Origin of the sequence: uncultured Shewanella sp., from assembly GCF_947491715.1 — a bacterium.
GTDB lineage: Bacteria > Pseudomonadota > Gammaproteobacteria > Enterobacterales > Shewanellaceae > Shewanella.
The window spans coordinates 1-57,671 of record NZ_CANLKR010000018.1; the positions used below are offsets into that span (position 1 = coordinate 1).

Annotated in this window: 39 protein-coding genes (1 of these 39 running past the window's edge); 27 read left to right on the top strand and 12 right to left on the bottom strand. The window is 39.1% G+C overall.

What is annotated here, in order from left to right:
• The 5 genes from Q0779_RS13045 to Q0779_RS13065 all read right to left on the bottom strand — a co-directional run.
• A partial coding sequence (locus Q0779_RS13045) for a condensation domain-containing protein (protein ID WP_298773169.1) occupies positions 1-1,805 on the bottom strand: 1,805 nt, incomplete at its 3' end.
• Positions 1,802-6,664, bottom strand: coding sequence for a non-ribosomal peptide synthetase (locus Q0779_RS13050; RefSeq protein WP_298773170.1), 4,863 nt, complete (start codon positions 6,662-6,664; stop codon positions 1,802-1,804). The genes Q0779_RS13050 and Q0779_RS13045, both read right to left, overlap by 4 nt.
• Before the next feature lie 13 nt (positions 6,665-6,677).
• Complete coding sequence (locus tag Q0779_RS13055) at positions 6,678-7,436, bottom strand: HlyD family efflux transporter periplasmic adaptor subunit (protein WP_298773171.1); 759 nt, start codon at positions 7,434-7,436, stop codon at positions 6,678-6,680.
• On the bottom strand, positions 7,436-10,501 hold the full coding sequence (locus Q0779_RS13060; protein WP_298773173.1) for an efflux RND transporter permease subunit: 3,066 nt from the start codon (positions 10,499-10,501) through the stop codon (positions 7,436-7,438). Before Q0779_RS13060 ends, Q0779_RS13055 begins: the two co-directional genes overlap by 1 nt.
• Before the next feature lie 319 nt (positions 10,502-10,820).
• Complete coding sequence (locus Q0779_RS13065; RefSeq protein WP_298773174.1) at positions 10,821-12,152, bottom strand: MFS transporter; 1,332 nt, start codon at positions 12,150-12,152, stop codon at positions 10,821-10,823.
• A 1,164-nt stretch (positions 12,153-13,316) separates the two neighbouring features.
• Between Q0779_RS13065 and Q0779_RS13070 the strand changes: the two genes are divergently transcribed.
• The 15 genes from Q0779_RS13070 (at position 13,317) to Q0779_RS13140 (ending at position 30,202) form a co-directional block, all read left to right on the top strand.
• On the top strand, positions 13,317-13,460 hold the full coding sequence (locus Q0779_RS13070; protein ID WP_298773175.1) for a hypothetical protein: 144 nt from the start codon (positions 13,317-13,319) through the stop codon (positions 13,458-13,460).
• A gap of 203 nt (positions 13,461-13,663) precedes the next feature.
• Positions 13,664-14,812: a hypothetical protein gene (locus tag Q0779_RS13075; protein ID WP_298773176.1), complete on the top strand. Its 1,149-nt coding sequence runs from the start codon at positions 13,664-13,666 to the stop codon at positions 14,810-14,812.
• A gap of 70 nt (positions 14,813-14,882) precedes the next feature.
• Positions 14,883-16,505, top strand: a complete 1,623-nt coding sequence (gene aepX / locus Q0779_RS13080; protein WP_298773178.1) for a phosphoenolpyruvate mutase — start codon at positions 14,883-14,885, stop codon at positions 16,503-16,505.
• Complete coding sequence (gene aepY / locus Q0779_RS13085) at positions 16,502-17,635, top strand: phosphonopyruvate decarboxylase (RefSeq protein WP_298773180.1); 1,134 nt, start codon at positions 16,502-16,504, stop codon at positions 17,633-17,635. Before aepX ends, aepY begins: the two co-directional genes overlap by 4 nt.
• Positions 17,636-17,646: 11 nt before the next feature.
• The gene (locus tag Q0779_RS13090) at positions 17,647-20,706 is read left to right on the top strand and encodes an Sden_1164 family protein (protein ID WP_298773181.1); all 3,060 of its coding nucleotides are present in this window, start codon (positions 17,647-17,649) and stop codon (positions 20,704-20,706) included.
• Positions 20,696-21,781: a 2-aminoethylphosphonate--pyruvate transaminase gene (locus Q0779_RS13095; RefSeq protein WP_298773182.1), complete on the top strand. Its 1,086-nt coding sequence runs from the start codon at positions 20,696-20,698 to the stop codon at positions 21,779-21,781. Before Q0779_RS13090 ends, Q0779_RS13095 begins: the two co-directional genes overlap by 11 nt.
• Before the next feature lie 6 nt (positions 21,782-21,787).
• Positions 21,788-22,624 carry an isopentenyl phosphate kinase gene (locus Q0779_RS13100; RefSeq protein ID WP_298773183.1) on the top strand — a complete coding sequence of 279 codons (837 nt, stop codon included), beginning with the start codon at positions 21,788-21,790 and terminating at the stop codon, positions 22,622-22,624.
• Entirely contained in the window at positions 22,618-23,268 is a 651-nt protein-coding gene (locus Q0779_RS13105) for a hypothetical protein (protein WP_298773184.1), read from the top strand. Before Q0779_RS13100 ends, Q0779_RS13105 begins: the two co-directional genes overlap by 7 nt.
• A gap of 27 nt (positions 23,269-23,295) precedes the next feature.
• Positions 23,296-24,996, top strand: coding sequence for an Sden_1168 family B12-binding radical SAM P-methyltransferase (locus Q0779_RS13110; protein ID WP_298773185.1), 1,701 nt, complete (start codon positions 23,296-23,298; stop codon positions 24,994-24,996).
• A 48-nt stretch (positions 24,997-25,044) separates the two neighbouring features.
• On the top strand, positions 25,045-25,818 hold the full coding sequence (locus tag Q0779_RS13115) for a hypothetical protein (RefSeq protein WP_298773186.1): 774 nt from the start codon (positions 25,045-25,047) through the stop codon (positions 25,816-25,818).
• Between the two features lie 63 nt (positions 25,819-25,881).
• Positions 25,882-26,493, top strand: coding sequence for a pyridoxamine 5'-phosphate oxidase (gene pdxH / locus Q0779_RS13120; RefSeq protein WP_298773187.1), 612 nt, complete (start codon positions 25,882-25,884; stop codon positions 26,491-26,493).
• Between the two features lie 31 nt (positions 26,494-26,524).
• Positions 26,525-27,859 (top strand): serine hydrolase, encoded by a 1,335-nt coding sequence (locus Q0779_RS13125; protein WP_298773189.1) that lies wholly within the window; start codon positions 26,525-26,527, stop codon positions 27,857-27,859.
• 76 nt (positions 27,860-27,935) lie between these two features.
• Positions 27,936-28,199: an acyl carrier protein gene (locus Q0779_RS13130; RefSeq protein WP_298773191.1), complete on the top strand. Its 264-nt coding sequence runs from the start codon at positions 27,936-27,938 to the stop codon at positions 28,197-28,199.
• A gap of 3 nt (positions 28,200-28,202) precedes the next feature.
• Positions 28,203-28,802, top strand: a complete 600-nt coding sequence (locus Q0779_RS13135) for a GNAT family protein (RefSeq protein WP_298773192.1) — start codon at positions 28,203-28,205, stop codon at positions 28,800-28,802.
• Complete coding sequence (locus tag Q0779_RS13140; RefSeq protein ID WP_298773193.1) at positions 28,748-30,202, top strand: sulfatase-like hydrolase/transferase; 1,455 nt, start codon at positions 28,748-28,750, stop codon at positions 30,200-30,202. Before Q0779_RS13135 ends, Q0779_RS13140 begins: the two co-directional genes overlap by 55 nt.
• A gap of 147 nt (positions 30,203-30,349) precedes the next feature.
• Here the strand turns inward: Q0779_RS13140 and exeM (Q0779_RS13145) are convergent, their stop codons facing one another.
• The 4 genes from exeM (Q0779_RS13145) to Q0779_RS13160 all read right to left on the bottom strand — a co-directional run bounded on the left by exeM (Q0779_RS13145) (position 30,350) and on the right by Q0779_RS13160 (position 37,748).
• The gene (gene exeM, locus Q0779_RS13145; protein ID WP_298773195.1) at positions 30,350-33,037 is read right to left on the bottom strand and encodes an extracellular exonuclease ExeM; all 2,688 of its coding nucleotides are present in this window, start codon (positions 33,035-33,037) and stop codon (positions 30,350-30,352) included.
• A 316-nt stretch (positions 33,038-33,353) separates the two neighbouring features.
• Positions 33,354-35,966 (bottom strand): extracellular exonuclease ExeM, encoded by a 2,613-nt coding sequence (gene exeM / locus Q0779_RS13150; protein ID WP_298773197.1) that lies wholly within the window; start codon positions 35,964-35,966, stop codon positions 33,354-33,356.
• Between the two features lie 382 nt (positions 35,967-36,348).
• Complete coding sequence (locus Q0779_RS13155) at positions 36,349-36,999, bottom strand: response regulator transcription factor (RefSeq protein WP_298773199.1); 651 nt, start codon at positions 36,997-36,999, stop codon at positions 36,349-36,351.
• A 146-nt stretch (positions 37,000-37,145) separates the two neighbouring features.
• A complete protein-coding gene (locus Q0779_RS13160) occupies positions 37,146-37,748 on the bottom strand; it encodes a DUF2238 domain-containing protein (protein WP_298773201.1) in 603 nt (200 codons plus the stop codon).
• Between the two features lie 422 nt (positions 37,749-38,170).
• Here Q0779_RS13160 and serA point away from each other — a divergent pair, with 422 nt between their 5' ends.
• The 3 genes from serA (at position 38,171) to Q0779_RS13175 (ending at position 41,100) form a co-directional block, all read left to right on the top strand.
• On the top strand, positions 38,171-39,400 hold the full coding sequence (gene serA, locus Q0779_RS13165) for a phosphoglycerate dehydrogenase (protein WP_298773203.1): 1,230 nt from the start codon (positions 38,171-38,173) through the stop codon (positions 39,398-39,400).
• Positions 39,401-39,782: 382 nt separating this feature from the next.
• Positions 39,783-40,745, top strand: a complete 963-nt coding sequence (gene ygfZ, locus Q0779_RS13170) for a tRNA-modifying protein YgfZ (RefSeq protein WP_298773205.1) — start codon at positions 39,783-39,785, stop codon at positions 40,743-40,745.
• A gap of 94 nt (positions 40,746-40,839) precedes the next feature.
• Positions 40,840-41,100, top strand: coding sequence for a DUF5062 family protein (locus Q0779_RS13175; RefSeq protein WP_298773207.1), 261 nt, complete (start codon positions 40,840-40,842; stop codon positions 41,098-41,100).
• Between the two features lie 111 nt (positions 41,101-41,211).
• On the opposite strand, the gene Q0779_RS13180 is transcribed toward Q0779_RS13175, so the two are convergent.
• Positions 41,212-41,763, bottom strand: coding sequence for a hypothetical protein (locus Q0779_RS13180; RefSeq protein WP_298773209.1), 552 nt, complete (start codon positions 41,761-41,763; stop codon positions 41,212-41,214).
• A gap of 489 nt (positions 41,764-42,252) precedes the next feature.
• Positions 42,253-46,806, bottom strand: a complete 4,554-nt coding sequence (locus Q0779_RS13185; RefSeq protein ID WP_298773210.1) for a biotin carboxylase N-terminal domain-containing protein — start codon at positions 46,804-46,806, stop codon at positions 42,253-42,255.
• 122 nt (positions 46,807-46,928) lie between these two features.
• Here Q0779_RS13185 and Q0779_RS13190 point away from each other — a divergent pair, with 122 nt between their 5' ends.
• The 9 genes from Q0779_RS13190 to Q0779_RS13230 all read left to right on the top strand — a co-directional run bounded on the left by Q0779_RS13190 (position 46,929) and on the right by Q0779_RS13230 (position 57,006).
• Complete coding sequence (locus Q0779_RS13190; protein ID WP_298773212.1) at positions 46,929-47,840, top strand: LysR family transcriptional regulator; 912 nt, start codon at positions 46,929-46,931, stop codon at positions 47,838-47,840.
• A gap of 11 nt (positions 47,841-47,851) precedes the next feature.
• Positions 47,852-48,466, top strand: a complete 615-nt coding sequence (locus Q0779_RS13195; RefSeq protein WP_298773213.1) for a SprT family zinc-dependent metalloprotease — start codon at positions 47,852-47,854, stop codon at positions 48,464-48,466.
• 191 nt (positions 48,467-48,657) lie between these two features.
• Positions 48,658-49,356 carry an endonuclease gene (locus Q0779_RS13200; protein WP_298773299.1) on the top strand — a complete coding sequence of 233 codons (699 nt, stop codon included), beginning with the start codon at positions 48,658-48,660 and terminating at the stop codon, positions 49,354-49,356.
• 12 nt (positions 49,357-49,368) lie between these two features.
• Positions 49,369-50,100 (top strand): 16S rRNA (uracil(1498)-N(3))-methyltransferase, encoded by a 732-nt coding sequence (rsmE, locus tag Q0779_RS13205; RefSeq protein WP_298773215.1) that lies wholly within the window; start codon positions 49,369-49,371, stop codon positions 50,098-50,100.
• Between the two features lie 46 nt (positions 50,101-50,146).
• Complete coding sequence (gshB, locus tag Q0779_RS13210; RefSeq protein WP_298773216.1) at positions 50,147-51,094, top strand: glutathione synthase; 948 nt, start codon at positions 50,147-50,149, stop codon at positions 51,092-51,094.
• A 195-nt stretch (positions 51,095-51,289) separates the two neighbouring features.
• Complete coding sequence (locus Q0779_RS13215; RefSeq protein ID WP_298773217.1) at positions 51,290-52,633, top strand: alkaline phosphatase; 1,344 nt, start codon at positions 51,290-51,292, stop codon at positions 52,631-52,633.
• 440 nt (positions 52,634-53,073) lie between these two features.
• Complete coding sequence (locus Q0779_RS13220) at positions 53,074-54,384, top strand: alkaline phosphatase (RefSeq protein ID WP_298773219.1); 1,311 nt, start codon at positions 53,074-53,076, stop codon at positions 54,382-54,384.
• A gap of 364 nt (positions 54,385-54,748) precedes the next feature.
• Positions 54,749-55,774 carry a class I SAM-dependent methyltransferase gene (locus Q0779_RS13225; RefSeq protein ID WP_298773221.1) on the top strand — a complete coding sequence of 342 codons (1,026 nt, stop codon included), beginning with the start codon at positions 54,749-54,751 and terminating at the stop codon, positions 55,772-55,774.
• Positions 55,775-55,887: 113 nt separating this feature from the next.
• Positions 55,888-57,006, top strand: a complete 1,119-nt coding sequence (locus Q0779_RS13230; protein ID WP_298773222.1) for a site-2 protease family protein — start codon at positions 55,888-55,890, stop codon at positions 57,004-57,006.
• Here the strand turns inward: Q0779_RS13230 and Q0779_RS13235 are convergent.
• Positions 57,003-57,671, bottom strand: partial view of a hypothetical protein gene (locus Q0779_RS13235; protein WP_298773224.1) — the 3' portion only. It continues 384 nt past the right edge of the window; 669 of the gene's 1,053 nt are visible here — the last part of the coding sequence; the start codon falls outside the window, past its right edge — the gene reads right to left on this strand; it ends in the stop codon at positions 57,003-57,005. The genes Q0779_RS13230 and Q0779_RS13235 overlap by 4 nt on opposite strands.

The following is a 57,671-nucleotide window of genomic DNA, read 5'->3' on the forward strand; positions in this document are numbered from 1 at the left end:
GCACTTTGAACATTGAGTAGGCTTTTTATCGAATAGGATTTCACGTCTTTACTGTTTAAAGGCTGACCTATACAGAGACTCAAGCCACTCTGCTTGATAACTGTTTTAATGTGGTGCTCAGGGGCATGTTGCGACATAGGGACATACACAGCTCCCGCCATCATGATGCCGACTAACGCAATACTTAAATCTAACGAATGGGGTAAACTCACTGCGACTGCATCACCTTGTTTGACACCGAAATGATGGAGGCTTTTAGCAATCTGTTCACCTTGCAGCCAAAGTGCGCCGTAGCTTATCCCTTCTTGACTTGTGCGAACAGCCATTCGCTCTTTTTGTAACATCACTTGTTCTGAAAAAGCCGCTAATACACTGGGTGTTTCTTCCCAGCATGGCATTTTAGGCCAACTCGGCTTTTCACCTCGAATATTCGATAGAAACAAAAATTCGAGCCGCTCTATTGTTGACTCGCTCAATATACTGGGATCAAATTCCCATTTTAGTCTGATCCCATCACTCGATGTAAAACAAGCAAGGCTCAATGGAAATTTTGATTTAAAAGAACGTGGATCTCGCCTTGATATTGATAAATTAGCCACTCTAATCAAGTCATTGGTTTCTTCTTGCCAAGAAAAGACCACTTGTCGAAAAAGCAAGTTTACATCCTCGAACCGATTTGCCTCATCAAACGATGATGGGTCAAATACCTTAGCAGAAAAGTCACAATGCAGTTGTTGCTGAAAATCGGCTAAACAAGTACTGGAGTGAAATCGAATTGGAATAAGTTGAGCTAAATGGCCAATTATGTCCCCTGATTGATTGTGTCTACGATTCATGTGTGGTGAACTGATCACGACTTCAGCTTGACCTGCATATTCACATAATGTTTTTGCCCAGCAATATAAAGCGGCACTAAATAACGAGACTTGAGATTGTTTAGCCATTTGCGTTAAGTAAACATTCTCATTTTCGTTCAATGCGTAAAATCGATTATGAACTCCACTTTTTAGAGGAAGTGAAATAGAGTGTAAACTAAGGGGTTTACACATATCGAGCCTTTGCTTCCAATAAGTTTGCTCACGACTATCACCTAATTGAAATTGAATGAGGTCTAAATAACCAAACTCAGGAGGAGCAATATTGTCATTGTTATATATTTTAACTATTTTTTTTAACAAAATATCGATAGAAATGCCATCAATAATAATGTGCGGGAAGTTGAGTATTAATACGGAATGATTAAAAGCAATATTAATTATTTTAGCAATAAAAAGTGGACCTAAGTACAAATTAAACTTTCGCTCCGTTTCATATTTGAGCGCTCTTTGAATATCGTCCTCATTCCCACTTGCCACAGCAACGGTCCATTCGCTCAAATAATTAGGCCTCATTAACACCTTGTCATCGACTTCTTTAAAAACACAGTGTAAGACATCGATATTTTTATAAACCCACTTCAGTGCAGACGTTAAACGAGCGACATCTAATTCACCTTTTAAATCATAGCAAAGTGGAATATTGTAATGCTCTGCTTCTGATAACTTATATACTGGCCATAACTCTTTTTGAGAAGCAGAAATCTCAATTCCCCCCTTTTTTACAAAAGCATCTAATGGTGCTAGTTCTAGGGATTCAATTTTGATCTCAGCCAAGTAGTTAAGTATCAGTTCTTTATGTTTTTTTAGTTTTTCAACTATTTGGTTAGGAATAGGGCTATTCTTTGATTTAATTTTTAACTGATTATCTGCAGCCCTTACAGAAACGCCTTGCTTGGAAAGCTCCATCAAAAACATACTTACGTTCATATCGTCAGCTCCTCCACAACATCAGACATATCTTTAGCAGTAGAGTCAACGAAGCTAGCAACGGCTCGCACGGAACCCAAGCGAAGAAAATCTATCGCTCGAATCGTAAAGGTCATTTCTTGTTCGATTATCGCACATATTCTCATAGCCATTAACGAACTACAGCCTAGAGCGTAAAAACTCGCAAAAATATCAATATCTTTAACTTTTAAATGACGACAAATGATATCTGATAAACTCTTTTCTACCGGAGTGAGCTTTAAGTCATTAATCAACTTTATTGTGTCTATTTGCGGTAGAGCGCCTTTATCCACTTTTTTATTAGGAGTAAGAGGTAACTCATCTAAAATAACAATTCGGCTAGGCACCATATAAGATGGCAATGAGTTGCGACAAACCTCAATCATCTCCTGCTCTGTGCCATTTGTTTGCATAAAAGCAACCAATTGCTCAACACCATTTGACTCACGAACAACAATCGCACATTGGGTAACACCATGATGTCGCTTTAAAACTTGCTCAATTTCTTCTAATTCTATTCGAAAGCCAGATAGTTTTACTTGCTGGTCTATTCGCCCAACAAACTGAAGTTCAAGATGATTATCTACCCAGACTAAATCACCTGTTCGGTACATTCGCTGTCCTGTCTGAGGTGATAATATAAACCGTTCATTCGTTAACCTTGTGTTGTGTAAATAACCATTAGCCAAGGCACATCCACTGATCCATAACTCACCTATTGCGCCTTTTGGGACTGGTACAAGGTTAGCGTCTAGGACATGAAACTGAGTATTTGCAATCGGTTTGCCTAGACTAAAAAAATGCGTTTGACTGCTCACCTCTATACGCTTCATAGACGACCAAACAGTTGTTTCTGTCGGACCATACATATTGAAACAAAGATTTCCATTCTGACTTAATCCTTGTGCCAAAGGCACATCCATAGGTTCTCCACCACATAAAATTATCTGAGAGGAGAGAGGCTTCCAACCTGATAAGAGTAACACTTTCCACATGCTTGGCGTCGCTTGACAGTAAGTGACTCTAGCATCTTGTAAGAATGACATTAATGCATTGACATTGTTTATTTCTTCATTCGTAGCCAAGATCACTTCTGCGCCATGAGACAGAGGAAGGAATAGCTCAAGAGTTGAAATATCGAACGAAAATGAAGTCAGTGCTAACCAAGTGTCATGACTGCCAATAGAAAATTCTTTGGACATGGACGTTAAAAAGCTAGCAAATGCACCATAGCTTATCTCTACCCCCTTAGGGTTCCCAGAGCTTCCCGAGGTGTATATACAATACATAGGATTTGTTGAGTTAACCAACGATTCGATAAACGGTTGATGACTACTGGCATCAGGCGCAATGGGACTGACATCAAAGTGGTTATCAGTAGTGACGACATATTGAATACCACTTTGTTTGATAACATAGTCAATGCGTTCTTTGGGGTAATCAGGATCAATTGGAATATAGCCCCTTCCAACGGCTTGACAAGCCAACATCCAGGCAACACTATCGACACCTCTTGGTAGACATATCCCTATATACTGACCTAGATCCATTGAAAGTGAAGATAATAAAGAAGCTTTAGCCTCTACACATTCAAGTAACTCACTATAAGTAATTGATTGCCCTGAACATGTCACAGCTTTATTTTCAGGAAATTGCAAAGCCCTCTTTTTAAATTGTTCAAATACAGTTTGTTCTTGAATTTTTAATTTTGGACCACAAATCACTGGCGCATCCACCGGTAACTCACAAACAAGACTAGAACAACGCTCTAAAAACAAATTAAGTATTTTCAAATAGCTCTGCATCATGCTCTCTATAAACCACTCAGGAAAACGAGCGGTTTTAAACTCCCATAACATGTGCACAGGATCATTGTCACCCACCTGACCTTTCCTTGGAATGACGACTACTGATAAATCAAACTTAGCCGCGTGACTGTCTATTGCTTCATAAACTTGTACAGCCTGAATATTAGGTATGACCATTTCTGGCATTGGTGAATCATGAAAACCAAAAAACACTTGAAAAAATGGATTCACCGCAAACTCTCGAGAAGGATTTAACTGTTGAACAAGATGTTCAAAAGGGAGCGCTTGATTCTTCTGCGCTTTCGACACACATTGCGCACTCATTTTTAAAAATTCATGAACAGTCGTTGACTCATCATAAGCATTACGTAAAACAACCGTATTAATCATCATACCTATAATAGAGTTTGCATTTGCCCATTGACGGTTAGCAAACGCAGAACCAATATTAATGTCTTTATCACCAGAATATTGGGACAACATCACATGAAAAGCTGCAAGCATGAAACTAAAGGGTGTTTCCTTTCTTAGCTCTACAAATTTTTCAATTTTAGACCACATACTACGTTCAACTTGAACTCGAATCGTTTTTCCTTGACTTGTGTCATCGCTCTTAGTGGGAAATGTGGGTAGATTCGTCATTTTACTCGCCCCTTGAAGTTGGCATCGCCAATATTCAAGCTGTGCGGCCGCCTCTTCCGTTTCAAGCCACTTCAATTGAGTAATACAAAAATCCGCATATTGTGTAGGCTTTTCTCTCTCTTTATCATTATTTTCAATATATTTTGCATAATAAAATAGAAAGTCCTCTAAAAATAAATTGTATGACCAGCCATCGTGCACGAGATGGTGCTCTATATGCACCAAAATATTTTTACCGTTAGGCATTTTTACCAACCCCCAACGCACAAGTGGGAGCACAGACAAATCAAATGGTTGATTTAACTTATCGCTAATGACTTCATCTAACTTGTCAGCACTGACATTCGGGTCCAGAGTCGAGAAGTCAAAGACTTGCAGAACCACTTTAAAGTTTGCATAAACCCGTTGAATACCTTCTCCTTGCTCATCAACAAAAGCGGTTCTGAAAATACTGTGTCGCTCAACAATTTTCTGAAGGGCATGCTCTACCGCTTTTTCATTCACTTTACCTGATAGGCTAAGTTGAGACTTAGCATGATATGCTTTGTCCTCTATATTCATGTTCGCTAAATACCATATTGAGCGCTGAGAGGATGAAAGAGCAACGTCAAAATATCCACCTTGAGTAGATTTATTTATACTTCTAGTATTAATTTCAGTTGTTGAGTAAGTATTACTCTTTATTGCAAACCAAATCTTATTTGGCGAACCAAGAGTTTGAAACAGCTCAAACGGTAAATGCAGTTTAAATGACTTATACACCTGAGCCGCTATCGAGATTGCCGTAACTGAATTCCCTCCACGCTGAAAAAAATCGTCCTCCCAATCAATATTCAAACCTAATTGTGTGCGAAACAGATTGAGAAACTTCGCTTCTTTAGAATTAAGACTTTCTATCGAGTCATCAGCGGGTTTTATTTCCAATACCGGTTTGGGTAAAGCAGACTCATCCAGTTTCAGATTAGGTGTTAATGGCAAGCATTCAAGCCTAACAAAATGAGTCGGAAGCATATAGCTAGGCAGCCTTTCTCCTAAAAAGGTTTTTATCTCTAAATCAGAAATGCCTTTATTTGACTCAACGACAATATAGGCGATTAAGGCTTCGCCTCGCCCAAGTTGTTGCTTCACAACATGAGACTGTTTTATGCCTTTGAGATCCATTAAATGAGACAGTATTTCGCCAGCTTCAATTCGAAAACCATTCAACTTTATTTGTTTATCTATGCGACCGACATATTCTATTTTCCGTGCTTGGTTTTCTCTGCATAGATCTCCTGTACGATAAGATCTATGCTTAACACCTGTTCGATCAGTAAATAGTACAAAATTTTTATTTTCTTTGATTTTTTTATCAATATACCCTCGCCCAACTCCAATACCATAAATAATGAGCTCTCCTTCCTGACCTTGCGCGACAGGCTTAAGATCATTATCAACAATCGCACACTTAATCCCCGGAAGCGGGATCCCAATGTCAGGCAAAACACCCGACTCACTTGAAACGAGACCTGAAGTTGTGATCACTGTCGCTTCTGAAGGACCGTAAGCATTCTCAACCCTTACAGTCCAGTGCTTTGGTGGCCTTGTCATTAACTGCTGACCTGCGGTTTGCAAAACGTGTAAACTTTCCGGCAGAATAACTAATGGGTCCCGCATTAATATTTCTGCTATAGGAGTCGGTAACCAAGAGAAAGTAATTTGATGAAGCGAATAAAATTCGGTTAACCTTCGAGGATTCAAGAGAACTTGATTGTCAACAATAAAAAGGTTCGCGCCACAATTGAGGGCGGGTAACCATTCCATCATTGCAGCATCAAAAGCGGTATTAGCGCTAAATGTTATTCTGCTGCTAGGGTTTAAGCCGTAGTATTGACAAAAGACATCCACTACAGGTAACAAGGTTTCAAACCCAATGACACATCCTTTTGGTCGCCCCGTTGTGCCTGAGGTATATACTACGTAGGCAATATCAGCTTTTATCGACGGCCTGTTAGTGAGTTCAAAAGAAGCATTAACATTCGTATTAAAGGATATTTCCAGTGCTTCGCTTTCTGTTGATTTGGGCGCAAGATTGATAACAAATTTGCAACTAAGTTCTTTTAGAATGTGGTTTAATCTTTGAGGTGGTGTGCCTTCAAATATAGGCGCAACCCCAATTCCCAGTTTCCAACAAGCCAATACCGCCTGAATATAATCAATGGAACGCGGGGAAACTATCGGTATAACATGGGGCCAGTGCTCAGTATTTGTTCCCAATTGGTCTGCAAGTAGTGAAGCCCATAAATCTGCTTTTTTCTCCAACTGTTGAATGGGTAAACGTTGCTGCGAAGTCTGAATATACTGATAAACGTTTTCTTTACCTATTCTAGAGATAAACTTTTTTATCATCGTTAGTTACCCACTAAATTTTTTTCGCTGGGATCAAGACTTTTAAGCCCTGACCGATGAGAATTTCCTGTTCATAAAGGCTAAAGCTGGCGATCACTGTGCCTGATTTAGCATCGACATGTGGCAATACATAATCTAATGGCAAATCCACCTTTATATCTTTTTGCTTAAAATAAGCACTCGAGAGATCCAGTTTGTCGAAGCTTTGATAAGGAATTTGCACTTTTACAAACATATTTTTTGGATTGAATAATAATGCAACCTTTTGACCTTCATTAATAAATTCATTCATATTGCCATTGCGTTGAAGCACAACACCATCATAAGGAGCTCGAATATTTTTTTTGTCGATGACAAATTCGAGATTAAGGATATTTTGTTCAATAATACTGAGTTCTTGAGCCGCATTTAAATAATCAATATGCTTTTGTGCTCTCATCTCATCTGAAACTGAATGACTTTCAACTAACGTTTTATAGCTGAAAATAATATTTTGATATTCCTCTATGATCTGCTTTTTTAACGCTAGTTGGCGTTTCAAAATCACCAGCTGCTGATTGTCATTATCCTGCTCAATTTTAGCGATTACATTTCCTTTTTTAAATCCGGTACCAGTATCCAATACGTAAGTCAACAGGCCTTCTTGTTCAGCATATAATTGAACCTTCGATTTAGAATAGACTGTCCCTGGCAGCACAATGTCAGGAACTTCAACACTAGCAACATGTTGAGATATGATGACTAATAATAAAAAACTAACAAATTTTGACATTAGGCTACCTTTTCTAAAGGGGTGGGTTGGGTTGGCTGCATGATCGCACTGTCTCTGCGCCCAACTACCAAGATATTTGCAGCACTAGCGGAAACAAAAGTGACTGTTAACAAATTAGTAAAAATACCACCGACTATGACGGCAACAATCCCTTGATAGATAATCGAAGCATCCGATGGAAAAAGGAGTAGCGGAATACTTGCAAAAATAGTGGTAACAGAGCTAATAAGAACGGCCCTGAACCGTTCTTTTACTCCATTGACTATCGCATATGAATGATTAAAATCCTTGCTATGTCGGCTAATAGAATCAATCAGTAATATCGCATTGTTAGAAACGATACCTAACATAATTGCAAAGCCCAGCATAGTGAGTATATTGAAATCCGCAGGTGTAAAAAGGGCTAAAATGTGGAATCCAAATACACCACCGGCAATAGCAGGAAGCAAAGAAAATATAACCACAATGCTATTTCTCATTGATTTTAAGGTATAAGAAATAATGACAAAAAATGATACCAAGGAAAATAACAGCATGGCGAGTAAAAAGACTTTCGCTTTGGTCAAGCTCGCCACACTGCCTTCGATGCTAACCAAACCTTTTGCTCCAATGATTTCCTTTAACTTAGGCACTATTTCTTTCTCTAAGACAACCAGTACCTCTGAAACAGAAAGGGCTTTGTCTGTTATACGTAAGTTAATTGTGGCAGCAGGGATCCCATTTAGGCGATCAAATGATGCCCATTTTTTAAATTCTTCAATTGTAAACATTTCTCCTAGATATGTTCTATCACCATTAGAGGCGACATAAGGTATTTCGCTTATATTGGAGCTCGTATTATCAATTGAAATATAGGCATTTAATACTTCGTCTCCACTATTCCATTTTCCAATAAAATCCGATTCACCTAGCGCTTTGACAACATTTTTCATTTCAATGTTCGTCACATTCAACTGAATCAATTGTGGCAAATTAGCCACAAATTCGAACTCCGTTTTTTGAGTCTCTAATTTAGGTATTATGTTTAATGCAACACCTGGTATAGACTTTTCAATTAAACTGCGCATTTCACTGATATGTTGTGATAACCAACTTTTGTCACTGACAAAAAGGTTTACCTTAATACTATTACCGCCTTCAACCCCTCCAAATAGTTGTCCTCGCATAACAATGGTTCTGTTTTGAGGAAGTTGATTTTTAAGTGCCTCTTTTAAATAACTTTCTAAATCGGTCAGTAAACTGTTGTCATTTAGTCTAACGCCTGCGGTAACAAAAAAGGGCCACCCTATGACGTAATCACTCTTCACTTCAATATGCTTAGGAATACTTTGAATAATCTCATTTATTGGTTCAACGACATTTTTATTAACTGAATCCATCGTTTTATTGGGAGCTATCGGAACATAAATATCAACCGCATCTCTCTTAACTTCTGGTAAGTAACCCAAAGCAGGGAAAAAAACAATTAAGGCGCTTAAACTCGCGAATATCACCCCCCCCAAAACAGCTTTACTTCGGCGTTGGTTAGCCACAATAAATTCAACGGCCTTAACAACAGGTTTAATTCCAAATTCTCTGGGAGTATGAGCTTTTCGACTAGGCATGAAATAAACAGCAAAAATAGGGGTTAGCAAAACAGTTAACATAAACGCAAAGATTAAGCCTGATGTTATCGCTATACTCAGACCTTTAAATAATTGAGCCTCAACCCCCTTTCCAAAAACAACAGGTAAAAATACAACAATGGTCGTCAACAATGACGCAAATAAAGGCGGAACTAACTTATTTAATGATGCTCGTATTGATGCCTCGTTTACCTTATGTTCTGATGAGGTTCGATCTAAATATTCTATGTAAATGAGAACGCCATCTACAAACATGCCGGTAGCAAAAGTAATGCCAGCCAAGGAAATAATGTTGATGGAAGTATTCGTTAAAGCGAGAACAATAAAAATCCCAAAAACGGATAGTATCGTTATAACACAAGATAATATGGTTGGTTGTAATCGCTTAAAAAAGTAGAACGAAACCAGCGTGGTAAGCGCAACGCCAAGAATCAAGGTTGTCACCACCCAAGAAATTGCTCTTGTAATAAATAAAGCTGTGTCAAAGGATAAGTTATAAGTCAAGCCAGCTTGAGCCATCACACTTTGCTCTTGAGCTAAAATATCATCAACACTTTGCTGCACTTCAATTAAATTTGCTGTATTTTCTCGAAGAATACGCATGGCAATTGCAGGTTTACCATCGAAACGGACTGAAGCCGTTGTTCTAATTGCCTTAACAGAGATGTCGGCTATATTATTTAGCCGGATTATCGAACCATTTACAGTAGATATGGGTAATTGCCTAATACTTTCAAGCGTTTCTGTGCGTTGAAAAGTGGCGGTTATAACATCTTCATTTTTATATAATCTAGAAACAGGTTGAATTAGAAGATTACGAACGGTATCTCTGACCAACTCAAAACTCATTTGCATTTGAAATAGCTTGCTCATATCCAGTTTTATTTGCAGTTCTCGCTCTAGCAGTGGATTAAGTTCAACAGATTCGACCCCCTCTACCAAATTAAACTGATGTAGAGCAATATTCTTGATAAAATCGAGCTGTTGATCAGTAAAATAACCAGTTTCAGATGTAATAAAATAACTCCCCACCACACGGTTCGACACATTCTGTCCTCCATGTCGAAATACGATTGGCCTTACATTTGGCGGGAGCGGTCGAGTACGTGTTAAAAGCGCGGTTAGTCTATTTTCTATTTCAGTCAGGTTGCTCCCATACTTTAGCGTTATCTCAAACGACACCTTTTCGTCAGATGTTTTTACTTTCAACGACTCAATGCTCTTAATCTTGCCAAGGATCACGCTCTCATAGGGTTCAACAATTTCAGCAATGAGAAAATCTTCAGACATACCTGGCCAAAGAACTTGAAATGATAGTTTAGGAGGTTCTATATTTGGCATTAACTGGATCTTGTTACTATAAAGACTCATGAGTCCTAGAACGAGAATCGCAATACAAAATGCAAGAGAAAAATATTTTGAGTAGAATATCCTTTTCATAAATTTAAGACTCTTTATGATTAATTTTATTTAATGTAGAGTAATCGAAAGTTTGTACTTATTAAGGAGCACCATCTAAAAAAATGACCATCAATACAAACTATATTGATTAATTTCAGCATGTTGTTACAAAACACATCTCCCTCGACATATCAAGTTTTGTCTCGTTTCCCTACTCATTCTACTTGACAAAATCAGATTCAAAGAGTGAGTGATGACTGTTTTATATTCATTTGTTTAACTTACTTAATTATTGACATTGAAAGCCACCAAACGATTAACCAGAACGATTTTTAGCATCTCTAATTTATCCTCAAAGCTAAATTGAAATATCATTCTTTGATTCCAAATCAAGTGCACTAAATGTTTCTCTTATGAGGCTAATATTTCTTAACTGTAATAAGACAAATGTCAACGACAATAAACAGGTTGAAATCAATGTAAACTGCATTGCACTTGTCAATTCAATTTGGTGACCGAAAGAGGCACTCAATTGTTGAAAGCCGTCGGTAATAAAAGGAGAACATAAATAAGCAATAGGTAAAACACTAAAAGCAACCAATCTTCTTAACGCAAACACTTTACCTCGTAAATGTTCTGGAGTATTGAGTTGCCAGAGCGTTTGACTGAGTCCATTGGCCATTGCAATTCCACAACCTGCCGAAAACAGTAAAAATGAATTAACTATATTATTGGAATATAAGGCAAATAAACTGATCAATACTAACGGTACACTAATGGCCAATAGAATAGGCACATAAGATAAGATTCGATTAATAAATTGAGATAATAATACTCCACCTAATACCATACCAAGTGCAAGTGCGGCTCGGTACAAGCCTGCGTCTTCGACAGAACCTAATGTTAATGTTAATGGAAACATAAGCACTAAAAATACGCCATTAGCGAAATTAGAATAAACAAATAACATCAGAACAGCAAATAGCCCTTTATGACGAAGAATGCAACGCAGCGCACTCTTATATCCATCCACAAGACCTATTGTATGAGCTATTTTTTGGACATTGACTTTAGATTCATCTATCGCAAACACCCCAAAAATTAAAAACGAAATAGCTGAAATAACGAGAGCAAGTAGAGTAAAATCAGACATAGAAATAACAGAAAATAAGCCAGCTGCAACAATTGGAGAAATAAACATTGAGCTTGCACGTAGCATTTCATTTAATGAGTTAAGTTTTCCTAGTTTTATATTTTCCGTAATATTGGGAAGAATGCTTGCCAAAGATAATTGTAGCGAAGCTTCGACAAAACTGATGACGCACATAAGTACTAGAATAAAGCTAAAGTCACTATCATTGTTGTTAATCGCTAGCTTCAAGCTCAACAAAGCTAACCAAAAAACAAAAATTGATAGATATATTAACTTCTGTTTTGAAAACTTATCCAATGCGGCGCCAATCAAGGGAAATATGATAAAACCAGGTAGTAACGCAGCAATGGCTAACAAAGAAAAGCTCATGACACTGCCTTCAATTTCAAACACATAAATCGAAGCTGAAAATTTTAATATATCACCAGCCAGTAGCACTAAGTTTGTAGCGATGACGTAAGCTACACTCACTAGCTGCTTAGATTGAATGGCCAAATATAACTTTTGTCGGTTCCCAATAGAAAAAAAATATCGCATTCATCTATGTCCTTCGATGCACATTGAAAACCTCTTAATTTTGCGAAGATCTTTTTATCCGCCAAGACAAACTAATCAGTAAGTTGATCTAAAAATCGTTTTAAAAACATGTTCATCATTTACTGTTAGATTGGGGGGAATTACATTTTTCGCTTTTATTATCCTTGTTACCACTCAACAACCTTGTCGTCAGGGCCTGTATAACTATATCAATCATCAACAAAATAAAAAATATCCAGCACAACTCGGTTAACTTTTTCTCCTCTTGCCAATGTCATAAATTTAAATTTTAAAATATTTTATATGAACCATCATTTTCAATACAAAACTTAACTTAAAAAGATACATAACACAATAAAAACATTAGTTAAACTTGTACTTTTTAGACTAAAACTCATTTTTATTGTCAAACTATCCTCTTGAAAAATTTTTGTCAATCATTATTTATAAACCTGATTTTTTCTAGTTAAAATTGAGACTCTCATCGATTTTCCTCAATATTTAAATAAAATGATCTCGCACTAATTGAAAAGTTAATGTATAAGGAATTTCAAGAAAACAAAGATGTCACCCTAGAAAAAAGTATTATAATTTACCGTTACTCTTAGATTTAGATGGCTAGGAAATTAAGTAATGAGTAAGCAGTATTTACCCATTTCTGTTTTTTCCTCTAACCATATCCATCTTATCTTTCATTCGTAATGTGTTTTTTTAGGTAACTTGAAGCCATAGCTTCAATGACTTGAGCCTAAAAATGTTAAAATATAGGTGTTTTTTTGTTGTAAAATTAATTCACATATGGTTTTATATATGCTCGCCATGATTTTACGGCGCAATAACCTGTTGATATAAAAGGAATGATAACAGATCATTAAGCACTACTTCTTAAGTACTACTAACAGTTGAAGTAGCGTCTTAAATACTGGCTAGTGAACTATATGCCAAATTAATTAAACCTTGGTGTTATCAAACTCAAACTTTTGAAGTTCTATACTTTAAAAAATTGATTTGATTAATAGCAACTTTTATTAAAATGGTGCAAGGTAAATTAGGACTTTTAATCTATCGTTCTAAATGCTGTTTAAACGAAGAGTTTACAAAGCAATCATTTCTTAAATTATCAATTCATAAAAAATTTGTATTAATGTATATAAGGAAATTGAAATGCAAAAATCAAATGTAAAGATCTCTGGTAAATTTGAAAATGGCAAACTTCAAATGTGTCAGGTTGGCTCAAAAGGTTCAGTAAAAGCTGACAAGGGCTTCGTAGCTGTAAACGCTCCATTCAAGCCTAATACAACTAAGTAATTATCTGCTTCATAAATTTATGAATCGATAAATACTAATATATTGAGTGCTGACCACCTAATTAGGCGGCCAGCATTCTACTCAAGTATTTTTATATTAGCAACATAAAGCATCGCCTTTGATATCCCGTATTCAAATTGCGAACATTTCTTTTCCCATTTAATAAAAATCGGAAAACTAATTAGACAAAGCAGTAAACAATTATGGATTTAGAAGAATTTCTGAGAAAAAAGCAAACTTCAATTGAGCAAGTGCTGGCCTCTGCAAATGAGGAAGGACAGCTCATAGAAGAGGATACTTTAATCGTGGTTGGCTCTCTATCAGAAGGTCTGGCGACGCTAAAATCTGATATGGACCTCATCCTCGTAACCGATCGTGATCCTAAATCTATTTCAAAAAATGGCAGTATTGCTTGGGTGAATGGTAAATGTTTAGTTGATATGGAAATCGTTCACCGTTCTGCTGTTCAAGAGCTAGTGACTCGCTTTAAAGCCTGGATTCAAGGAGGATGGGGCAAAACATTTGCCGCAAACTTTTCTTCAGAAGAACGTAAATTGCTTCATCGTTACCTCAAAGGTATATATTTAAATGACTCTGATAATAAGAAACAAAATCAGATCGTTAAATATGATGAAATAGAATTATCACGCCTTAAGCTCCATTGTGCACGTCATACTGCGAGATCAATTCAAGTCGATGTCGTTGGGCATAAACAAAGACAAGATTACCGTTCAATAACATACGCAGCCATCGAGCTTTTAGGACATGCCATTGATGCCTTACTTGCATCTCATTATATTACCAATCCAATGGCAAAATGGCGGAGTCGACTTTTAGAATCATTACCTGACATTGGCCTTTCAGAACTGGATCAGAGATTTAAAAGTAAAAATGCTGATGATATTGTATGGCATCTCCATAAAATACCCGAACACACACCCCAAGCAATCCTTGAGCAAGCCCACGAAATAGTTACTTTTTGTAGATGGGTATTTTTATATGCTGAAATTAAGTTGGTTCATCCACATGTATTTAAGTTTTTCAAAGTAATTACTAATTTTCCTCTGCCTAGCTCAGACAATATCGGCTCCCCAACTCTGCCGCTATTAGAGTTTGATGTTGATTTTCATATCAATGACGACAAAATTTTTATGGCTAGATTAAATGAATTTGATGAAGTGCTATCCCTATCTTCAACTGAATTAAGCTTAGTCATGCAATTTAACGGAAAAACACACGAGGAAGAAGCCTTATCAAATGTTTTCCAAAAAAAAATAGGTGTCGAAGAAAGAAACACTTTGAATAAACTTTTAAAAGCATTCGACCAAACTGGATTATTAGCAAAAGATTAATACTCACAAACTTATAGCAGTAAAAACGACTACCTTGAAAACCCTCGAATTCAGCTATTTAGGGAAAAAAATGAAAAAACAACAAAAAAAACGAACGCTGAAAGAAATAATAACCTCGCCAAACACCGAATATTTAATGGAGGCACACAATGCAATCTCCGCAAAAATTATCGAAGAAACAGGGTTTTCAGGGATTTGGGCTTCCGGCTTAACCATTTCTTCATCTTTAGGGGTTAGAGATCGAAATGAAATTTCATGGACACAAGTCTTAGACACTGTTGAATATATGACCGATGCCGTAGATTGCCCAATATTACTAGACGCAGACACAGGTTATGGTGACTATAATAGTTTTCGTCGAGTCGTTAAGAAGCTTGGACAACGAAATATTTCAGGCTGCTGTATTGAAGACAAGATTTTCCCAAAAAAGAACTCTTTCATTGGCGAGAAGCAAGAACTGGCGTCTGTAGCAGAATTTACCGCTAAATTAAAAGCAGGTGTCGATAGTAAAGTAAATGATGACTTTGTCATTGTTGCCAGAACAGAAGCACTTATTTCTGGCTGGGGAATAAATGAAGCTTTGCGTCGCGCAAAAGCGTACTATGAAGCAGGTGCAGATGCGATTTTAATTCATTCTAAAGCTTCTCATGCTAATGAAATCCTAGAATTTTGCGAGTTATTTGATACCCCTTGCCCCGTAGTGATCGTTCCGACAAAGTACTACAATACGCCTCCTGAAAAATTTGAACAAGCAGGAATATCTACAGTAATATGGGCAAACCACTCACTGCGAGCTTCTGTTAAAGCCATTCAAGATACAGCTAAGGCTGTTTATAACTCTAAATCTCTGCTCCCAATCGAAAAAGAAGTCGCGCCTTTAACAGAGATTTTTCGCCTCAGTGGTGAACATGAAATGGAGCTCATAGAAAAAAAATATGTCCCCACATTGGATCCCAAAAATATCATATTTTTGGCCGCATCACGTGGTGAGTACCTTAAGAGTATGACCAAAAAACAGCCTAAATGTTTACTCGAAATAAATGGTAAGCCCCTTCTGCAACACAATATACAACGTTTTAGAAATAAAGGCATTTTAGATATATCAGTTGTGTCTGGTTACGCTAGCCAACAACTAGACAAATTCGATGTAAGAAACATTAAAAACGATAGCTATGAATCGACCGGCGAATGTTATTCACTGAATTGCGCAATTGACCAATTAAGGGAATCTACGATCGTTTGTTATGGTGATCTTTTGCTAGATGACCACATACTAACGGAATTAGCAAAAGATGAGACTGATGCGGATATCGTGTTATACATAGATAAAAGCAACGAAAAGATAGAAAACCATAAAGGATGCTTTGTACGTTGTTCGTCAGCTTTTTCTCCCAACCCATTTAAAGACAGTTCCCCCAAAGTTAAATCTGTTGTAAATGAAGATAATACCAAAAATGCCCACGGACAATGGATAGGATTATTGAAAGTAACAGAAAATGGATTAAACAATGTTAAAAGCACACTTACGCGCATAGTTGCGGACAACAAAAATGCTTCCATTAATGACTTAATCGACACATTGCTGAAAAATGGTGTCCATGCAAAATGTGTTTACCTAAATGGCGGCTGGATAGATATCAATACAGCAATTGATTTGGAATTCGCAAAATATTCAGAGGCCAAAACAGCATGAATTCGGCAATCATAGACAGTGTCGAAAAGCAAAATATCAATTTTTGGGCCTCTGTACCTTGCTCTATCATGACCCCCTTGTACAACGCATTCGATACACATGCGGTCATTAAAAATGTAACGGCTACCTCTGAAGGAGAAGCGATTGGAATAGCAAGTGGCGCATGGTTAGCAGGTATAAATGCAGGTGTTATGATGCAAAATTCTGGGCTGGGCAATGCCGTTAACCCCTTAACCTCTCTCAATCAAACGTTTCAAATACCGCTGGCACTAATGGTAACCTGGCGAGGTCAACCAGGAAGAAAAGATGAGCCACAACATAAACTTATGGGCAGTATTACACCGTCGTTATTATCATTACTGAATATCGGTTCTGATGTAATTGACTCTAGTCAAAAACGACTTGAAGCAATATTTAAAGAGCTTTCAAATAAACTCGCCGACAGAATGTCGCACGCATTAATTATTCCAAACGACCTATTAATAACAGAAAAAATCAATGAGCCTAGCACCAAACAAATATGTCAAGCCAATCGCTTTAACTTTCAAAGCTCAGGTCAACGCCCTATTCGCTTTAGAGCAATTGAAACATGTTTGAATTTACTGCCCGATAACGCAGTGGTCATTGCGAGCACGGGTAAAACAGGCAGAGAATTATTTACTATTTCAGATCAATCAAACTTTTTCTATCAAGTAGGCTCTATGGGGTGTGCTTCTGCACTTGGATTAGGTATTTCACTTAACACGCCACTTAAAGTCGTGGTCATTGACGGTGACGGCGCCGCACTAATGAAGCTTGGAAATCTAGCAACCATTGGACATCAGTCACCAGAAAACCTCATCCATATCATTTTGGATAATGAAACATACGATTCAACCGGCGGTCAACAGACAAGTGCACAAACAACGGACTTTGCTCTAATTGCACAAGCCTGTGGATACCGAAATATCTATAAAGCAAACTGTATTGAAGGTTTTAAAGATGCGGTTCAAGAGGCTCTTGAGGTAAAAGGGCCAACGTTAGTCCATATGAAGATTGAGTCTGGCAGTTTAAAAAATTTAGCCAGACCCAGCGTTCAACCAGTCGAAGTTGCACTTCGATTCAGAAAATACCTGAAACAACATAGGTAAGATTTAAGATAATGTCTGCAATCAATAATGATCAACCTTGCGTTTTAGCAATAATCGGTGCCGGCCCAACGTGTACCTACGCAATTGAACGCCTAGCCGCTAACTTTAACCATTTTAGAGAAAAGTTACGTCCTTGCACCATATACATTTTCGATAAAACAGGGCACTTCGGTTCTGGAGAAGTCCATAGCCCAACTCAATCTAAAACAAGCTTTCTCAACAGAATTGCGGGACAAGTTTGTTTTGCTGCAGATGAATCCAATGTAAACGCAGGGCCGCTTTTACCCCCAAAATACAGATTAACGTTAAGTGAGTGGTGCCTAAATAAATACCAAGAAACAAAAGACAACCGATATCAATTGGGGTCTCAAGATTGGCCCAAACGAGCGCTTCATGGAGAAGCATTAAAAATACATTTTGACGAGTATATTACGTTATTAAATAACCTAGATCATGTAACGGTAAACCTAATAAAAGGTGAGGTATTTGATATAGAGAAAGTTGGCGAACAGTTCAAAGTTGTTTCCAATCAACACCCAGACATTTTATGTGATCAATTGCTGCTTGCCACTGGGCACTCTGCTAATCATCCTAAAAGCTCGGCACCATATAAGATCTTAGCGGCTCATGCGCAGCAAAATGATAATATTGATTTTATCAACTATGCCTACCCTTTGGTTGATAATTTACAAAATATAGATGCTTCTCAAACTGTAGCTGTTCAAGGATTAGGGCTAACCGCAATTGACGTATTCTTGTATTTGACGGAAGGAAATGGAGGTCAATTCAAAAAGAATAGTTCGCAAGAATATATATATATTCCTTCTGGTAGGGAACCCAAATTGATTGGGTTTAGCCGAAGTGGACTATTTACCATGACTCGCCCTCACAATGAAAAAGAAAGAGATATACAAACCCTCGAGCACAAAGGCTGTTTCTTTCATCAGCGTATCATCGATCAACTGCGAAAATATCGCGGCATAGGGAAATTTAATAAATTAGATTTTGAGTTGCACCTTTGGCCTCTCATACGACTTGAACAATCGTATTTATATTATAAAACGCTTTTTGGTGAACAATTCGGTGATCATATAAAAAGAACCGTAGGATCTAACGTTGACAGTTTTATCAAGGCGAATTTAGAACACAGCAGAAACGGAGAGAAGGCTGCGTTATATTTTGAAAATATAATTAATGAAGTCGTTGATAATCTTATTCAAACAATCGAGTCGATGCTCGATCAAACTTATCAATCACCGTCATTATTTACCGATGAACTTATTCGCTCCGCAGCTATCCACTACTTTAAGTACTATAGCGGAATAAATTTACACTCAGAGCTTCAAGGTCGCCCACTCAATTCAAGGGTGTTTTCAAAAATATATGAACAACTCACCTCTCCATGGGATCACGACAAGAATATTCGCGCTCATAAATATTCTTGGGAAAAAATCAACCACCCCATTAAAGCCAATCTATCAGGGCCTGAATACACTCAAGCCATTATCGAGTTCATGGAAAAGGACATCAAAAACGCGAAACAGAATAACTTGGACAATCCTGTAAAAGCGCTTTGTGACGGAGTATGGCGAGACTTAAGACAAGTTATGGCTTATGCCATAGACGATGGTGGGTTAACACCTTCTTCGCATAAAACTTTCCTACATAAATATATGCGGATCCACAATAGGCTTGGTAATGGCGCGAGTTTAGAGGTCATGCAGAAGATGTTAGCGCTAGTAAAAGCAGAAGTACTCGATGTTTCATTAGGTTACAATCCTGTCATCAAGACATGCTCAACAAAGGGATATACCATTAGCGATGGTGATGGAAAGCACGCTTTTACCGCAAATGTCATTATCAACGCCAAAATACACGAATTTCACGCTGAGAACGATATCACACCTCTATATCAAAATATGTTAGATCGGGGTTTAGTGACTCTTTGGGAAAATAAACATGAAACAGAAAGCCCATTTCAACCAGGAGGCCTTCAGCTAACCGACCAGTTCAAACCCGTTAACAAAGATGGTATTGCTGAATCAGGTATAACACTATTAGGTCCACCAACAGAAGGGAAATACTTTTTTCAAATAGGTGCTGCAAGACCAAGACAGAACCACCATATCTTTAATGATATTAGTTGTTGGTCAAATCAATTTATCAGTCACTTAAAATATTCTATTAAAGAGACTCATCAACCAACAGTACAAGATTTGCGTCAACATGCATCAAAGATTAATCGTACTGCCATTATACTTCTGGCGGGTATTGGAAAAAGAATGGACAGAGATCTCCCCAAATCTCTAATACCTTTTAAAGAACCTGACTCTAATGAATCCTTCACCTTAATAGAAAGAAACATAAGATTGCTGAAAGAAAGTGGCATCGATAACTTTGTATTAGTTGTTAATGCTCAAAACAGTCAGCAGTTTACTCAGTTTGAAAATACCAACGTATCATTAGTGATCAATTATTCGAACGTCAAGCATACCGGTTCCTCTTTAAGTTTAAGCTATGCATTAAACTTTATTGAGGAAAATTCAACTCAATTAGTCGATGAACTTTTTATTCTGGATGGAGACATTATTTTTGAAAAGAAACTAGCAAAATTTATTGTTCAATCCAATCTAGGTTCGTCCTTATTCGTCACGCCTAACATATCCAAAGATGAGGAAGAGGTAAGAGTCTATCTGCAACAGAACAAACCTAAACTTATTGGCAAAGGAATATCACCGAAAATCGCTAATAAACTCGAATTAGCAGGGGAAAGCTTAGGCATAATAAAAATTGTGGAAAACGACCTACCTTTATTAAAAAATCTCACAACATGGCTGTGTGGCTCTCCCCTATCTCAAAAAGCATTTGGTTACGCCAAACAAAAATCTGAACATGAAGAAATATGGCAATATTTTTTCAATTTAGAATCACTTTTGATCGTGACTGTCGACCAGGATATGGTTTTCGCCGAGTGTGATAATCAAGAAGACCTAAGGTATATACAACAAACCCTTCTCGCACAAATCATTAAAAATGATAGACAATTCGAGGTGGAACATAATGACTTATAAATTATTTACCCCAGGTCCTTTGTCAACAGCCTCTGAGACTAAAGCGTCTATGTTGCATGATTGGCCCTCAAGAGATGCCGACTTTGAAGCCATAACGCGATCTGTTTTAAATGATCTTGAAAAGATTTATCAATTTGACCACGCATATGCTTGTGTTCTTTTACAAGGTCCCTCTACTTTTGCAATTGAAGCTACGATTACCACTCTGGTCAAAAAACAAGAACGTATACTTGCCCTATCAAATGGAGTATACGGCGATAGGATGTACCAAATCGCGAAATTAGCGGGATACCAAATTGAATTAGTTTCACTTCCATTTGACCAACCAATAAATGAAAAGTCTCTCGACGATTTAGATCTCGATTACTCTGAATTTGATTATGTTACTTTTGTCCACTGTGAGACCAGTACGGGAATATTAAATGATATTGCTTGGGCTGATCAATTTTCACATAAGAATAAGTTAAAACTCATTGCTGATACTGTTTCTACATTTGGAGGAATGACTTACCCATCCTTCTCTTCTTCAACTGTCGCATTGATCGGATCAGCCAATAAATGCCTCGAAAGTGTACCTGGAATCACTTTTGTTTTTATAAAAGAAAAACAACTCATTGACTCGAAAGACAACTGTACCTCAATGAGTTTTGATCTATTCAGTCAATGGCAATACATGAAAGAAAAAAGCCAATGGCGCTTTTCACCACCGACTCACGTAGTCGCAGCGTTCAATACTGCTTTAAGCCTTTTTCATCGCCAAGGCGGTGTTAAAACAAGAGCTAAACGTTATAAACAAAACTATCAATTTCTCACACAAAAAATGACCTCACTAGGATTCAAAGCATTAGTACAAGAATCAACGCACTCCCCCATTATCGTTTCCTATTTGATGGGGACCAATATTAACGATTTTGACAAGCTGTATAGCGAGTTGAAACAAAAAGGTTTGGTCATTTACCCAGGTGTCATCACTAACATTAATTATTTCAGAGTGGGTTGTATCGGTGATATATCCATTAAAGATATTGAATCATTAACATCAGCATTTCAATCTACCATTAAACAAGAGACCTAACACTCAATGATGCTAAATAATCCTTTAATCATTAAATTGGGCGGCAGTGTCATCACGGATAGGCAAAAGCCCTATACCCTAGAAAAAGAAACCTGTCGTCGTTTAATAAAAAAAATCAAAAAGCTTAAACAGCAATCAACAAGACCCATAGTATTGATTTTGGGGGGAGGCTCTTTTGGGCACCCTTCTGTTCATCAGTACAATTTAGCGAATACAGACAGTCATTCCAATCTCCAGCAGTTTTCTAGGTTAACTCTTTCTTTATATCAATTAGTACAGGAGTTTATGGAGGTGGGTTATGAAGAGTCAGTCGATTTTAGTCCATTTCAATCCAACTCTCTATTTGTGAGTCGAAATGGACAAATAGAGCGAGTATTTGATGATCCAATTACAAATTGCTTTAAATTAAACCACATTCCTTTATTAACAGGAGGAGTCGCCTTTGACTTAGAGAAAGGGCAAATGATATTTGGCAGCGATCGAGTTCCTGAACTGATTGCGACTATGTATCCATCTGGGCGAAGTATTTTTGTTTCTGATATCGACGGAGTATATGACGCATCAAAGAATCAAATATATAAAAGAATCACTCCGACAGATTATGAAGCAATTTGTCATTCTATATTTGAATCTCAAAAATTAGATGTCACCAATGGAATGCAAGGTAAAGTCGATTCAGCAATGCGATTAGTTCACCTAGGAGTCGAATCTGTCATTTGCTCTGTTTCAACTTTCTTAAATCAGGACACCAAGCAAATTTTAAGTAAAGGTTTAAAAGGTACCTATTTTTCCCCTTATGAAACAGCAATTGATCTCAAGTTTCCAACGGAGGAGAAATGCTAGTAGCACTCACAGGCCCAGATGGCACTGGGAAAAGCACGGTATCAAAAGTCATTAAAGAGGAAGTGTTGAAAACTGGGCGAAAGTTAGAAACAGTTGACCGTTGGGATATATTAAACACATCAAACTTTTCTCAAAGTCGATTTATTCACTCTCCCTTGAAAGAACTAAAAGAATGTGTCAGTGAAATGAAAGGCCCCTCACGATTCCTTTTCATTCTCTGGACAATATATAGCGTGCTTGAAGACTATGATCCTGCTTCTCCTACAATCACTTTCATAGACAGTTACTGGATGAAACACGCCGCATCAGAAATAGCCTATGGCCTACCTGAGAGTTTCGTTGAAAACGCTATTGAACTACTACCAAAAGCAGATCTAACCATATGTTTAGATCTGTCGCCTGAAATAGCCTACCAACGTAAGTCAACAGCAACAAAGATTGACCTCAACGCTTACGAATGCGGTATGAACTCAAGCCTTTCAAGCGAGAGCTTTATTCACCATCAAAATAAAATTAGAAATCAACTTCAAGTATGGAGTCACAAGCATCATTGGCGAGTTGTCGAAGCCTGCCAATCTCCTTCTAACGTAGCAGATTCGGTTTCAACATTAATATACGAATATCTCCATTCAAAACAGTCGTAACAAGTTTAGAACAAGAGGGAAAAGTCAATGCATAATAAAGGTACAGAGGTTATTCCGGTAAGAGTATTAAAACAAACGGCTCTGGAGAAAAATATCCCTCAAAAAAGTGCACTTCGAGAGTACTTAGGAACAAAAGATGAAACATCCAGCACCCCATGCTCGAGAAAGGCACCTAAGTATCAATCTCTAGGTTCAAAATCTAACAAAGCACTCAGTGTTTTACTTGTATTGCCCCCAATGTGTATGTACGAAGGCGCAGTGAAACGTCTGATACCTCCTCTTGGCTTATGCTATATAGCTGCTAATCTACTGAAGTTTAATCATAAAGTTGATATTTTGGATTGTATCGTCGAAGGCTATAACACTGAAACGCTTATCGCACCAAAAATCTATAGACTTGGTATTACTGAAACAGAGTTCGCTGCGCGTATCAAAAATAGCGAACATGATATTATCTGTTTTTCAATGATTTATTCATCGGATATCGACAACCTCTATCAATACGCAAAAATTGTCAAGCAAGTCGCAAGTGAGAAAATAGTGGTAGCTGGAGGAATGCACGCCTCAATATACCCAGAACGATTTATTAAAGATGCAGGCTATTATAATGAAAAGCCCATTATCGACTTTGTCATTCGAGGAGAAGGCGAGTTTCGCCTCATTGAATTAATCAAAGATCTGCAGCAAGGACGAGTAAATGTGCATTCAGATGGGTTAGTTGGCTGGAGTGAAGATGAACTATTTATTAATCCTCAGTATGAACAAATCCAAGATTTAGATGATCTTCCTTTTCCAGCATATCACAAACTACCACTTGAAAAGTACTTCCATCACAATGTCCCATTTTCACCCTATCCTAGGGGTAATCGCGTTATGCAGATATATACGTCTAGGGGCTGCCCAATTGGATGTACATTTTGTTCAAGTACTAACTTCAATAAAGCCTATCGCGGAAGAAGCGTTGAAAATGTTATCGAAGAAATCAAATACTACCAAAAAAAGTACGGTATCGATGAAATACAGTTTGCAGATGACAACTTAACTTTTGATAAAAAACGCTCAATCGCTTTATTTAACGAATTAGAAAAACTCAACATCAAATGGTGTACACCCAATGGAATTATGCTCAACACCTTAGATGAACAAGTGCTAGATGCGATGATACGTTCAGGTCTCTACCAAATAACCTTATCCTTAGACAGTGGCAACGCCGATACCCTTAAAGAAAAGCATCGCAAACCAGTGAAGTTACAAAGAGTGCCCATTTTAATGGACTACCTGCAAAAAAGAGAAATATTAATGCATGGAACATTAGTCGTTGGCATGCCAGGAGAAACAATAGAAGAAATAGAGAAAGGCTTTAAGTATGTAGAAAAATTGCCATTTAATTCTATCAACGTTTTCATTGCTCAAGCTTTGCCTGGCTCTGAGCTTTTTGAAGTTTCATTGCAAAATGGCTCCATTTCTTATGAGGGTTCTCTTTATATTGATACAGCCCAATCGACGCTAAAACTAACCGACATAGATGGTGCCACGCTAGAGCGAATCGTCGAAGCATTTCTAGATGATTACAATCAGAAGATCTATCAACGGGATCCCGTCGCATGGAAGAAAAAATATAAAGAGCATCAAGCTCGAATGTCCAAAATTTGTATCGGAAAAGCCTCGGCAAATACCGCATCAATTATCAAAGCAAATAATGATCAAGCCAAAACTGTTTGTGCTTAGCACAATAATTAATTGCACCATCAATTCAATACAAACCAAGGAAAGAAAATGAATGTAGACACCCTAATAGAAGCAAAGACGGAATATGACCAATTCGTCAATGTAGCTCACCTTTCTTTATCTCATAATGGAGACCTTAATGACTACCCTAAATATCTTGCCGCCGTGGAGTATGCTGTACATAGGCTAAAACCAGAATTCGACAAAAAGAGTTATGGTGATGCATTTAGAGAAGCCTCAAAGGATGAGCAATGGTTTGCAACATCCCTAGTGACTAACTCTGAACGAGAAGGTGATGGAGCCACCAGACTTTGGTCGATGGCGGCATGCTGCGATAATGAAAAAGAAAAAGAGCTGGTTAAACGCCATGCCGTTGATGAATCTCGCCATTCCACTATGTATTTAAAGATGTTGGATTACACCTTTCCTGATGCGATAGAGCCTGACTTCCGTGCAGAGTTAGAAGAAAAATTGTCACCACATTATGCCTTAACTCAAGAACCTAAAATTGTCGAAAATTCAGAATATGCCCGCAAACCTTCTATTGACGACTACATTCAAATGAATATCGCTGAAATAAGAACCGCTATGCACCATATGCTGCAAAGAAAAGCGTTAGAAAAGTTTTGCCCTGAGGAAAACCAAGAACGAATGTCCACGATTTCCCGCTCTTTGCTCAAAGATGAATTACTCCATGTGGGTTACACAGCAAAACTCATCGAAGAGAAAGCCGATGAAAATCTCAATGAGTTATTTTTAGAAAGATTAAACGATTTCAACGAAATCACTAAAGAAGAGCTTTCACAAAAGATTTTTGACTAAAACCATATCAAAGATCAGTTCAACAGGCCTATTGATGAATACTCTATAGGCCAAAAATATTCTATGAAAAATGTCGAAGTGAACAGGATAATAATGAAAATCAACCCAATAGAGAAATTTCAGGCGCTATATCAAACGGCTCGAGCTGAAAGTACCTTACAACAAAAAGGAGCGATTTGTATTTCAACGCTGGACAGTGACGGCTTTCCTGATTCCAGATTTGTTGATTTAAAAGAGGTGACAGCAGAAGGGTTTATATTCTGTACGGATTATGAGTCAAATAAAGGAAAATCAATTTCCCAAAACAACAAAATTGGTTTAACGGTATGGTGGGAGCATATTGAAACGCAAATTCGTATCAAAGGAAAAGTTTCAAAAGTAAACACTGAACAATCACAGCAATATTGGTTATCTCGCTCTCGCTCAGCCCAATTAACAACATGGGCATCGAATCAAAGCCAACCTTTATCTCATAGTGTATCTCTTACAAATAATTTAGCAAAGTACTCAAAGGAATTCGAAACAGTTGAGGTTCCAAAACCCCCCATGTGGGGCGGTTACCTTATACGACCTATTCATTTCGAATTTCTTACATTTAGGCAAGATAGAATGCATATACGAGAGGTCATCTCGCTAATTGGTGATCAGTGGCATAAAAGTTTTTTGCAACCTTAATTTCTCATCTTATTTCTAGGCCTAAACGAAAATGACAAACTCAACTCTACAACACACACTTAACCAATCACTAAAAGAATTTGAATTGCCTGGTGCCTCAGCTATTTTCATTCAAAATGATCATAAAGAATTCGCTCACGCTGGAAACATTTCACTTAATGAGGGCGAGTATGACTTTGATACTCAGTTTAGAATTGGTTGTTTGATAAAAGTTCTCACTGCAACTCAAATTATGATGTTAGTGGAAGACAAACTGATTGATTTGGAACAACCTATCGTCACCTATATCCCTCAATTACAAAGTTCACGATCGAATTATTTATTAAGCGTTACGACCAATCAATTATTGCTGCATGGTTCTGGATTAGTAGCCAATTTTCTTTATCAAGATAACAAGCTCACAACCACAAACATTATAGAGGCCGTTTGCCAATATTCTGATCAGGAGCTTTTTGTTTCTGCACCTTCTACACATTCTTCATACAGCAATGTTGGTTATGTTTTATTAGCATTACTAATTGAAAAAATTCGAAATAAGAGTTGGATAGAAGACTTAAACGAACGAATATTGATTCCATTGGAAATTGCACCAAAAGTACACGAAGAAACTAGCCCCTACTTTGGTGAATGTCTTAATAAAAACTGTCAAGGAACATATGCCTCTTTTGAACCAAAAGAGTTTACTCCAGCCGACGGCGGGCTCTTGTCTTTTAGCGCCAGAGAGCTGATGACTATTGCACAAGTACACTTAAATGGTGGCGTGGGGCCAAATGGTCAACGCATTTTGGCAAAAAAGCACATTGACGCTATGCAGCGTTCTGTCAACCAACTTTCAGGGCCGTGGCCTGGCATGCGTGGATTAGGTTATGGCTGGCTGGCTTATGCTGATGGTTCATTTGGATTCAGCGGAGACGGGATCCGGCAACATGTATTAGTTCGAATCCTTCCTGAAACGAAGTCCGCCCTGATAGTCACGGCAAATTACCATTCGGCAGGCGTCTTATTTAATGAACTTTGGAATTATTGTTTAACGCAGATTGAAGGAGAAATTATCAGTCACGAAGGAGCTCGACGTCTAGATAAACAGAATTTCAGTATAACAGACTGCTTTTTTAAACAATTTTCTGACTCGTTTAGAACCTTTGAAATCAACTGGAAAGGCACTGAAGGAAACGTAAAAGTTTCATCCGTTCAACCAAATCTTTTCGGAGAACATAAACAAGTTGAGCTTATCCATGTTAATGATAATCACTTCGTCGCACCAGAGTTAGGCGTATTCAGCAATTTATGGTTGATGACCGAAAAACTCGGTGAAAACGAAAACGGTATTCTTTGGAACGGTGTTTCTATGCTAAGAAGCCTATAATTCCAATCGCTAGACTCACACACGATAGTAACACTTAAGTCAAACTTAGCAATTTAAAACATAAGGTTGAATGAAAATGACACGCTTACCTGAAAGCTTAAAAAACAGTACAGAATACAAGCTTAAACATTTGTGGATGGAATTAGTCGGCGCAGAGCCACAGCAAGATACCTCTTTTTTTACACTAGCGGCAAACTCACTGGATATAGTAAAGTTAAAACAGTTTATATACCGAGAGTTTGAAGTAGATATCTCAATCAGTGATTTATATAAATCTAAAGTCTTTAGCGAACAATTACAGCACCTGAACTCCTTATTAATGCAAAAAGGAGCGATTTAGCATATGTTAGAACGAGTGCCAAAACAATTTTTGGAAGGGGAAAAAGTACGTTTAGAATTGCTGTCACATTGCCACAGGCAGTCACTCATTGAAGCAATTAAAGACGGTAAATTATGGCAAATAACAGAGACCATGGTTCCAAACGAGGAAGAAGTCGCTGACTTTATCGACAAGGCTCAAATTGAACATGCCGATAATACGGCTTTGGTTTACGCAATTGTAGACAAAGAAAGCAATATCGTCGTGGGATCTTCACGGCTAATGAATATCAATTCCGCACATAAAAAAGTCGAAGTCGGATATACATTTATTGCAGCTTCTTGGCAAAAAACCTATGTTAATACAGAAACGAAACTATTATTGTTGACCCTTGCATTCGAATCGATGAAAGTCCATAGGGTTGAATTTTCTACAGATTCAAAAAACTTTGCTTCTCAAAAGGCGATAGAAAGAATAGGAGCAACTCGAGAAGGAACACTTCGAAATCATATGATTCTCAGAAATGAGAGAACAAGACACAGCATCATTTACAGTATAATTACGGATGAATGGAATCAAGTAAAAATGCGACTACAAGACTACTTAAAAACAAAAATGCCTTGAACATGAATGTAATCCTAATCTGCGTCGATCAAATGCGTGCAGACACTATTGCCGCTCTGGGCAACAACCAAATAAATACACCGAATTTAGATAATTTAATTCGTGAGTCATTCGTGTTTTTGAATCATTACAGTGCAGGATCTCCCTGTGGACCAGCCAGAACCAGCCTTTTTACGGGACAGTACCCTAGCACTCATGGCTCTTTCCACAAAAGTCGGCCGTTGCAAAGTGAAACGAACCTAGCATTAGAGCTGAAAAAACACCAGATCCCGTCATCTCTATTTGGTTACACAGATACAACATATTCGACTTTATCTCAACAGAGCGAAGACATAATGTCTGGATTCAATGTCCAAACTTATATGAATTTGCACGAAGTCGGGTTGCAAAGTTGGATGAAGTTCTTGAGAAAACAAAATATATCTGTTCCCAAAAAGGCAATGGATATTTATAAGTTACCAATATTACCATACGATTCATTAAACAGTGACACCGCTTTTCTAACAGATCAGGCGATCAATTTCATTAATAATCATCAATCGTTCGGTTTTTTACATTTGGCTTATTTTCGACCTCACCCACCATTTGTTGCACCTAATCCCTTCTCAAACAGCTATAAAGATCTTGTTATTAAAAAGCCTTCAACAAGATTAGAAGACTTTATTTCGATGCATCCATTACATCACGCCCTCTTTCAAAACGTCTATGGTCAACAATTTCATGGTCTTCATCCCAGAACAATCGAAAAACAACTTTTAGCTAAATTCACATCAGATCAAGCAGAATATTATGGGCTTATCTCTGAATTAGACCTTCATATAGGCCGACTCATCGATTGCCTTAAAGATAAAAACCTATTTGACGACACTATGTTCATTTTCACCAGTGACCACGGCGAATTATTAGGAAAGAACTGGCTTTACGAAAAAGGGGGATATTTTGACTCATCTTTTCATGTGCCTCTAATTTTTAAGCTACCTAAATCTATTAAAAAACGCTCCCCAAAAATATTTACCGAACCTTATACCAGTTCGATTGACTTAATGCCCACAATATTAACATTATTAGGTATTTCCATTCCCAAAAATGTCCAAGGTCAGTCTTTCTCTAATCTAATGGTAGAAAGTAAAAACAATCATAAATACAGAACAAAAATTTGTTTTGAAAACTTCGATTCTATAGACAAAGCCCATTTCAACAGAAGCACTGTGATCAAAGATAATGATTACAAATATGTTCATTGTTCACATTACGATGACCTCTTTTTTGATCTTCACCTAGATCCATCAGAAAACCAAAATTTAGCAAAAATGCCACGCTATGCTTCACTTATTGATGAATATAAAAATGCCCTAAAGCATGAGCAGCTATTACCCATTGAAGATTGTTGTAAAAAATAAAGACACAAACAAGGTTAAAAAGGAACATTACCATGAAAATATTTGATACCAACCTGAGTAAATAACGCAAAAAAGTCATGCCGGTCCAACTCAACAAAAAAGGGAGCCTAAGGCTCCCTCCGTCTATCTTAAATAAAATAGTGTGTCTTAACGCTTACGACGTGAAAGTCCAAATAGCGATAATAAACCTAAACCTAAGAAGCCCAGCGAACCACCGTCACTCGTCGGTTTAGTGCCAGTATCTGGCTCAATTTCAGGCTCTTCTGCTGAATAGTCTAGCGCGATAATCACAGGATCGTGATCTGATGCTGAAAAGGCATTATGAGATTTCTCTAATTTTCCAGTATACTTGCTTGAATATTCAAACAGATTCGACTCCACAGAGTTGATATGCCAATCTTCAATAGCGACCATACGCTCAGCAACACTCGCATTCCCTAAGGCGTGATCAAGATTACCCAGCTCGCCATTATAAGTGTATGAATAAGTCGCGCTGCCATGAGCTTGAGTATTCAAATTGATAAAACCGTAGCCTTGTTTTATCTCGCGAGCTTCGACATCAAAAGGCTCACCGCCTAATGTGGTGTGAGATGCGGTAAAAATCGCATTGTCTGAGGTTTCTGCATCATAGTCGGTTAATACTCGAACAGGATCTTCCATGCCGTAAGCATTCAAATCACCAATAACCAGAATATCCCCTTCCACATCACTTAAGGCATCCCCAATAACGGTCGCCGCAGAGACACGAAACTCATTACAACGCCCTTGTAAATCCGCAGGATCAGCATTTTCTTCTTCCACTAACCAATCTTCTAAGCAAGCCGAGCCCTTCGATTTTAAATGATTCACAACAACCGTTAAACTTTCATCATTAATAGTAAAAGTTTGAGCTAGACTATGACGTTGATATTTATCATAAGCAGGATTATCAGGTTCTCCCTCAGCACCTATACGGCTAAGAATATTAGCCTCAACATGCTGCTCAGGCGTTTCAATCACAAAGGCATCACCCGCTGGCGTCACTGAGCTTGGACGATATAACATTCCCACCGCAATGGCATCCGATCCTAAATATTCACCTTCATATTTATCCGCGTCGGTAATTTCAATAAACTGATAAGCCTGTTCTTTTTCAAGTCCAGCATTCAACGCCGTTAATAAATTTTGAATCGCGCTGTTTTCACCAAAGCCATTATTTTCAATTTCCATTAAACCGACAATATCGGCATTCATGGCCAAAATGGCATTCACAATTTTCGTGCGCTGAAGAAGCATTTCAGCCACACCAGTAGCGCCACGATTGCTATCAGATGGATTAGCATCACCGCCAATGGCATCGGTAAAGAAATTGAGTACATTAAAGCTGGCAACACGAATATCGCCTAATGACGCCGCCTCTGGGGTCTCAAGTCTATCGTTATTATGAATAAAATTAGTTTCTTCCAGTGCATTGGTCACCACTAAACGATATTTATTAGGGCTATTAGAGCTATTAGAGCTATTAGAGCCATAGCCCACCATACCTTCTACATCGGCGATGGTATCACCCACACGAATGTAACCCGTCTCGGCGTTAAACTCACTAAAATAAGGTACAACACCACTTTCCGCTTTATAATCTGACTCCACGAACAATTGATTTTGGCTATTCGCCTCAACTAACGCAATAGCCTCTTCAGATAATGGGGCATAAACTTGTGTCGGCTTCATTAAGGGCGCTTTATGTGACAGCACCATATTGTTACGGCCCTCATCATAATCGCGACTAAAGCTACGACTCACCAATAATTCACTAGTCGCTTCAAGCTTAATCTTCATGCCTTCAAAGCGCTCTAGGGCCGCTTCTAAGCTATCACCTTCATTGACATAAAAACTGGTAGCTGCAAGTACATCACCTTGCTCGCCCACTTCCATTTTTTGCTCATCTTTAATATCAATTTGCGTCATGCCATGATATTCTTTGACTAAGCCTTGTACACAAACTTCAACGCCTGGTTTAATAGTCTCTGGAGCTGCTTCACCTAGATAAACAAAAATACCGTCAGAGGTTTCATCAATACCATCACCAATTGCATCTTGCAGATAAAAACCTTTGTTTAGACTTTCGCCGCGAGCAGTCACAATGCCTTTTACCGTCACTTCAGAGGCGGATTCAAATTGCCCTTCATCTAAAACCTCATTGTCACCTTTAACAATAAGAGGACTATAAGCGCCTGAGCCTTGTACTGTATAAATCGGTGTTAAAGTCTGTCCCTCACAAACGAAAGGCACTTCTTCTACAGGGGTTTCAATGGGCGTATCACCGCCAGCTGCGCCAGCAAAAGACCCTAATCCTGAAAAGGTATCTTTATCTAATGCGGTCCACTGACTCTCTTGAAAGGCCACGCTGCCACTGGTGACATCACTGCTGCGCGCTAAGGTGACATCTTTACCCCAATCATTTGCAGCGGGTACAGCACCCACCACATCCACAGGTGTATCGCCATTTAATAGCGCAACGGAATCACCGCCATTAAAACTTAAACCTCCCTCTAACACATCAACAGATGCATCGAGTCCTAAGTCCGCACTTGGATGCGCAACCACTTTTACCGCTCCAGGGGCAATCTCTCCCTCAAGCGTCACCATTGCGCTTGCATCTGTCGCACCATCTTTATAGCGAACTAGGCTATATGTTGATAAATCAACCGCCACTTCACCGGAATTATAAAGCTCAATGGCTTTATTATTAGCGCTCCCTTCAACATACTCACTGATAAAAACATCAGCCTGTGCCAACGTTGGTAACATAGCGGCAACTGCCGCCGAAATAATGGTTATTTTTGTGTTATGCATTTTTGTTTCAACCCCAGTTTTATCATTTAGTCGCCCATTGTGTGTTGGGCGTGGACGGGATTGTCACAGACTTTAACTGTTAAAAAAAGGTAAAATAAAATATTTTTAAAGGCGACAAATGATGCCTTAAAGTTAAATAAAATAAAACGCAAAATAAAACAACTAGTTGATTAAGAATAATACACTAATAAAAAATATTTTCTCATCCCTCATCTGGATGAATTTTAACCACAAAAAAAGGGAGCGATAAGCCCCCTTTCCTATAATCATAGGTATTTTATCTCACACTATTACCCATTTTGAACTATTACATTCGCTATCGCCAAAAGCTCCAGCGCGAGAAAAACTGAATAATACGCTCAATGATCTGTTCGATAATTGAAGGCGCTGGTTCAGGTGTTGGGTCCGGCTCGACTTCATCCTCTTCATAGGCTAATGCAATAATCACAGGATCATGATCCGATGCCGAAAAAGCATTGTCAGATTTTACCAGCGCACCAGTATATTCGCTCGAATACTCAAACATGGTCGACTCAACCGAGTTTATATGCCAATCCTCAATCGCCACCATACGCTCAGCCACACTGGCATTACCTAAGGCGTGATCCAGATTACCCAGCTCTCCACTGTAAGTATAAGAGTAAGTCGACGCACCATGAGCTTGAGTATTTAGGTTAATAAAGCCATAACCTTGCTCAATTTTACGTTTATCAGCGTCAAACACTTCGCCTGCTAATGTGGTATTCGATGCCGTATAAATGTCATGACTTGATGTGTTCGCATCAAAATCCGTTAACACGCGAATGGGATCTTCTAAGCCATAGGCATTCATATCACCAATAACCAGAATATCACCTTCAATGGGTTTTAATGCCTCACCGATAACCGTTGCAGCAGAGACACGAAATTCATTACAGCGACCTTGTAAATCTGCCGGGTCTTCCTCATCTTCACCGGCAATCCAATCCTCTAAACAAGCTGAACCTTTTGATTTTAAATGATTGACAACGACGGTGAGTGGCTCATCTTTAACCAAGAAAGTTTGCCCTAAACTGTGGCGCTGATACTTATCGTATGCAGGATTGTCTTCTGCCGCATCCCCTTCACCACGACTGACAACCCCAGCTGCTGCGTGTTGCTCTGGGGTTTCAATCACAAAAGCTTGCCCCTCTGGTGTCACATTTGCGCTGCGGTATAACAGCCCGACAGCAATGGCATCAGAGCCCAAATACTTGCCTTCATGTTTATCACTATCAGCAATTTCAATAAACTGATACTGATCGTCTTCATCCAGTTCGCTGTTTAATGCCGTTAATAAATTTTGAATGGCGCTGTTTTCACCAAAGCCATTATTTTCAATTTCCATTAAACCGACAATATCGGCATTCATGGCGATCAGCGCATTCACGATTTTAGTGCGCTGTAAAATCATCTCTTCTTCTGATTCGGCACCGCGATTACTGCCTGTAGGATTCGCATCCCCACTAATGGCATGAGTAAAGAAATTTAATACATTAAAGCTTGCAACACGAATGTCACCTAGTGTTGCAGCCGCTGGTGTCTCCGACCTATCATCAAAATGAATAAAATCGGTTTCAACAAGAGTATTGGTAGCTACGAGACGATATTGGTTGTAGCTGTAACTGACCACCCCTTCTAAATTCACCAGCTGATCACCAATACGGATATAACCCGTTTCAGCATTAAAGTTATCAAAATAAGGCACCACGCCATCAGCAGCTTTAAAATCAGATTCGATTATGAGTTGATTTTTACTGTTTGTTTCAGCTAACAAAGTGGCCTCTTCAGACAGAGCAGGATACACTTGTGTCGGTTTCATTAAAGGGGCTTTATGTGACAATACCATATTATTACGATAGGAATCGTAATCGAAACTGAAGTTTCGCGTCACCTTCATTTCACTTGCCAAATCCAGTTTGACATTCATGCCTTCAAAACGTTCTAATGCTATGTCTAAACTTTCGCCTTCAGAGACATAAAAAGCCGTTGCAGCAAGGATGTCTCCTTGTTCACCCACCTCCATTTTTTTATCTTCTTTAATGTCAATTTGGGTCAGGCCATAATATTCTTTCACTAAGCCTTGTACGCAAACTTCCACACCCGGCTGAATCGTTTCCGGCGCAGCTTCATTCAAATATACAAAAATACCATCTGAAGTATCACTCAGGCCATCACCTTCAACCTCTTGCAAATAAAAGCCTTTAAATAAACTTTCACCGCGAGCAGTAACCACACCCTTAATGGTCACTTCTTCAGTTGACTCATAACGCCCTTCTTCAATCAGTGGACTTGAGTCTCCAGCACCTTGCACAGTATAAATCGGAGTAAGCGTGGTACCTTCACAGGTAAAAGGATCTTCAATGGGTTCGTCTATATCGGTATCACCGACTGTCCCTAAGCCTGAAAAAGTGTCCTTGGCTAAGCTGCTCCATTGACCCTCAATAAAGGCAGCGCTGGCACTTAAAGCATCTTGATTACGTTGCAATGTAACATCTTTCCCCCAACTCGAAGGCGTGGGAACACTGCCCACAATATCGATAACAGTGTCTCCATTGAGCAGGGCAACGGCATCACCGCCATTAAAATTAATGCTCGCGGTCATGGTATCGACATTTTCGGCTAACCCTAAATCAGCGCTACCATGAGCAATCACCTTGATTGCACCTGCGGCTATTGTCTGCCCATCAAGGGAAATAGCATCACTAGGATCCGTTGCACCATCTTTATAACGAACGATGCTATAACCCGTTAAATCTGTAGTTATTTCACCAGTATTATAAAGCTCAATGGCTTTATTATAACTGCTCCCCTCTACATATTCGCTAATGACGATCTCAGCCTGTACCAAAGTTGGCAACACCGCAGCCACGGCGAGTGAAGCAATGCTTCTTTTTGTTTTAAATTTCATTATTATCAACCCTACTTCTTTTATTATTTTGTCACCCATTTTTACATTGGGCGTGAAATAATTGTCACAGAGTTGGGTGACAAAAAAAAGAACACAACAATAAATTTACATGGACAATCCCCCTCTCATGGGTAAAGGAATCGTCATAAAAAAGAAAACAATACAATAACCTGACAGAATAACCACTGAAAAAAATATCTTAACAATCTGAATTTAAATTAATTATTACTAATATTAATTTAAAACAATCCTAGAATTATCATTCTATCCTTTATAAATAAAAATTTAAGTTAACATTAAAATAATCTAAATAAAGATAGAAACTTCCCACTGAAGTAACAAAATAAGACAGGTTAAAGCAAAGAAACAGCTAAAAAATAAACTAGAAATGACTTTGAAATGTTTGTGCCCAGCGTAATAGCTCAACACGATTCCTCGATTCCGTTTTGCGATAAATAGAGGATAAATGTGCCTTTACAGTATGCTCACTAATACATAAACGCTCTGCAATTTCTTTATTTCTTGCACCACTGGCAACTAATTGAATAATTGTTTTTTCTCGAGTCGTTAACAAGTGCAACGCAGCAACAGATTGAGGAGATAATCCCGCAGCAGGATCGGATTGCTCAATTAAATGCCGATAAACCTTACTTAATAATGGCCTTTCATACCAAAGTTCATTCGCGATCATTTTACGTAATGCCGTTAATAATAAATCCATCCTTTGATCGACAAACAAAACACCTCTAATACCCAACATAAGCGCAGACTCTAAGTCTAATGTATCTCTGTCAACACAATATAGGGCCACAGGAACATGTTGTACAAGCTTCACTGCAACTAATGGTATACCATTATTATTTAGTGCTGCCTTTTGCTGAGCAATCAAATAAAAACTGCTTTTATTTTCCATTTCCAGTTGCTCAACTTTACTCACAACCCGTGTTTTAAAACCAATAGACTCAGCGAGAATAGCCAAATGGCAAGGGGTACTCATTTGATGAAAAAAAACTAATTCATCGATATCTTCCATACTGTGTACCTTTGACTATAAATAGAAAGGATCCTTTTCCAAGAATAATATTAGTAATAAGTCTTTAGTATAGGACAGGACGAGAATTTTACCCAAATGAGTATCAATCCTCATCTTAAGCTCAGTCCATCACACAGCTTCAATCATTAATTCTCTAAGCGCACGATTTGCCGGTCATGATATCTAGAAAGAAAAATCAATGCTAAGATCCCGCCCAGCAATGCCATCAACATGTCTGATTGCGTATCCCAGACGTAACCTTGTGTGCCTAAAAACGCTTCAGCACCTTCTCCTGTACCCACAGCAACCCACCACTCAATGAGCTCATAGAAAGCTGACAACGCTAAAACAAAACAACAAATAAGAAAGGGTCGCCAATAACTTTCTTTAATCACATTCAAACGAATGAACACTTCTCGAGCCAATATTGCAGGAATAAACCCCTGAGCCAAATGGCCTATTTTGTCATAGTTATTACGGCCAGTGTTTGTCACCTCTGCAATCCAATCAAAAAGAGGCACTTCAGCATAAGTATAATGACCCCCTACCATTAGAATGATACAGTGAAGCAGAATCAAACCATAAGATAACCTTGTTAACTTAAAGGTTTTAAAAGTAAAAAATAAGATAGGTAAAGCAATGATTGCAGGTAATACTTCTAAAAACCAAGTAAATTGATCTTTAGGGTTTATTCCTGACCATATCAATACGACAAAATATGTCATTAACCATAAGAGTTTGTTATGCAAAATAATTTCTCCTTAGATAATATTGTTCTAAATGTAAAACAAACACTTTAGCCATCTAGCCCTCCACACTGCAAATAAAAAATGTTACTTTATATACCCGTGATACTTGAAGATGCAGGATTCAGCTGGAATTAAAAGCCTTTTAGACAAGGCTTTGAACAGCGTGCCTAGTGATTCTAAGCTGGTGTTCAGTAACGCAGAATAAAAGGCCTTGCTTTTACATATAAAGAGACCAGCCCCTTGGGAGTCTGTAAAATCACCTACTTCTACGTTGCATCACCTTAAAAGGCAATAAGCATTCCTGCAATAATACGCCTTGAATTAGGCACTTTTACAGGCTCTGAAAACAGGCATCTTCAAGTATCACGGGTATACACAACAGATACTTGCAGAAACCAACACATTTAAAAGGTACTCACATCATGGCGCAATACTCGCTGGAAAAGGATAAAATCAAGATCCTGTTATTAGAAGGCGTTCATCAATCGGCTATTGACGTGTTTCAACGCGCCGGCTATACCAATATTGAATACCATAAAGCCTCTTTGGGAGAAGAAACTTTACAAATAGCCATTAAAGATGCGCATTTTGTTGGATTACGATCCCGTACTCAATTAACCGAAAACGTTATTAACCAAGCCGACAAACTCGTCGGCATTGGCTGTTTTTGTATCGGTACTAACCAAGTCAATCTAAAAGCTGCCGAAAAACGAGGGATCCCAGTATTTAACGCACCCTTTTCCAATACTCGAAGTGTAGCTGAACTCGTACTGGGCCAAGCTATTATGCTTTTACGAGGGATCCCAAAACGCAATGCAGCAGCTCATAGAGGCGAATGGCTAAAAAATGCCATTGGCAGCTTTGAAGCGCGTGGTAAAACCTTAGGTGTCATTGGTTATGGGCATATTGGTACTCAATTAGGTATTTTAGCTGAAACTCTAGGCATGCGAGTCATCTTCTTTGATATTGAAGATAAATTACCTTTAGGTAATGCACAGCAGGTACACTCTCTCGAAACACTTTTATCGAATGCTGATGTGGTCAGTTTGCATGTACCTGAAACTCCACAAACGAAAGACATGATAAGCGAAAAAGAATTTACCCAAATGCGCAAAGGCAGTATCTTCATTAACGCTTCTCGTGGAACCGTTGTTGATATTCCAGCTCTTGCTAACGCGATTAAAACACAGCACCTTGCTGGGGCTGCCATCGATGTCTTCCCCGTTGAGCCAAAGTCTAATAAAGATGAGTTTATCAGCCCATTACGTGGATTCGACAATGTCATTTTAACACCACATGTCGGCGGTAGCACATTAGAAGCACAAGAAAATATAGGGATAGAAGTTGCAGGCAAGTTAGCCAAATACTCAGATAATGGCTCCACCATGACAGCTGTTAATTTCCCAGAAGTATCGCTAGCACAACACGCTGGCACGTCACGTTTATTACATATTCACCACAATAAACCCGGCATTCTGATCAAAATTAACCAAGCTTTTTCTGAGCAAGGAATTAACATCGCCGCACAATACTTACAAACAACGGCAGATATTGGTTACGTAGTCATGGAGGTTGACTCTGATCAAGGCAGCAAAGCACTCGAGCAAATGAAACTCATTGAAGGCACTATTAGAGCACGTATTTTACGTTAGTCACTCCTGCTAGGGCCTGTTGATCTTTGGTGATGATTTCTGCAGCAGTTTGTGGGTTCTTTATACAAGGCAGAGCTTGTGTGGTGTAGTTATTCTACATAAATAAGCGATAACGCCGTAGAAAGGAGCCACAAACGCTGTCAGTAGGATCCGGCTAAACGTGTTTTACTCTTTGTTGGGAAGCATTTGCTTAGGTCACTAGGCGTCACCCCTCCTGCCGCGATTAAAACACGTTTATCTCGGACATAATTTAATCACGAAAGATCAACAGGCCCTAATAAAAGCACTCTTTATGAGTGCTTTTATTTTTTAGATATTGCACCTAGCTAAATTAAGGTTACAATCGAGAAACTTGCAAATAGACAAAATGTCGGAACACCCAATGACTAGCCTTCTCACTGAATCTAACGGAACTCTAACCCCATCCTCTCCTCAATTAAGTATCAGTACACTCACCCATTTAGGCTTAATGAAGATCACGGGAGAACAGCGACATAGCTTTATTCAAGGGCAAGTCACAACAGATATTGATGCACTAGGAACAGATGACTGGCAATGGGGGGCACATTGCGATCCAAAGGGTAAAATGCTCGCCAGTTTCCGTGCTTTTAATCAAAATGATGCTTTACTGCTATTAATGCCTAAAACCACACTGATAGCAGACCTGCCCCAACTGGCAAAATATGCGGTATTCAGTCAAGTGGAACTAGCAGAAACAAATGATGAATATACGCTGCTTGGGATCAGTGGCACTCAGGCATTAGCCTGGATAACAGAACAATTTGGTGAGATAGTGAATAACATCACACTCATCAAGAACACTATAATTCTTCGAGATAGCCACCGTTTTATTCTCGTCCTTCCAGACAGTGAAGCCAAAAATATTATCAAAGATAATGAAGAGCTTATATGCACTAAGGAAACATGGCAAGCACTCGAAATCCATTCAGGATATCCCAATCTTGATGTCGCACACCAAGGGACCTTCGTCCCACAAATGTGTAACTTACAAGCCATTAATGGTATTAGCTTTACAAAAGGCTGTTACATGGGACAAGAGACTATTGCGAGAATGAAATACCGAGGCGGTAACAAGCGTGCACTCTACATTATTTCAGGCTATACAGAACAAAAGGTGTCACTAGAGAGTCCGTTAGAAATAGCCTTAGATGAGCAACATTATCGCAATGCTGGGAAAATCATTGAATATGTTCAGGAAGATAATAAAATATTACTGACAGCAGTATTGGCTAATGATACCAAAACTGATGCGGTATTGCGCTTTCAAGGCGATTTACAGGCCAATTTAAAAATACAAGTATTACCCTATTCATTAGAGGAATAGTTTTTAAAACGGATAGATAGTGATATTAAAACCTATCAACTCATAGAAAATCAGTCACAACTTAAGCACAAAGCGACAAACAGGGAAACAACATATGAAACCAGGAAAAAATGATGGAAAACTGTTAAAACTCGCAATAGAAATTGGCGTCGGTTACGCTAAAAAAAGAGGCTTCGCCGACTTTGATAAAGGAATTTCTCCTAAAGATAAAGTTGAATGTATTTATCGCCTTCTCGTCAAAGATAAACTCATACAGCCTCTTGCAACAGACAAAGAAGACGGCCCCAATATGAAGCATAAGCTCATTTTATGGATAAGTCGCCAATTACCTGAAGATCATCCTTTATTGCAATAAACTTAACCATACTAAGGAGGGAATAAGCCCTCCTGCTCAATGAAACGCTATTGGAAATAGAAATGAAAAAATCAGTATCTCTTTATCATTGACTAAAATGGGAAAATCAACTTACTCGCTGTGTAATTGATAAGTATAAATCCCGCCGTCACCAACTTTATCAAACTCAACGGCAATACAGTCTTGATTCATATCTCTATTCACATCAAACATATAATGAATATAAGTCTCAAATTTGCTCTTTTTCTTTTCAGATGAAAAAGCAAAATCATTGCCAGATACTTGCTCTATTGATGTAGGGATCTGGTTATTATCGACATCTCTCGCTGAAATCACCTTCAACTCTTTGCGAATTAAGTCTATAGAAACACAGGCCGTACCATTACGACTATCACCATGATTATCATTAAAAAATGTCAACTCAATATAGACATGACCGATATTATTATTAGATGATTTGAACCGATTCAAAGTACTTGAAATAATATCAGTCAATGGCGAAGTCTTACCAAAAAGATAAAAATCATGAATATCATTTCTGAAAAAACCCCTGCGCATAAAGTCGTAAGGGCAACCTTTAACGGCTATTTCGCCAACATGTTTGAATCCATTAATATCAGCAATATCCTGATGTTGATTTGCCTTTACATTAGATATGTACATCAAAGTGTCTCTCAAAGAAATAACATGAATACTTAAAAAATCGTATTCAATATCTATTTTAAAAAAATTAATTATTGTTATATCACTATTCAGGAGTTAAATATTTAACACAAATTATCCAAACAGAGTGTCTTTATACTCAAAGAATAAGGGTCATGGTAACATAAATATACATTACAAATAAACTTAAAAAACCTATAATTTACACTAACATCAACAACCATACAGTATCTAACATAAGAAATTTATATACTCAAATTATAATACAGAAGAATTAATACAAAATAAATAATGAAATATTAGTTAATAATATGTGCGAATTATATATTAATCACAATATTCAACACTTAAAACTTACATTTAAAACAAGTTGAATATTCAAACCATTTAGAGGCTGAGCGGATTTCAGTCAAAAAAACGCCCACTTTAAAGTGGGCGTTTTTTCAACTTTTAAATAAAAGCTAAGAGAATAAAACTCCCTTTTACCGATTAACTCTCAATGGGTGATACAACAAATAACAAGTCATTTTGTGATACTTGTTGACCATTACTATTAAGAATACGCTCAATACGGTATTTTTTATCTTCTGGATATAACACAGCATTTTGACGATTAAAGCCTGCAAGTGTCACTTGAGAGAACATTTTCATTGCTTCTGTTAATGCCAGTGTCTGATCAACAGTAACGATATCCCCTTCTTTAACAAAGTCAGCTTCTCCAGGTGCAGGTGAAGTATAGAAAATACCAGCACCTTGTGCTATCACTTTCAATTCGTTACTACCACCAACACGTAGCGACTCTGTATCCACACTCACCGTATCTGCTGCAGCTTCCATCTCAGCAATCAACTCAGGAATATCTAACTCAGCCATTAAACGTGGCAAATAATTAGTATCGTAAACACCTTTATTGAACGTCTCATCTTTCAAAATACGCTTCAACAATGGGATGTTAGTTGCAATACCTTTCAACACCACTGAATCTAAATATTCATATAGCTTAGTAACAACATCCTCACGACTTTCACCACGACAGATGATCTGCGCAATCAAACTATCATAATAGGGAGATACTTCTTTATCACTGGCGGCGATAGAGATAATCTCAACATCATCGCGTTCAGGCATCACACATTCAGTGATCATGCCAGGATTAGGTTGTAGCTGTAAAATACCATCGCTATCCAATGCCGCTTTCTCTGCTGTCACGCGAACTTCAATAGCATAACCTTGAGATACTGGCTCTAGATTTTCAATTGAACGGCCCGCAGCAACATCAAACTGCGCGCTGACAATATCGATACCTGAAGTCGCTTCGGTAACAGGATGCTCAACCTGTAATCGTGTATTCATTTCCATGAAATACACTTCATTTGCATCAAGATTATAAATAAACTCAACTGTACCTGCGCCCATGTAATCTGTGACGTCACCTAAGGCTCGAGTATACTCAAGCACTTGTTCTTGAAGATCAGCAGGTAACATCGTTGAACCTGACTCTTCAATCACTTTTTGGTTATTACGCTGTACAGAGCAATCACGTAATCCCAGCACTTTCGTATTACCAAATTTATCACGTAATAATTGCACTTCAATATGACGTAGGCTAGTCACATATTTCTCAAGGTATAAATCACCATTACCGAAAGCCGCAGCCGCCTCTGTTGACGTTTGCTGGAATAATCCAATCATATCATCTGGGCGCTCAACAACTTGAATACCTTTACCCCCTCCGCCTTGTACGGCTTTCAGCAAAACAGGATAGCCAATCTCATTAGCCACATTCACGGCTTGCTCGGCATTATTTAAAATACCATGACTACCAGGTACAACAGGAACATTTTGAGATTGTGACGTTTTAATGGCATTTGACTTGTTACCCATAGTCGTCATGCTTTGTACACTAGGCCCAACGAAGTTAACGCCATTATTAACACATAATGCTGCAAACTGTGGGCTTTCAGATAAGAAACCAATTCCTGGATGAAGCGCATCAACATTCTCATATTCAGCCACTTTCAATACCGAATAGGCATTCAAGTAACTCTCATCTGAGGTATTACCGCCAATACAAACAAGCTTATCATCTGCTTTCAGCATATCAGCAGGCACTGAAGTCATATCAGGATCGGATGCGACTAATACCACATTGATATTATTATCGTGCGCCTTACGAATTAACTTAACCGCTGTACAGCCACGAGCATGAACCAAAACTTTATTAATCGGTTTCATCAAGCCACGTGGATCGTCTTGCACTATCTCTTGATCGGCAATAGAGGCTTCAGGAACAAGCGTTGACAAAGCATTGGTGATCACACTCTCGATATTCAATGTCGGCTTTGGCATCAAGGGATCGATACTTCCAAGCTGATCATCAATGGTATTGCTAAATGGATTCGTCACTAACCCATGCATAGCACCTGGTACTTTAGACAAGTAATTCGACAAAGTCGAAGTGGAAGGTAAATAAGCAGGTACAACCATTTGCCCAGCAAAAGGCATATTCGTCCCAGAAAGGTAATAAGTTTGTACTAAAGGATGCGTCACAAAGCTGGCTTGTGCACCACCGGTACAATCGCCATAACCAAACATAAGCACAGGCAATTCATTATCACGAATAAAGCGAGTGATCCTATCGTTAACCACCGCCATAGAAAAGAGCGCTGCCGCACCTTCTTTTGTTTGCATACCACCGGAACTGATAAAGCAAATCACAGGTAGCTTGCGCTTAGCACACTCAATCAATAGCGCACTGAATTTTTCAGCACTGGCCATATCAAATGCACCCGCTTGGAAAGCGGTATTGGACACAGCAACGCCCACACGCATGTGTTGGCCTTCACTTTCAAAATCCGCTAATCCGGTTATTAAACCACAAGGGCGAACCCCCCTGTCTAACGCATCTTCAATAGATAATCTAAAGCCAGGAAAGTTTAATAAATTAGCTGAAATTTTATCGCCATTAATCTCTTCAAATTGCGTGAAGAATTTATCAACAATGGCATTCCACGTCATTTTACCCGCACGCTTTTCATCACGTAGCACTTTCTGGATCAACAAATCTTGGTAACCCATGGTCAAACGGTTCCAGAAATCTTTCCGGCGACCAATACGGACAGGGTTAATAGCACCGGTATATTCGTTGCTTTCTTCTTCGCTATCAAAATATTCTGGTAATAAACGTTCAAAGAAGTAAGTTAAAATAACAAACAAACTGTCATTTAATTGCGGGAATCCGACACTTTTCCATTGCTCAGTGCGCGTTAATAACTCTGCACGATTTGACTGAGACATGAAATATTTCAGCCACTTATAAAACTTACTCTTATCATTAGGCACATCTTGTGTCGAAATAGCCGAATCAATCGAATCATGTAACAGGTTATTAACGGAACCACGTGCCAAACTTTTTGACATCATAGCTTCTTTCGCAATCGACGCCAAATTACCGACCACGTTGTCATATAAAGCATTAAAAATCAGAATATTACGACATTGCCAGATAAAATCTTCACGAAGGTCTTCATGTTGAATAACATCAAGAACTGTCAATTGGTTCAGCTCAGGCCAGTCAGCCTGTTTCACTGCATCAGGTAAACTTTCAAGGTGCTGAATAAGTCCTTTAAAGTTATTCTCAGCATTACCTTTCCAGCGATGGAATAACGACCAACCTATATTAAAGATAAGGGCCTTACGCGCCTTTTTATAATTCTCTTTCGGTTCACCTAAAATGAAACGCGTCAACATATTACGTTCAGTTGACACATCCTCACGCTTAGCAATAAAGTTACCCCAAAGTTTATTGAGATCTTCATCATAAACGAGTTTATCAGGGCTCGATAACCATGACTGGAACACTCTATTTTGCTCTTGGGCAATTCGCTCTAGCAAATCACCTTCTGGCACGCTCACCTTAGATAAGCGACCATATTGCTCTTGTGAAATTGAGTGAATACGACTACGCAAGGTCAAATAACGTAAATAACGATAAGCACTACCGAACAAGTTAAAATACATGGTCGGATTAGTCGCTACAGCCAATTCAGCATTCACTTCTAATGCCGTTAAGCTCTTTGAGGGCTTAACAAAGCGCGCTAAACTACGATCATAATGCTCACGTAAATCATCAGATTCACGCACAAATTGCACTGCAGCTTGCTCTATCGCCTCGATACTACTAATAATGGCACGACGTAGATTATGTTGCCGTTCATCTTTATCACTGGGGGAGAAATCCACAATACCATCAATGCAACCTGCAGTATAAAGTTCTTCTGGCGAGACCCCCACAGATTTGGCACATTCTTGCCAAGATAAATTATATTTACGCGCAATACTTTGCAAACCTTGAGGCTGAATGGTATTAAAAATACCATCACGTAACGACAACAAGATGTTCGCCGCAGCCAGAGGAATAGCCCCACCAGAATAACCCGCCCCAATCACAATACCCACTGTGGGGACATCCACATTCGCACTTTCGGCAATAGCCTTTGAGATAGAATGTGCTTGGTTTTGACTATTAGCAATTTCACCCGCATCAGCACCAGGTGTATCAATAAGATACACTATCGGCATAGCGAGCTCGGCAAAATGACGAATCGCTTTACACGCAGCTAAATGATGCTCAGGCATCCAAGCACCGTTGGCCGTTGTACGCTCTTGGGCAATAAAACCAATACGGCGGACACGAGAACCAAAGTTAAGCTCTACTTCTGCACTATAAAAAGAACCGATGTGGGTTTCAGTGATTAACTTGCCTTTTAAGTCGGCAATAACACGTTTTGCCCCAAGACGATTTTTGTCTTGTGTGGGCTGAATAACCTTAGTGACGTACTCATCTACATCAAGTTGAGCAAGACTTTTTAAATTACTTTCAATGGCTTCATCATTTAAAAGCCCCTTAATCTCTTCTGATAAGGTTTGCTTGCTGTGCTCAGGAAATAATGAGAAGTCTTTGGCCAATTGTTCCGCTTTTAAAAAAAGCGGATCGGCGCTAACGACCTGAGTCTGGTTAGTGGGCTTATCTGTGCTGGTCATCTAAAGATCCTCTGCTTAGCCTCAAAAATTTTTTTAGCCCGTGAATATAACTTTGTTATCATGTCAAATACCATTAAACTAAGCTAGACGCTTTGTTCCATTTTTGAGACAGTGACATTAACATGCCAGATTTAAACGGTATGATGCTGTTTGCCGCCGTTGTTCGAGCGAAAGGATTCTCTCAAGCTGCTCGCGAAACAGGCATGCCAAAATCAACGATTAGCCGTAAGGTTGCCCAGCTTGAAGAACAACTGGGTGTGCGCTTACTTCAACGAAACACACGCAGTTTGAGCCTGACTCAAGTGGGTGCACTTTTTTTTCAACACTGTACTAGTATAAGTGATGAGTTAGAAGCTGCCAAAGCGACGATTGAGAATACCCATAATGATGTCTCAGGCTCATTGCGCATTGCCATTCCCGTTTCTTTTAGCCAAGAACTGATCGCGCATTTGTGTAGCGGATTTATGCGCCTTTATCCCAATATTGAACTGGATGTTCAATTTACCGATAATGATGTCAGCCTCGTCGGAGAAGGCTATGACATTGCCATCAAGTATGGGCCATTACAGTCTTCAGATTTGATTGCTAGGTTATTATTTGAGCGCCAATCACTTCTCGTCGCCAGCCCTAATTACTTAAGCAGTCACGGCACACCCGCAACGCCAAAAGATTTGACCCAACACCAAGGTATATTACTGGGTACCTCTCGCTCGGCGCCCATTTGGCCACTGGGAAAAGGCCAAGCCAAAACCATGATTAATTTTAAAAAGAAAGTCAGAGTCAACAGTGCTGTAATGGTAAAACAACTGGTGCTCGAAGATTTTGGCATCGCCATGCTATCGAGCTCTGTTTGCCAAGGAGAGCTTGCCAGCGGACGATTAATACCCTTATTACCAGAGTGGCCCATAGAGGCTTTTAAGGTCTATGGCGTCTATTCCAGTAAAAGGCAACTCGCCACTAGCATCAAAGCGTTTCTTGATTTTTTCCATCAACGTTTCACTCATCAAGAATCAATACAGTCTTTGATGATGTAATCTGACATTTTATGATGAAAATACTCCAATCCATTCTCAAAAAAACGCAACAGCAAGTGCATCAGTCTATTGCGCCAATACCACCAAGTTTGATGCCAGCCTCAGGTGTTCTAAGTCCATTACAGCAGTCTATTATCGATAGAGTAGAAGCTTGCTACCAACAAGCAGAACGGCTATTGGATTTGCATTTCCCCAGAGCTAGTATCGGTTTTAAACTGCGAGGGAAATGTGCAGGTATGGCACATTTACATCATAATCATCTCAGATTTAACCCAAAGTTATTAGCCAACAACAGCGACGCCTTTTTAAATGAAGTTGTCCCTCATGAAGTCTGTCATTTACTGGTTTATCAGCTGTTTGGAAAGGTCAAACCTCATGGTAAAGAGTGGCAACATATGATGCAGCACCTGTTTAGCCTTACTCCACGTACCACCCATGATTTTGATATCAGTGGATCAACAGAGCGCCAATTTCTTTATCAATGCCATTGCGGTACTGTTAAGTTATCACTACGCCGCCATAATAAAGTTGTAAGAGGCCAAACCCAATACCGCTGCCGCCGTTGTAAAATTCAATTAAGCCCACTTTTGCAAGATCAATGTCACCCCCTAACAAGAAACAATTAAGTAAGTTGTTGGAATAAAATTAAACAACGAAATATCCATTGCTCAGCCTAACACAATCCCTTATTATCCCCTGCATTAACACATATACCCATGAAATTTAAAGACGCATTTTAAGTTTCATGGGAATAAATTCATCAGTTGGAGTTCATTTGAAAGCTGCTTTTTTTTCCTCGTTAGTCACGATTATATTAATGTGCTTTTCACCTTTAACCAGTGCTTCCCCCGCTCACCCCAGCAGCTTTAGCCAAGCCAAAAAATTGGCTAAAAAAATGTACTCGACAACCTTACCCCACACAAGTTTTTATTGCGGTTGTGATATCAATATCAAAGGCAAAAAATGGAATACCGATTTTTCGCGCTGCGGCTATCAAGTTAGAAAACAAGAAATCCGTGCAGGACGCATCGAATGGGAACACATCGTTCCCGCATGGGAATTCGGTCACCAAAAGCAATGCTGGCAAAAAGGCGGGCGAAAAAACTGTAAAAAAGACAGCGGATTTAAAAAAATGGAAGCAGACCTCCATAACTTAGTCCCTGCGATCGGAGAAGTTAACGGCGATCGCAGCAATTTCCGTTTCAGTCAATGGAATGGAAAAGCCAAACAATACGGTCAATGTCATATGATTGTCGATTTTAAAGCTCGAAAAGTTGAGCCTCCTGTCAACACTCGAGGTAAAATCGCTCGCACTTATCTTTATATGAAAAAAGAATATGGTCTCACAATCGCAAAGAACCAATTAAAATTATTCAACGCTTGGGACAAGACTTACCCTGTGGATAAAATGGAATGTAAACGTGACAAAGAAATTGCTAAAATTCAAGGCAATCACAATCCATTCGTCAGTCGTCACTGCGGCCCTAAAGGCGGCCAACAAAAAGTAGCAAAGTAAGGCATTAATTCTATGAGAACTCCAAGAATATATCACTCAGCTTCGCTCACCATCGCACAAGAATGCCAACTGGACGAAGAAGCAGCAGTGCATGTCGGTCGAGTGCTTCGCATGACCGAAGGTGAACAAGTTCGCTTATTTAATGGTGATGGCAATGATTACTTAGCTCACATTCAAGCCGCATCGAAAAAAAATGTCACCGTCATTATCACCTCATCGACACTGAACCAGGCGGAATCCCCCCTCAATTTACATTTAGGGCAAGTGATCTCTCGTGGCGATAGAATGGACTTTACCTTACAAAAATCCGTTGAGCTCGGCGTCAATACTATCACCCCACTGTTTTCTGAACGCTGTGGCGTCAAGCTCAGTGGTGAAAGATTAGACAAAAAAATTCAACAATGGCAAAAAATCGTCATTAGTGCTTGTGAACAATCCGGTCGCAGTCACGTGCCTATCGTTCGCCCAGCCATGGCCTTGCAAGACTGGTGTGGTGAACAATCCGATGCCATTAAACTCAATTTGCATCCTAGAGCAAGCCATGGCATTAATACTCTTGAATTACCAACAAAACGCATTCGACTCCTCATTGGTCCAGAAGGCGGCTTATCAAACAGCGAAATCAACATGACAGCCGAACACCAATTTACCGATATTTTACTAGGTCCCCGAGTATTAAGAACAGAAACTGCAGCATTATGCGCCATAAGCGCTCTACAGCTTAAATTCGGGGATTTAAGTTAATTTATTCAACACAAATTTTCATCGTATTAAATAAAGGAATCGCGTTATGATCAAACTGGGTATAGTGATGGACCCCATCAGTGATATCAATATCAAAAAAGACTCCAGCTTCGCTATGCTATTGGCTGCACAAGCACGCGGTTACCAATTGTTCTATATGGAAATGAAAGATCTTGCCATGATCAATGGCCAAGCCAGAGCCAATATGAGTGCATTAACAGTCACTCCTGATACGAATAATTGGTATCAACTCGAGGAAGCGCAAGATTGCCCACTCGCCGATCTCGATGTGATTTTAATGCGTAAAGATCCCCCTTTTGATACCGAATTTATCTATGCAACTTATATGCTTGAAAGAGCAGAAGAGCAAGGCGTTTTAATTGTCAATAAACCCCAAAGTTTACGTGACGCCAATGAAAAACTGTTTACCGCTTGGTTTGCTGAGTTTACGCCAGAAACTTTAGTCACGCGTGATGAAAAACGCATTCGTGATTTTTATGAGCAAAAAGGCGACATTATCTTAAAGCCTCTTGATGGCATGGGTGGAAGCTCCATTTTTCGCGTGAAAAAAGCCGATCCTAATTTGGGTGTCATTATTGAAACACTCACCAACCACGGTCAAGAATATGCCATGGTACAAGCTTTTATTCCCGACATTACCGCAGGCGACAAACGCATTTTAGTGATTGACGGTGAGCCCGTTCCTTACTCTTTAGCCCGTATTCCTCAACAAGGAGAGACTCGAGGAAATTTAGCCGCCGGAGGACGAGGAGTCGCTCAACCCTTATCCAACAGTGACTGGCATATTGCCAAAACCTTAGGCCCAGAGCTTAAAAAACGCGGCCTTATTTTTGTTGGGCTCGATGTGATCGGTGACAAATTAACTGAAATCAATGTAACTAGCCCCACTTGCATCAAAGAAATTGAAGCTGCATTTGATGTGGATATTACCGGCATGCTAATGGATGCTATTGAAGCGCGACTCAAACACTAACGTAAAAAAGCAGGCTAATATTCATAGCCCCTCACTAATTTTAGCCTGCTGTTAAACACACTATCTGTAAACAATACACTAGACTAAATATCACTTATTCACTGATAATCAAAGACCCTACTGTAAATCTGTATTCAACATAAAAACACGCCTAAGTTTGTATCAGGATTGATAAATGAAAAAGGAATTGACTTAATGGTACTGAATAACAAAAAATACCCTGTTTACCTCACACTTCCCTTAGTACTGTCTTTTTCCCTACTATTATCGGCCGCCGTTTTCGCTGTAGGTTCCCCGCCAGAGTTAGAGGAAAATTCCGTTCCCACACAAGCTAAGAATATCATTATCATGATAGGCGATGGTATGGGTCCCGCTTACACAACGGCGTACCGCTATTATCAAGATAACCCTAACACAGAAGAAATTGAACACACGGTATTTGATAGACTATTAGTCGGTATGGCAAGTACTCACCCTGCACCATCAGAAGGGTTAATCACAGACAGTGCCGCTGCAGCGACCGCATTATCTTCAGGTGTTAAAACCTATAATGGTGCTATCGGAATGAATGAAGACAAACAAACCCTGAGTTCTATCATGTATCTGGCGAAACAACAGGGGATGTCCACAGGCATTGCCGTCACCTCGCAAGTCAATCATGCCACTCCCGCTGCATTTCTCACTCATAATGAGAGCCGTCGTAATTATGACGAAATCGCTACCAGCTATTTACAAAGTGATACCGATATTATTTTGGGTGGAGGACAAAAATACTTTCCACCAGCATTAATAGAAAAATTCAAAAATAAAGGTTATCAATATATTAATGATTTCTCCACACTAAATTCAATCGCTCAGTCTAAGGTATTAGGCTTATTTGCAGATGTGGCATTACCTTGGGCCATCGATAATCAAAATGCTCATCAATTGAGTAAAACAACTCACACCGCATTGAAACTGTTATCGCAAAATCCAAAAGGCTTTGTGTTGTTAGTAGAAGGTAGCCTCATTGACTGGGCAGGACACAGTAATGATATTGTCAATGCCATGGGCGAAATGGATGAGTTTGCTAATGCCATTGAAGTCGCAGAACAATTTGTTAGAGAACACAAAGAAACATTATTAGTGGTAACAGCCGATCATAATACGGGGGGGTTATCTATTGGAGCAAACAATATTGGCACTTGGAATGCGCGGCTTATCAAAAACATTAAAGCAAGTCCCCATACTATTGCCACGGACAATATGGAGGAAAAAGACTGGCAAGAAAAATTAACAACGCAACTTGGCTTTGCATTAAACAGCGATGAAATAGCAGAGCTCAATAACGCTAAAGCGCAGGATCTTGAGCATTTCACCAATGCCATTATTCAGATCATTAATCATCGCTCTCACACTGGCTGGACAAGCCGAGGTCATACTGGCGTTGATGTACAAGTCTTTGCAACTGGTTCAGGTTCCATTCTATTTCATGGACATCAAGATAATACCGACATCGCTAAAAACATGATCCATTTACTCCCTAAGGGTAACAAGTAACCGATATTCGATGAACAAATGTTAACCTAAAGATATATTAATCAATAAAAAGTAATAATTATGGTTTAAAAAACACAAACTTATCGTTATTTTTTTAAACCATTCCTTCCTAAGTGTCTTTCATTTTCTCATTGAAAGTGAGAAGCAAAGGCCCATAAGAATATGTAACAAACTCATTATTAAGAAATAAATACCAAAACTAACACTCATTCATTCAATCAAGATTCAACTGTCACACCTCAGGTATGAAAAATAGTCACTAAAAGTGTCATAAAAGAAGTGTAATTTCATACGCATCCTTTTACTATTCTCACCATAATGAAAACGAGGTGTAAATAACTATAACAGTTAAATAAATCTTGTCACTAACATATATACCCGTGACTGGCGATTCATCAGTCACGGTGTAAATTTATTCACTTTAAAACAGGAAAACCACCATGCTTTTGAAAAAAGCGATGTTGTTGGTGTGTGCAGTTAATATTATGTTCCCCCTAACTGCGGCAGCAAACACGACCGATACTGACGTCAATATTCAACAAGCCCCCACTCGACCTAAAAATATTATTGTTATGATCGGTGACGGTATGGGCCCAGAGTACACCAGTGCTTACCGTTATTATCAAGACAATCCCAATACAGAAGAAGTCGAAGAAACGGTTTTTGATAGGCTACTCGTCGGCATGGCCAGTACTTATCCTGCTCGAGTCAGTGGTTATGTCACAGATTCAGCCGCATCAGCGACAGCGCTTTCATCAGGCATTAAAACATATAATGGGGCTATCGGCGTTGATGAGCATAAAAAGCCCATCAGCTCCATTATGCAAATTGCCAAGCAAAAAGGCATGTCGACAGGGGTAGCCGTAAAATCGCAAGTCAACCATGCAACACCAGCAGGCTTTCTCACCCATAATGAAAGCCGAAAGAACTACGTCGCCATTGCACAGAGTTATCTTGATACCGATGCAGATGTCATTTTAGGCGGAGGACAGCGCTACTTCTCCGATGAATTAATCGAAAAGTTCAAAGAAAAAGGCTATCAATATATTACTGAGCTATCTGAACTGAACCGTATTCAAAAACCCAAAGTACTAGGTTTATTTGCAGATGTTGAGCTCCCCTTAGCCGTCAATAATAAGGGAGCCAATAGCTTAGCCAAAGAAACACAAAAAGCCATCTCGCTCCTCTCTCAAAACCCTAAAGGCTTTGTGCTCTTAATCGAAGGTAGCCTCATTGACTGGGGGGGCCATGATAATGATATCGTCAGCGCCATGGGGGAAATGGAGGAGTTTGCCAACACCATCGAAGTGGTTGAGCAATATGTGCGCGACCACCCTGACACCCTTGTGGTGATCACAGCCGATCATAATACTGGCGGATTGTCCATCGGCGCAAACGGTGTTTATGCTTGGGATACAAGCCTGATTAAAGGAGTGAGCGCTAGCCCTAAACGCATTGCCAACAACACCAAAGATGATCCCAATTGGCAGCAAAACATGATAAACAGTTTAGGTTTTACCCCTGACAGTCACGAGTTGCAGCAATTAGCGATAGCAAAGGAGAAAAGCACCAAGGCTCTTACAACCGCAATAAAACAACTCATCAACCAAAAATCCAATACAGGTTGGACATCAGGAGGCCACACTGGCGTTGATGTACAAGTCTTTGCCGACGGTCCTGGTGCGAATTTATTTAGAGGTCATCAAGACAATACCGATATTGCTAAAAAAATGATCAGCCTCTTGCCCTAAACTCACCCCATCAATCCGCGTGAAGAGTCTGACCAATTAAGGTTTCAAGACTCTTCACGCTCAAAAGAAAAATAACGCATCAAGGTCAAGACGCGTCACACTCAAAAGAAAATAACCTATCAAGGTTTCAAGATACTTCACGCTCAAAAGAAAAATAACCTATCAAGGTTTCAAGACGCGTCACACTCAAAAGAAAATAACCTATCAAGGTTTCAAGATACTTCACGCTCAAAAGAAAATAACCTATCAAGGTTTCAAGACACTTCACGCTCAAAAGAAAGTAACGTATCAAGGTTTCAAGATACTTCACGCTCAAAAAAAAAATAACGTATAATGGCGCAAATTCTTCCTTAATGTGACGCCAGTGCTAACCAATCCTTCTCAAATTATTTTACGTAATCGCGAATTAGTCGATGACCACTCAGTATTAATCCTCAATTATGAAAGTGATTTACTCCCCGTTGAATTACTGGAAAACACATCAAAAGTTTGCGCATTGGCATTGGATTATCACCATTATTTACACATTGAGCATCATAAAGTTGATAATCTAGCGGTCCACTTTGGTCATCAGCTTCCTCATGACGAATTGTTTGATAGTGTCATCATTTATTATCCAAAAGCCAAATCATTAGTGCCTTATTTGCTAAACCTTGCCGGCCATCATTTAAAACCAAATGGGCAGCTCATAATCACAGGTGAGAATAAAGGCGGCATCAAGTCTATTCCTAAACAAGTGCCTGATTATTTCAGCAAGCCATTGAAACTGGATAATGCCCGTCACTGCTTACTCTTTTGCAGTGAATTACATGGTGTGGCACCCAGTATCAATATTCAAGATTGGGCTAGCCAATATCAGCTCAGTACGCCACAAGGCGAGATCACCATTTGTAATCTTGTGGGTGTATTTAGCGAAAAACGCCTCGATGCTGGCACCCAGTTATTACTGGAACATCTCCCTAAAATGAGCGGGAAAATATTAGATTTTGGTTGTGGTGCTGGCGTCATTGCAGCCGCGTTATTAAAAGCTCAGCCTGAACTTAACATCGACTGTGTAGACATCAATGCCATGGCGCTTGAAGCCTGCAAACTGACCATGGAAGCCAATGGCGTCAAGGCCAATATTTTTGCATCCGATGGCCTTAGTCAAACCAACACGCAGTATAACGGCATTATCTCAAACCCGCCGTTTCATGATGGACTGTCCGCCACGACCCAAATTGCTAAAACCTTTGTACAAGACAGCGCATTGAAACTGAACAAAACGGGCTTATTCTATATCGTTGCGAATCGCCATCTACCCTATGCCGACACCATAGAAATGTATTTTAAACAAGTGCATGTAAGAGCCGAAACCAATCACTATAAAATTTACTCTAATCAAGGCTAACTTACTGGCAAAGCTTCACTGAAATAAATGTTGCGCAAGTGCAACCAAAAGAGTGCAAAGTAAATAAGAATATGGGCTAATACCATTAACACAATGACTAGGTGAATATCACAGTGGAATTAATCAACATCGATTGTCTCGGAAAACCCTTAAGGCTGGAAGGCTCTATGGCAGGTTGGCAGCAACTGTTTTGGGGAGATACCTTAGTGTCTGTAATTGATGCAAGTAGCGACAACGAAGGTAAAAAAACACATACCTTTGAGCTATCGGTGCAACATAAACAACAAACTCAATCTGATGAACCTCAACTAACACAGCAACTCCAAATTAAGCTTGAAACAGATTTACACTGGCAACCTTTCTCTATTCATTACCAGCTTTTTAAAAATGAAGTCTTACTCAGTGAAGGCGCTCGTGATACCAAAGATATTGAACGCCAAGTCCCGATTAAACCCGTTAAAGCCAAAAAACCATTCAGTCTAATTGGACTGGCATCATTGGGATTTAAACTGCTTAAAAGTGCAAAAATCATCAAAGTCGTGTTAGCGGGAGCCAGTGTTGCCGCTTACTCTTGGCTATTTTCATTTCACTTTGCTATGGCATTGATTGCCTGCTTGGTATTCCATGAATATGGCCATATTCGAGCGATGAAATATTTTGGCATGAAAACCAAAGGCATTTATTTAATTCCCTTTATGGGAGGACTCGCACTCAGTGATGAGAAAATTAATACTCGCTGGCAAGATGTCGTCATTTCCATCATGGGGCCAACATTTGGACTGCTCATGTCCATTATCTCATTGATCCTTTATTGGATAACAGGCCACATCTTTTTTGCCGGACTGGCCGCTTTTAATGCATTATTGAATCTGTTTAATTTACTGCCTATTCTCCCTTTAGATGGCGGGCATATTTTAAAAAGTATCAGTTTTTCCATGAATAGCGTCGCTGGCCTCATTGCTTGTGCGCTAGGCGCAGCCATCGGCATCTATATCAGCTATACACTGGGATTAGCCTTACTGGGTTTTCTATTGCTTATCGGCAGCGCAGAAATCATGTTCGAATGGAAAACCCGCCACCAAAGCCATTTATTACCGCTCGATAGATACGGTCAAATTTTCTCAACCCTTTGGTATTTCATCACTGTCGGTTTACTTATTGCCATTATTTGGTATTTTGCCGGCACAGGTGACAGCATGTTGGGACTGCCACTGAAAATATTACAAAGTTAGGGAGTGTTAACATCGGCTTGGCGTTTAGCCATAGTCCGATGTAAAAAGCGCAATCGATAACGATAACACTTCAATATAAAATTAAACCACGTAGACTCAGCGAGCGGTGCTAACACCGTCAATAACCGCTTTATAGCAAGATTCGCTGAGTCTTCATCCCACTGATCGCCAGCAATGTCGGGATAACATGAGAAATCAGGATTAAACACATCATCAAATTGCGATGACAAATTAAACCGAGCATTCAGCTTTTGGTTACTGTAAATATATCGTTGATATAACTGCTTAGCCTCCGCTCTTGAGGGTAATAATTTCCCCTGATTACTCAACCCACTACGTAACAAACAAGCTAATTCACTCTTAGGTAAGGTTTGGTTAATTAAATGACCCACTTTGGTTTTTTCAAACCCATTGGACGTGTTAACTCGCACGCCTTTAATACCCTCAACGCCTAATTGCTGACAAAAGTCCTGTACCACATCACCTTTCTCAAAACTTTCAGGTTCAAACAAGCGAATAATCATATTCTCTTCACCAAACACATCCGCCCACATACTCAACTTTTCAAAATAGTTTAGGTACCGATGAAAGCCTTGAGAAGGTAAAGCTGTCGGTAAGCTGGCATAATAACTCATCGCAGGATTCATTCCTTTTGAACCTTGCTG

What these genes read in the sequence shown, in the direction of transcription:
- Q0779_RS13050 (WP_298773170.1), bottom strand. Translation starts at nt 6,664, where the DNA reads ATGATAAAAAAGTTTATCTCTAGAATAGGTAAAGAAAACGTTTATCAG.
- Q0779_RS13055 (WP_298773171.1), bottom strand. Translation starts at nt 7,436, where the DNA reads ATGTCAAAATTTGTTAGTTTTTTATTATTAGTCATCATATCTCAACAT.
- Q0779_RS13060 (WP_298773173.1), bottom strand. Translation starts at nt 10,501, where the DNA reads ATGAAAAGGATATTCTACTCAAAATATTTTTCTCTTGCATTTTGTATT.
- Q0779_RS13065 (WP_298773174.1), bottom strand. Translation starts at nt 12,152, where the DNA reads ATGCGATATTTTTTTTCTATTGGGAACCGACAAAAGTTATATTTGGCC.
- Q0779_RS13070 (WP_298773175.1), top strand. Translation starts at nt 13,317, where the DNA reads ATGCAAAAATCAAATGTAAAGATCTCTGGTAAATTTGAAAATGGCAAA.
- Q0779_RS13075 (WP_298773176.1), top strand. Translation starts at nt 13,664, where the DNA reads ATGGATTTAGAAGAATTTCTGAGAAAAAAGCAAACTTCAATTGAGCAA.
- aepX (WP_298773178.1), top strand. Translation starts at nt 14,883, where the DNA reads ATGAAAAAACAACAAAAAAAACGAACGCTGAAAGAAATAATAACCTCG.
- aepY (WP_298773180.1), top strand. Translation starts at nt 16,502, where the DNA reads ATGAATTCGGCAATCATAGACAGTGTCGAAAAGCAAAATATCAATTTT.
- Q0779_RS13090 (WP_298773181.1), top strand. Translation starts at nt 17,647, where the DNA reads ATGTCTGCAATCAATAATGATCAACCTTGCGTTTTAGCAATAATCGGT.
- Q0779_RS13095 (WP_298773182.1), top strand. Translation starts at nt 20,696, where the DNA reads ATGACTTATAAATTATTTACCCCAGGTCCTTTGTCAACAGCCTCTGAG.
- Q0779_RS13100 (WP_298773183.1), top strand. Translation starts at nt 21,788, where the DNA reads ATGATGCTAAATAATCCTTTAATCATTAAATTGGGCGGCAGTGTCATC.
- Q0779_RS13105 (WP_298773184.1), top strand. Translation starts at nt 22,618, where the DNA reads ATGCTAGTAGCACTCACAGGCCCAGATGGCACTGGGAAAAGCACGGTA.
- Q0779_RS13110 (WP_298773185.1), top strand. Translation starts at nt 23,296, where the DNA reads ATGCATAATAAAGGTACAGAGGTTATTCCGGTAAGAGTATTAAAACAA.
- Q0779_RS13115 (WP_298773186.1), top strand. Translation starts at nt 25,045, where the DNA reads ATGAATGTAGACACCCTAATAGAAGCAAAGACGGAATATGACCAATTC.
- pdxH (WP_298773187.1), top strand. Translation starts at nt 25,882, where the DNA reads ATGAAAAATGTCGAAGTGAACAGGATAATAATGAAAATCAACCCAATA.
- Q0779_RS13125 (WP_298773189.1), top strand. Translation starts at nt 26,525, where the DNA reads ATGACAAACTCAACTCTACAACACACACTTAACCAATCACTAAAAGAA.
- Q0779_RS13130 (WP_298773191.1), top strand. Translation starts at nt 27,936, where the DNA reads ATGACACGCTTACCTGAAAGCTTAAAAAACAGTACAGAATACAAGCTT.
- Q0779_RS13135 (WP_298773192.1), top strand. Translation starts at nt 28,203, where the DNA reads ATGTTAGAACGAGTGCCAAAACAATTTTTGGAAGGGGAAAAAGTACGT.
- Q0779_RS13140 (WP_298773193.1), top strand. Translation starts at nt 28,748, where the DNA reads ATGGAATCAAGTAAAAATGCGACTACAAGACTACTTAAAAACAAAAAT.
- exeM (WP_298773195.1), bottom strand. Translation starts at nt 33,037, where the DNA reads ATGCATAACACAAAAATAACCATTATTTCGGCGGCAGTTGCCGCTATG.
- exeM (WP_298773197.1), bottom strand. Translation starts at nt 35,966, where the DNA reads ATGAAATTTAAAACAAAAAGAAGCATTGCTTCACTCGCCGTGGCTGCG.
- Q0779_RS13155 (WP_298773199.1), bottom strand. Translation starts at nt 36,999, where the DNA reads ATGGAAGATATCGATGAATTAGTTTTTTTTCATCAAATGAGTACCCCT.
- serA (WP_298773203.1), top strand. Translation starts at nt 38,171, where the DNA reads ATGGCGCAATACTCGCTGGAAAAGGATAAAATCAAGATCCTGTTATTA.
- ygfZ (WP_298773205.1), top strand. Translation starts at nt 39,783, where the DNA reads ATGACTAGCCTTCTCACTGAATCTAACGGAACTCTAACCCCATCCTCT.
- Q0779_RS13175 (WP_298773207.1), top strand. Translation starts at nt 40,840, where the DNA reads ATGAAACCAGGAAAAAATGATGGAAAACTGTTAAAACTCGCAATAGAA.
- Q0779_RS13180 (WP_298773209.1), bottom strand. Translation starts at nt 41,763, where the DNA reads ATGTACATATCTAATGTAAAGGCAAATCAACATCAGGATATTGCTGAT.
- Q0779_RS13185 (WP_298773210.1), bottom strand. Translation starts at nt 46,806, where the DNA reads ATGACCAGCACAGATAAGCCCACTAACCAGACTCAGGTCGTTAGCGCC.
- Q0779_RS13190 (WP_298773212.1), top strand. Translation starts at nt 46,929, where the DNA reads ATGCCAGATTTAAACGGTATGATGCTGTTTGCCGCCGTTGTTCGAGCG.
- Q0779_RS13195 (WP_298773213.1), top strand. Translation starts at nt 47,852, where the DNA reads ATGATGAAAATACTCCAATCCATTCTCAAAAAAACGCAACAGCAAGTG.
- Q0779_RS13200 (WP_298773299.1), top strand. Translation starts at nt 48,658, where the DNA reads ATGTGCTTTTCACCTTTAACCAGTGCTTCCCCCGCTCACCCCAGCAGC.
- rsmE (WP_298773215.1), top strand. Translation starts at nt 49,369, where the DNA reads ATGAGAACTCCAAGAATATATCACTCAGCTTCGCTCACCATCGCACAA.
- gshB (WP_298773216.1), top strand. Translation starts at nt 50,147, where the DNA reads ATGATCAAACTGGGTATAGTGATGGACCCCATCAGTGATATCAATATC.
- Q0779_RS13215 (WP_298773217.1), top strand. Translation starts at nt 51,290, where the DNA reads ATGGTACTGAATAACAAAAAATACCCTGTTTACCTCACACTTCCCTTA.
- Q0779_RS13220 (WP_298773219.1), top strand. Translation starts at nt 53,074, where the DNA reads ATGCTTTTGAAAAAAGCGATGTTGTTGGTGTGTGCAGTTAATATTATG.